Below are 57,671 nucleotides of genomic sequence, written 5' to 3'. Positions count from 1 at the left end.
TTTGTGGCGGCATTGGATGGTATTGACCACAACCACCGCAATGATGCATTTGTTGATACGGTTGAGCTTGCCCGTAACCGCATCCCGCTTGAGGATACGCCGGATACGCTGCTTGCTGTCCGTATTGCCAACCACCCTGCATTGGCATTTCTTGCGCCATCGGCATTTGGAACTCCGACGACATTGGCGCAGTGAATTTCTCTGTTACACTTTCTGCCTCTACCTGAGAATATGATGATTCTTCAAAATGGATTGCTTGCGCCTTCTTATTTCCGCGCCCCTCTTCATACCGCAGGTCGGATGACTCAAGAAGTTTCCACCCATCGGGCATCGTATTTTCAGCAGGCATTCTCATCGGCATTGGCTTAGGCGTCGGCCTTACGTTTTTTTCCATAGATGATGATGATTCTAGTTCCACCGGCAATTGCGGCGCAGACATTGGTATTGGATGTTGCATATGCCCCGGTTGCACAAACGGGAAACAATCAGCATCAAAAATCGGCATCCAACCGCACGGTACACCCACGAAAGGCATTTGTTGTTGCGTCGGTTGCATTGGTTGCATTGGTTGCATTGGTTGCATTGGCGGCATCTGTGGAGCTTGTGGAGCATGCTGTACTGGTGGAACTGGCATTGAAGGTGCATTACTCACTTCAGGTGCTTTAGGTTTTTGCTGTGCCGGTGCTTTAGGCTTTTCTTGAACAGGTTTTTGCTGTACTGGCGCTTTCACATTTTCTACCGGAGTCGGAGCAACTTTAATTGGCTCTTTCTCCGTTTTCTTTACCGCCGCTACCCCTTTGCCCGGTGTTTTCGCATTTTCTTTACCTGTTTTCTTAGATTTTTCTGGCAGAAATATTTTCATTCCAGGAACAACATAATCCGGGTTCGCGAGATGTGCGTTCACCCTCTTCAATTCATCAAACGAGATTCCGTAATGCCTAGAAATTTTCCAAAGGGTATCCCCTTTTCGAACAATATGAACTTCCACTAAAAAAATTCCCCCTTCCATCAACTCATCGTATGAGCGAACTCCCGCCAGTGTTACGCTTGATTTTATAAGACGGTTCCTTGTTCCCATTTATATGCGAGGGGGGTTATTTTATGCAAAAAAAACCGCGACATCCATTAACTTGGACGTGACGGTTTTTGTTCAAATGAAAAGTATGTACCAAAGGACCGAATGGAACAATCGAGTGCAGTAAGCTCTTCTATCGCACCTTTCATCATTGGATGCTCTTCTGATTCAAGCACATCAATAATAAAAAAGTAATTGCCAAGGCCGGTTTTCAGTGGTCGTGATTCGATTTTACTTAAGTTGAGTTTACGCCATGAAAAAACAGATAATACTTGATGAAGAACACCCGGTCGATCACCTTCCGGCAGTTTCACCATCAGCGTTGTTTTCGGCGCATTTGAATGGTTGGTGTTATCTAATTGACCCTTTCGCTGTGACAAAACGACGAACCTTGTATGATTAAAATGGAAATCATGAATATTTTCTTCAGCCATTTGCAAACCATATCGTTTAGCAGCCAGTCGATTGCCAATTGCAGCAATTTTTTCGTTCGGATTTTCTGACACATACTTGGCAGCAGCTGCTGTCGAGGTCGTTTGAATCAGCGGAATACTCCGATACTGGTACATCAAATATTTATGACACTGAGCAAGAGCATGCGGATGTGAATGAACTGATTCAATTTCATCCAATTTATCAGCTTGTGCCTTATTTACCATTAGATGTTGTTCAATGGGGATCGAAAGCTCCGCATTAATGAACAAATCACTTTCATTAAACATATAATCGATTGTTAAAGGAACTGAACCTTCAAGCGCATTTTCGAGTGGCACAATTGCATACGTTGCTCGTCCAGAACTCACTGCCTCAATACAATCCGGGATTGTCGGTTGTGAAGACAAGCCAGACGCCCCAAAAAGATAATTTGCTGCAACATGAGTAAATGAAGCTTCCGGTCCGAGATAAGCAATAATTGGTGTAAATTTATCGTTATTCAACACATTCTATTCCTCTCTATAATGCACCAGAACTTATGATAGAAACTGTCTCGACAAAATCTGGTGCTTTTAATTTTTGGATGAAAGCATCCATTTTAATATCCATCTTCGTAACATCAAGCGATAGCGTAATACTTGCGCGCGCTTGAACAGGTATTGTTTGATGAATTGTTAACACATTACATTTTGCTTTCGAAACAATTTCCATAAGTGTTGCAAGCGAACCTGTACGATCCTCAAGTTGAATGAAGATCGTTAACACTCGCTCGCGTGCTATGGATTCAAATGGGAATACAGTGTCCCGGTATTTATAAAATGCGCTGCGCGACAGGCCAACTTTTTTTACCGCTTTTTGAATAGTTGAAGCTTCCCCTGTTGCGAGCAACTTCTTCACTTCAATCGTTTTAAGCATAGATTCTGTAAGGACATCTTCCCTCACAAGATAAAATCGGCCATCGCCCAACAGTTTCATAAAATCCCCCCTGCAAAAACCTAATTATTAATCTTGGAATTCGAACTCGAAACCAAGGATACGAACGATATCTCCATCTTTCGCGCCGCGTTCGCGAAGCGCATCGTCAATGCCCATACCGCGCATTTGTCGTGCAAATTTACGGATTGATTGGTCAAAGTTAAAGTCTGTCATCTTGAACAGACGCTCAATTGCATAACCAGATAATACGAAAGCTGCGTCATCGTCACGAGTAATTTTAAAATCACTTGCTTCCGATTCGTATTTATAAAGAACCGCATTTTCACTTTCTTCTTCAAGATCATTTAACGGGAATTCAGGTGTCGTATCAACTAAATCGGCGATTTTAAATACCAATTTATCTAGACCTTTACGCGTAATTGCCGATATTGGGAAAATCTCTACATCGTCAGTCATTTTTTCTTTGAATAAACGAAGATTTTCTTCTGAATCAGGCATGTCCATTTTATTCGCGACAATTAGTTGTGGACGTTCCATTAAACGCATGTTGTATTGTTGTAATTCTTCGTTAATCGTTTCATAATCTTCGAACGGATCTCGACCTTCAAGCCCTGACATGTCAATCACATGAACAATAACACGCGTTCGCTCGATATGACGAAGGAACTGATGTCCTAGTCCGATACCTTCATGTGCACCTTCAATAAGTCCAGGCAAGTCAGCAATTGCAAAGCTTCGATGATCATCAGTTTCAACGATGCCTAGATTAGGAACAAGCGTTGTAAAGTGATAATCTGCAATTTTTGGTTTCGCCGCAGAAATGACAGATAGAAGTGTTGATTTTCCTACGTTCGGGAATCCAACAAGACCAGCGTCTGCAAGTACTTTCAATTCAAGTACAATGTCTTTCTCTACTCCTGGTTCACCCATTTCTGATAGTTCAGGTGCTGGGTTTTTAGAAGTGGCGAATCGGCTGTTCCCTTTCCCACCACGTCCTCCGCGAGTAATGATAGCTCTTTGTCCGTGCTCGACGAGATCGGCGATGACAGGGCCATCCTCACCCTCTGTAACGACAGTTCCAGGTGGTACTTTAACAATCATGTCATCCGCATTTTTTCCGTGCATATTTTTACCCATACCATGTTCTCCGCGGTCTGCTTTATAATGACGCTGATAGCGGAAATCAATTAGTGTACGAAGGCCTTCATCAACTTCAAATATAACGTCGGCACCTGTACCACCATCTCCACCTGCTGGCCCACCAAACGGAATATACTTCTCACGACGGAACGCAACCATCCCGTCCCCGCCGTCTCCACCTTTTACATAAATCTTTACGTGATCTACAAACATCTAGTTTCCTCCTATTGTCCACGAATTGTGAACGTCCATAAATTATGTGAACTTGTTTCTTCCACAATGAATTTTTCTTTTAATATTGTTCCAGTTTTCTTTTCAGGTAACGCACCAGTGACTGTTATCGTAATTAACCAATCGTTTTCATCAGCCTTGATGTCGAAACACGCTTCATATTCGGACATTGGGTCAAGTACTTTTTCAATATCTTGAAAAATGTCTTCCAAGTATGCAACAAGCACATGGTCATCAACTTCACGAACGCCGGTTTTTATTCCACACACAAGCGTTTTATGGAATGAAGTAAACATCCATTCAAATGTCTGGATCCACTTTTCTGTCTCAGGGAGACCGAGCGATTCCAACATCGAGTCTTGCCTCAGTTTTTCTGTTGTTTTCAAAATTGCCGTTTTCGCTTTTGAAACATTCCCTAGATCAATTTGCATTAACACAATTTGAAGGTCATTTAAAAAGTCGTGCCGTGCAAATTTCAATGCTTTAGGGACTGTCATATCCACTTTTTTCATTCCTACACCCCATAACTCCAACAGTTACTATAGTATAGCATTTATTACCCATTATACGATATAGATAACTCAACGTCTGCCGTATGCCAACGTTCAGACTTTTATCTGTCAGTAAAAACATCTATGCGCTTTCGCTATATTTTATGCGCGCCCCCAAGCATTATTACGCATAGCAGTCACTGCTCATTTGGTCTTTTCTTAACTTTATAATATTCATTATTTGTAAAATCAAAAAGGACTGCACATAATATGCAGTCCTTTCTGTCATTAATTATGCTTGTTGAACTTCTGCTTCAGCATAAACGCTTACTTTTGTTTTCTTGCGGCCGAAACGCTCAAAGCGTACGACGCCATCAATTTTCGAGAACAAAGTATCGTCTTTACCAAGACCGACGTTTTCACCTGGGTGAATTACAGTTCCGCGTTGGCGATAAAGGATAGATCCACCTGTAACGAATTGTCCGTCAGCGCGTTTTGCGCCAAGACGTTGTGACGCTGAGTCACGACCGTTTCGAGTTGAACCTGCTCCTTTTTTCGATGCGAAAAACTGGAGATCTAAACGTAGCATTGTGTGCCACCTCCTACCTATTGAAGATGAGTTTTATATGTTGCCCATAGTCCTGTTCAATCGTCTGTAAAGAGACAATCATAGCTTGTACAATTAACTGTATATCGTAATTGGTTTCGGGAATGTTAAGAAATGTGACTTTCAAGTAGCCACCGTCAGATCCTTGCTGGATTTCAGGGGTCTCGCCTGTAAGGGCAATAATTGCATTAACAGCACCAAATGATACTGCAGATGCAGCTGCACAAACAAGGTCTTTTCCGTGCTCCGCGAAATTAGCATGGCCTGCCATTTCAAATGAATGAATGCGACCCGATTGCTCTTTTGTTATCTTCACTGTAATCATATGGATTATGCGTTAATTCCATTAATAACTACTTTTGTAAAAGGCTGACGATGACCCATTTTTCTGCGGTCATTATTTTTCGGCTTATATTTAGAAATCGTAATTTTCTTGCCGCGGCCTTGTTGAAGAACTTTAGCTGTTACAGTAGCACCTTCAACAAATGGAACGCCTACTTTCACGTCGTCTCCACCTACGAATAGTACTTTGTCAAAAGTGATCTCTTCATTAACTTCAATATCAAGTTTTTCAATGAAAACTTCTTGACCTTGTTCAACTTTAATTTGTTTTCCACCAGTTTCAATAATTGCGTACATATCTTGCACCTCCTCTTAATACTCAGACTCGCCCTTAAAGGTGATCCATACACGGATGCTTGTACCTTTTCAGCGCGGTTGTAGCTAGGTGCGCTACAAACAATAACATTAGAATTTTACCACGTGCAAATCATTTCGTCAACTCTTTTAATTTCAAATTAATAAAGGCACTTTCATATTTTCGAAAACGAAATGCCATGATGTTTTGGATTAACAGAAATAGTGCAAGTACGATATAAGGGAAAGTTAACGGAAGGAAGAAAATAAGCACACTTACTGCCACAATGAGCACAGCCATCGAATGAACAAGCATCGCCGTTTTCGTACTCGACTCATGACCTTTTGTTTCAAGAATTGCGGTAACCGCCTGTCCCCCGTCCAAAGGTAAAATTGGAATCAGATTAAGTGCAAGTAAAAATAATTGGATGCGGATGACTACCTCATCGCCGGGGAAAGTAATAGCAAGCGCTATCAAAAGTACGACAACCGTGGCTGCCGGTCCACCTAGCGCCAAGTAAACACGTTGTTTTCTGCCTGACGTATGCCTGCCTGGAATAACGAGTTCACCGCCATACGGCATAATTGTACAGGACCTCACTTTCATCCCCATTGCTTTTGCAGCAATGAGATGCCCCGCTTCATGAATAAGTAGTGATACAAAAATCAATGTATATACTGAAATATTACCAGTTATAATCAAGAATAAAAAAAGCGGTATCAATATCGGATGCAAACGGAACTTCATTCAACCGAACCTGATAAATACTCCGGTAATAAAGATGCATCTAAATTGACACCGTCCTGCTTCACTACGATATAGATTGCTTCCTCGCCCATTAATGCCAGCGTGTCACCTGTTTTAACAGATGTATAGGGCAACTTCGACAACATCCCCAAAAAGCCGTACGTGACCTCGTCACCGTTATCATAAAGTACCGTTAGTGTTTTCCCGGTATTACGCGTAATGGCCGTGAAAACAACTAGCCCGTTGTCCTGTGCAGTGATTGGGATCGAATTCGAATAAGATACGAGGACGCCTTCTTTATACGGCTGCATTGTTTCATAGGCTGGAAGTAATCCTCCTTGGTGGCTTACAAGTATTGTATCGTTATCGGGGTCATCCATCATGGAGGAGACCCACTTTTTCATCGCCAAAAAGTCTTCACCTGTTGTGACATACTGCGTGACGGGCTTATCGATAACGCCCGACCCTTCCATTTTAGCCACGCCAATGACTCCGACTGTAAGTATAAACGCAATACCCCACTTCATACGCCATTTCATCTGTTCACTCCACCCGTTTTTTATTATGCTAAAAGTATAGGTTCTACTATAAACCATGTTCTTTATATATATAAACTAGTGCCTAATCGAATTAAATCATGCGGCCGTTGTGACAGCTCTATTATGTTCGAATTTTCTTTAGTATATGTTTAGTGGGAGGTGAATAGTATCGGGCGAGGAGAAGTTAAAGGTACGACAAGAAAAAAATCCCCAATGCACTAATGCATTGAGGATAGTTAGTATTTATTTTGTGAAAATAGATTTAAGTCGACCAAAGAATCCTTTTTTCACTTTGTCGAGTGACATGAGCGGTACTGATTCTCCGAGGATACGACGGGCAATGTTACGGTAGCCCATCGCAGCAGGATTACTAGGATCCATAACGACTGGTTCGCCTTGATTTGATGAACTGATTACATTTTCGTCATCCAAGACAATACCTAATAAATCAATAGATAAATGCGTTGTAATATCGTTTACGTCAAGCGCATCACCGGTAGACATCAAGTGACGTTTAATACGGTTAATAATTAGTTTTGGTGCGTCTATATCTTCCTGCTCGAGTAACCCAATAATCCGATCAGCGTCACGAACCGCAGAGATTTCTGGAGTCGTAACAACAATTGCACGATCTGCTCCGGCTATTGCGTTTTTAAAGCCTTGCTCTATTCCAGCTGGACAATCTATTAGTACATAGTCATAATCACGTTTTAACTCAGTGATTAATGTTTTCATCTGCTCTGCATTAATTGCATTTTTATCAGTCGTTTGTGCTGCCGGTAATAAAAAGAGGCCTTCTTCAAATCGTTTATCCTTTACAAGTGCCTGGTGCACTTTACATCGTCCTTCGATGACATCAACCAAATCATAAATGATTCGATTTTCAAGTCCAAGAATAACATCAAGATTTCGTAAGCCAATATCGGTGTCAACGAGACAAACTTTTTTACCTTGAAGCGCCAATGCAGTTCCAAGGTTAGCAGTCGTCGTCGTTTTACCGACTCCGCCCTTACCCGATGTAATTACGATAGCTTCTCCCATTACTGGACGCCCCCTTTAAATGTTGATAATTCTGGTCGTAGGATCCGAAGCTCCTGTAACCGGTCAATCGCAATAAAACCATTCGGATGTAAATAAGCGCATTCCATTTCTGGCTGCTCTGACAATACCGTTAATTCATCTGACATTAACTGGATTTTATCTGCAATCATAAGATGCGTTGCCTCAAGCCATGAAGCAGCAATGACCGATTGGGCATTTCCATTTGAGCCTGCGTGAGCAATGCCCTTCAAACGTCCCAGTACATAGATACTTCCGCCCGCAACGATGCGACCGTTTGGATTTACATCGCCAATAACAACCAGATCGCCATCAGCTTTCACAACTTGTCCTGAACGTACAATACCGATATATGTCTCAGATTGTTTTTCTAGGATTCTCTTATTACACTCTTCTACTGAGATGACATCACTTTGAATTCTCGACACCCGTAGATTCGGAGAGTCGTGAATGACATTCATTATTTCTTTTAGTTCGTCTTCATCGCAGTAACGATTGCCCGTATCAATTCGAACTTCCGCAATACCTTCCAGCCCATCCTCGGCTACTTTATTGCGAAGTTCGGCAAGTAAGTCGGAATAAGCACATTTGTCGTCGAGTCGAAGAACAAGTCCATTCTTTGTTCCTTTGATCGCCACATATTGTTGTTTCGTCATTTGCGTCACCTCGCTTTTTTCCCTCTATTACAAAATCTCGCCCCGTTTGAGCAAAACCCTATTGTCTATAAGTTTTTTAAATAACAACCCAATCATAATTACAAATAAAGAATTCGAAATCATTGTTGGAACGAGCCTGCTTGTTAAGAATTGCTGAGGACCTATCGTTGTAATTGCAATAAAACTTGCGAAAGTATAAGAAAGTACTTCTAAAAGTGCAATAAGGAATAAGATTAATAGCATTACAGTCACAATGTTTTTATTCACACGGTGAATAATATAAGCAGCAATAAAACAAATCAATGGGTAAAGAAATGCATATAATCCAATAATATCAATGTAAAAGATATCATACAAGAGCCCAAACACGAATCCGTAAATAATCGCATCCTTCTGACTGTAATAAACAGCTATGAATATGAGGTAGGCAATGACGAACCGAGGGACAAGTGTATAAAACTCTTCACCTAATGAAATCGGAGAAAACATGCTGAATACGGGTTCCAAAAAGAATAATAAAATGGCAATAAGAGGGATGATAGACCTAATCATGATCCATCTTCCCCCTTCGTACCCTTAGTTCCGCCGCCATCTGTGCCGTTTACATCAGTTTGGGATGTACGTTTCGCGACGATCACATGATCTAGCATTGAGAATTTAGCCGCTGGACGGATATAAGCCAATTTAGTCAGCCCATAGTCATCCGTTGACACTTCCGTAATTTCTCCAACTAAGAGACCTTTTGGGAATATACCGCCAAGGCCAGATGAAATTACTAGTCCGCCTTCCTCTACTTCAAAACTAGAGTCAATCCGTTTCATAATGAGCTCGCCCCGCGACTTATCAAAACCTTCGATAAGACCAAAAGTAGCTTCCTTACCAGGGATAACCGCTGAAACACGGAAATCTCGATTGTCCGTTGTCAATAATTCTACAGTAGATGTCAGTGGCGTGGCATTGATAATTTTTCCGACCAATTGGCCACCCGCAGAGACAACCGCCATATTCTTTTCAACCCCATGGGATTGCCCTTTATCAATAATAATTTTTTCTTCCCATTGATCAGGGTTTCGAGCAATGACAGTTGCATGAATAGACTCATAGTCACGCAAGTTTTCTTCTTTATCAATAATTGCACGTAGCTCGTCATTTTCAGCGCCTACGTCACTAAGTTTCGCCTGAATTGATGCGTATTCGCTCAGACGTGCTTTCAACTTTTTGTTTTCCGAATATGTATTTAATACGCCGTCAATATCTCCGATGACACCTGTTATGTAATGCGTTGGCTTCGAAAATATTGATTGACCGAAGCCGACGACATCTTTTACAATTTGTTCCGGTAAGGACGCGTTTTGCCGGTCACGCAGAGAGAATGAAATTAAAGCCACAAGGACAATTACCCCCACAAGCAATAATATCAATCGTTTATTTGAAAAAAATCGCGGCATTGCTCGTGTCCTCCTTAATCTCACGTGTTAATGATTAGTAAGATCCCCACTTTAATAAACAGGTGGGGATCAATTACTCGAATTCTCGTTACTTGGCTTGCATTTTTTTAATTACGTCGAAATTATCAAGTGCTTTACCTGTCCCAATTGCTACTGAATCTAGTGGATCTTCTGCAATAAAGACGGGCATATTTGTTTCTTCAGAAATTACTTTATCAAGATTCTTAAGTAAAGCTCCGCCGCCTGTAAGAACGATACCACGTTCCATAACGTCTGATGACAGTTCTGGAGGTGTCGTTTCTAAAGTTTTCTTAACACCTTCAATGATACGAGAAATTGATTCACTTAACGCTTCCGCTACTTCATTTGAAGTAATTTCAAGTGTTTTTGGTAATCCTGTAAGCAAGTCGCGCCCACGAATTTCCATTTTCTCTGTTTCTTCGCCTAGCATGCTAGCAGAACCAATTTCCATTTTAATAGCTTCGGCTGTACGCTCACCAATTGTTAAGTTATAAGTTTTTCTAATATAACCCGTAATTGCGATGTCCATTGTATCTCCTCCGACACGAATCGACTCGCTTGTTACAATTCCGCCTAGTGAAATAACCGCTACTTCAGTTGTTCCCCCACCGATGTCAACAACCATGCTACCTGTAGGTTCCCAAACTGGAAGACCTGCACCAATCGCTGCTGCAAATGGCTCTTCAATCGTGAAGGCATCTTTAGCACCTGCTTGACGTGAAGCATCAATTACAGCACGTTCTTCAACAGACGTGATGCCATAAGGTACACAAACCATTACATTAGGCTTTTTCCAAGAAACGCCTGATGCTTTCATTGCTTCCCTTAAGTAATGTTCAATCATTGCAGTAGTAATTTCATAATCGGCTATAACGCCATCTTTCATAGGGCGAGTTGCAATAATTGAACCCGGTGTACGGCCTATCATGTTTCTAGCTGTACTACCAACTGCAACGATTTCACCTGTATGTGTGTTTTTAGCGACAACAGAAGGCTCGCGTAAAACGATACCTTTTCCTTTAATAAAAACTAATGTATTTGCTGTACCCAAATCTATTCCTACGTCTCTTGAACCAAATCCAAACAAATGTGTTCTTCCTTTCTTCTGAACCGTTTAATTACGGCATTCATCGTACCATACACCATATTATAACGGATTGGCGAAGAAAGTGGTAGTCTCACATGTACCCTTTTTCTTTTAAGCTTATAAACTGATGGTCTCCGATGATGACATGATCAAGCACTTCAATGCCCATTAACGCCCCTGCATCAACTAATCGCTTGGTTACTTCGATGTCTTCAGGCGATGGTGACGGGCTACCCGACGGATGATTATGCGCACAAATAATGGAGGCTGCCGACCGTTTCACAGCTTCCCTAAATATTTCACGTGGATGTACGATCGCAGAATTTAAGGAACCTATAAAAATCGTTTGCTTATGAAGGACCTCATTTTTAACATTCATAAATAAGACAACAAAGTGTTCTTGATTAAGCGAAGTCATATCCGTCATTAAATAAGACGCAGCATCTTCAGGCGAGCGGATCGTAAAACGTTCTTCCGTATGCTTCCTGTAAAGACGCTTGCCAAGTTCCACAGCCGCAAGAAGCAAAGCTGCTTTTGCTTGTCCAACGCCTTTAACTGACATATATTCTTCGATTGTCGCATCTTTAAGGTCCTGTATTTTATCAAATGAAGAGAGAACCCGGTTGGCCAGCACGAGCACAGATTCGTTTCTAGTGCCCGTACCAAGCAAGATGGCAATCAGTTCCTGGTTCGACAAACTCGCTGCGCCTTGTCTAACAAGCCGTTCACGCGGTCTGTCCGCTAAATGGACATCCCGAATCATCATCTTAGGTTGAAGGTCAAGTGGCATGCTTCACAGCACCCCCTTCAACTGTTGGCTACCCATTGGTTCTTTTTGATTGCTGCCCCATCGAATTTCCGTACCCATTTTATCCAGTCTTATAACCTTACTTTTCACTTTAACTCCCCCTTTTCTACAGTGTAAGGGAACAGGGGGAATGTGAAAATTGTACATAAAAGAGGATAACGACCTTTTGGCTAATAAATCCGTTTCAAATTGAAATTTTTACGCATACCTGCTTCGTTGAATAATGAGATAAAAGGTGCAATCGAATGACGCGTAAATCATTCGTAAACGACGTGATTGCTGCAAGGTCTTTACTCAATCCTTCAGCTTTTTTATCACCTTTTTCGCTTTCCAAAGATTTTATTTTGGCTATATCATCGATTGACAGCACCGTATTCAACTTATCAGCACCAACTACATCACAAGCGACCGGTGTTACGTTAAATTCTTTTCGAAACGTGTCCTCGCTATCACTATCCGTAATCTCCGCTTCCGTCAAGCCAACCGCTGACCAAATATAGTATTGCTCCGCCACTTGAATAATAGCAGCTGTTGTAAGGGACGGATCCTCCCCCATAAAAGTTGCAGCGGAAGCAGAACTTGAAAAGGCTCCGTGTTGTCTTGCGTAAAGCTTAAGCCCGTCACCAATTTCTTGTTGCTCAGTTGCTTCCGCATCATTCGCTGACGGTCCTGCAGTCGGAACTTCTGGTGGCTTCGTCTCCCCAACTTTCATTCCGTTCGAACTAAGAATTATAAAGCCGATGATTGCAATTGCCGCTACCCCAATAATAACTCCTTGTACCATCGCCATAAATACCGTTTTTTTAGTATATCGTTTGCCAAATTTCATCTCTGTCCACCCCGTTTATCCCGCCTTTACAGTTTATAGGTCCACCAGAAGAATAGTCTGTTGGTCTCTTTTTCCCGTAAAAGCCCGATTGGTTCAACTATCACTCAGTAACTATTTTCTGAATGAAGTTTCACTGTATTAACCGTAGCAGAACAGAGGCAAAAAAAAACAAGAGGCTTGTCACCAGCCCCTTGAAAATTTATCGACTTATTAAAACATAGTCAGATACCACTCGACAAGGTCAGCGCCCCAAAAATAACTGATGACCGCAGCTAGTGATATTGACGGGCCAAATGGGATTGGCGTCTTTCGACCTTTCCCAGCTTTCTTTAAAATAATAACCCCTACAATCGACCCAATTAATGAAGCTAGAAACAGTGTCAATAATGTGTTCGCTGTCCCTAACACGAGCCCGAGGACGAAGAACAGTTTAATGTCTCCACCGCCCATTCCGCCTTTCGACACGACCGCTATGAGATATAGCACACCAAAACCGATTACTGCGCCTAGCAGGCTATCCCACCAAGGGGTGAGCGGTATTAGTATCCTTAGACCAAAGAACACGATAGCGAACGGCAGAAGCACCTTGTCGGGAATCAGCATATAGGCAATGTCTGACACACTTATAATGACAAGAAGTGACATAAACAAGATTGCAATAATAAGCTCAGGTCCTATACCCAGCATTACATAAGATAGGACAAACAATCCGCCCGTCACAAACTCCATAAACGGATAGATAGGACTAATTTCAGACCCGCACCCCCGACACTTCCCCTTCAAAAAGATGTAGGAAAAAACCGGAACGAGGTCAAGTACCCCGAGATTCCGGTCGCATGTTGTGCAATGTGATGGCGGTGATACAATTGATTCTTTTTTCGGAACACGCAATCCAACCACATTAAAAAACGAACCGAAGACAATGCCATAAACGAAGAAAAATCCACCAATTATAAATTCCATTTAGCTACCTGCTTCTTCTGAATAGAATGTTGTTAATTGAACAATCACCGGTATACGCTCATCGGGATTTTCTTGTGCCAATTCGAATTCACCAGGTTGTTTGAATTCGACGGCATCTATCCGCACGACACGTTCAAGATCTTCTACCTCTTGCAAAAACGTCAATAAATGATCGTAATCCAAGACAGATAGCTCGACACTAAGTGTAATTAATTTAAGCTCGTCTGGTAATAATTCAATGTTAATAGGTGTGACCGGCTTAGCTTCGTCAACTTCAGAGTCTTCTTCCGCGTCCGCTTCACTTTCTGCTTCTTTCTCGGTATTAGTTTCCTCGGATACAGTAGTTTCTGTTTCTAGTTCTGCTGCTTCTTTTTCTTCTTCAGTTGGCAAAACAATAGCCGATCCTGACACTTCTTCATCATAGTTATTAAATACTATCTCTATGATTTTAGATTCGCTCATCAATTCGACTTCATGAATCGAGTGCAATAATTTATCTAAATCACGATTCATCGGCAATTTCTTTCGAAGCCCAAAGTCATTTGCATCGTCCGTGGAAACGACGCTTAAAACAGCAACTTGATTTTCTAGGGCGCTATTTTGAGCGATTAACTGGTTAATCGAATTAGTTTTCTGTGTTTCCGCCTCGCTCTTTGGCATTATTACGTAGTAGTAAACAACCCCAAGTAATAAGAACGCAATAATTCCTAGGAGTGCAACTAAAGATTTGTTTTCATTTTGCTTCATTGCACTTCACCACCCGTACGTAAGTAATCAGAGTCGATCGTGACCGTAAATATATTGGTGAAACGTTCAACCTCGTCGAATGAATCCGTCTTTTTTTCCTCTTCTTCCACTGAAGTTGAAGGTGCTGGATTGAACGTCGAAATTTCCTCGACTTTCACATCTTCTAGATATGGACTTCCTGCTAGATCACCAACATACGTGACAACCTCACCAATCGTCTCAAAATCTACTTCAAACTGAATCGTGTTTTCAGAAAACAGATAATCTCGTAAATAGGTATGTTCGTTCACGTATTTATTAATTTCAATTAATAGCGGCGATACTGGATAAGAAACACTCTCAACAAATTCAACAGAAGTCCCTAAATCCACTACTTGAGGTTCTTCTAACGTAATTAGCGACGCCTCTAACTCTGCCTTTTCAGTAAGTAATAATTGTTCTTCAGCTATTAAGTTATTAACATTTTTCGAAAGTGAAAAGTATTGAAAGATTAAATAAATAAGTATTAGTGCAAAAGTAGCCGCTAGAATAATAGATAACCACCGTTTACCTGTAGATACTCTATCTATTTGCGGGAGTAGATTTATTTCAGGGGACATTAGAACCCTCCTTTAGTGACAGACCAATTAGTGCTGAATGCTTCGCTTTAAACTGCGTATAATACTTCCTCATAAACGCATCATCAATAACTTTCACCGGTGTGTCAATGGAGGAACGCATTTGGTCGGCAATATAATCCATTTCCGGATTATCACCTAACATAATGATTTGATCAACAGATTTTTCACCTTTGTGAAGTGAAAATCGGTAGAAATTCAAAATGCGATCGATTTCAAAGATCTGTTCGCTTAACGGTAAATGATAATCTTCCATATTCCCGTCATATGTAAACTTGTAATTAGCCAATGAATCAGGCGTGTATGTCCAATTTCGAGAAGGTGTTTCAGCTGGATGATACCTGAGAAAGTCAACATTCCCATTCGAGTAAATGCTAATGGATACGGCATTTATAGACCAGTCAGCAATAAGGTATGTATCATTTGGTGAAAAATAAGAAATGCGATTAAGAAAACGGATATTTGATAATGTCCGTACATCCAACACTGTAGGTTGCAAATTCACATCTTGGTAAAGTTGGATGAGCTTTGTCACTTCTTCAGAGGATGAAGCATAGATAACCGCTTCCCCGTCTCCCTCTTCATGGTCATATACATCAAGCAATGGATTTTCAAACGGCAAGTGAATTGTGCGCCCTAGTTCCATTTCAACATACCCTTTTAATTCTGCTGAACTAAGTTCCTTCGGATGTTCAAAAGCCCGCATCATCGCGCCGTAATCTGGAACAAAAAAGCGGAGATCATGCTTTGAGATACCCCATTCTTTCGCAACTACTTTAAGTGCATCAAAAAAAGCTATTTCATCTACCACAATCTCATCCACGACAATACCTCGTTCTAACGGATATTCATGAACAATTCCTGTCGCTAGATCATCTTCGCTGTAAATAAGTCCACGGATATAATAATCATTCATTTCAAGTGAAACAACACGATTTTTCTTTCTGCGAAACATTCCATTGGCCCCCTTAATAAAAGACGAGTAGTTCGTTTGTCATCCAGGGAAACGAAGGATCGTTTGCTTGGATGATAAATGAAAAGAAAGACTACAGCAGCGGAGAGCTGCTGTAGCATTGTAATATCAAATATATTCAGAGTTAATTCCCAAGTAATGTATTCAAATCATTTTCTGTAACGACATTACTAGAAATGGTGGAATTAAACTTAGTCTGCTTTATTTCCGCTAACTTTGCGAAAGTAATTGTCCACGCTCCATCAATTGCTTTTTCCGCCCCGTCACCTGCACCAAGTTCAATACCTTCAACATAATTTGTTAATTCCGCTTTATTACATGTAGCTGATCCATCAGCAATTGTAGTACACTTATTGTCAACTTGTGCAATTTTTGCCCCTGCTAAAATATTTGATGCCTCAGCAAGAATGGCCTTATCTCTTGAATTATTAATAACATTCCCAATCGCAGGCACTGCAATCGCAGCAACAATCGCTAAAATAACTATAACTGCAAGTAGTTCAATAAGCGTTAATCCTTTTTCGTTGTTAATTTGTTTCTTGAATTTTTTAAACATGTGTATTCCCCCAATAGTTTTATTGTTGTTGCGCCGTTCGTATAAATCCGCAACCTCACCTCCTTAAAGTGATTAATTTTAGTGTTGTGTGGATAACAACGTGCATTCTATAGTTGCCCATTAAACTTTTCTATATTTGTTCATACAAACTAAACATCGGAACCATTATCGCTAGCACAATCGTACCGACGATAACAGCTAGAAAAACAATCATCAGGGGCTCTATTAACGATTTTAGCGTATCTACCGTTCTATCGACGTCCGCTTCATAAAAGTCGGCGATTTTCTCCAACATATAGTCGAGTGATCCTGTTTCTTCTCCAATTGTGGTCATTTGTGTCACAAGTGGTGGAAATAACCAACTTTTTTTCAGTGGTGCTGATAAAGTATTGCCTTTTTCCAAACTGGATCTAGACTCTAAAATAACTTGTCCCATTACTGGATTCCCTACCACTCTTTCAACGATTGAAAGTGCTTGTAGAATAGGGACGGAACTACTAAAGAGTGAAGATAATGTCCTAGACATTCGTGCAATTGCCGCCTTTTGAAGTAACTTCCCGAAAATCGGCATCTTCAGTAAGAAATAATGAGTGCGGTAATGAAATTCTTTATTATTTTTAAACAAATAGTGAAATCCGAACACTGTAACGAGTGTAGCGATCACCATAATCCACCAAAAACCTCTAATCCAATCACTTATCGCCATTACGAATAATGTGATAAACGGTAGTTCTGCCCCAAAATCTGCAAACATTTCGGTAAACGTTGGAACAATAGTTAGCATTAAAAATACAACAACAATCATTGTAATGATTAGAAGAACTAGAGGATACATAAGTGTTGATTGGATTTTCTTTTTTAAGGTGTGTTGCTTCTCGTAAAAGAAAGCTAATCGTTCCAAGGTTTCATCTAAATTACCTGTCGCTTCGCCTGCTTGAATCATATTGATGAATAACGGCGGAAACACTTTTTCATGTTTACTTGCCGCATTCGAAAATGGCATTCCTGTCCGGATATCTTCTTCTACTGAGAACAAAGCTTGTTTTAACATCTTGCTCGTTGTTTGATTTGCCAAAATTTGTGTCGCTTCGACGATTGAAATCCCTGCTCGAATCAGCGTTGCAAACTGTCTACAATAGACAACGAAATCCTCATTTTTAACTTGTGCACCAAATGAAATTTGTTTATGAAGAATACTTTTTGATTCTTCGATTTCGCGGGGGTTTATCCCCTGTCTTCGTAGTTTTGCGATTGCTGCCTTCTCTGTTTCAGCATCGACAATCCCTTTTTTGAAGCCACCTGCCGCCGTTCGTCCAATGTATTTGTAGATGGTCACTCATAATCACCTTCACTCAAATACTCTTTTGCTTCACTGTAGTTAATTGTTCCATTCGAGATCAGTTGTTGGATTGAGACTTCTAGTGTGTGCATCCCTAAACTACGACTTGTTTGAATAACGTTTTGGATTTGATGTACTTTTTCTGACCTTATTAGATTCGCGATCGCAGATGTTCGAACTAATATTTCGGTAGCTGCCACACGTCCACTACCATCTTTATTAACAAATAATCGTTGCGCAACAATCCCCTGCAATACGTTTGCAAGTTGAATTCGTACTTGGCTTTGTTGATGCGGTGGAAAGACATCTATGATCCGGTCAATCGTTGTCGCAGCACTACTTGTGTGTAGCGTAGCCAATACTAAGTGACCTGTTTCAGCAGCGGTGATCGCTGTTGAAATCGTTTCTAAGTCTCGCATTTCACCGACTAATATTACTTCAGGATCTTGACGTAATGCTGCCCGTAATCCATTCGCAAAAGTTTGGGTATCGGTACCAACTTCACGTTGATTGACTATGGATTTCTTATGTTCGTGTAAATACTCGATTGGATCCTCAAGCGTAATAATATGTTTGGCTGTATTCGTATTAATGTAGTCAATCATCGACGCTAGTGTAGTTGTCTTACCTGAACCCGTAGGCCCGGTAACTAATATAAGTCCTTGGTGTTTATTGGCCAAGTCGTATAATATTGTCGGCATTCCCAAGTCTTCAACCGTCGGAATTTTGGACGGGATAAGGCGAGCAGCAATCGAAACTTCTCCGCGCTGATGAAACGCATTGACACGGAAACGACAAAGGTTTTGAAGCGGATAGTTAAAGTCCGTTTCCCCTTTTGTTTCAAATTCTTCTACTTTAGATTCAGGGAGTATATTGGCGACCATCTTTTCTAATTCTGCAGAAGTATATGTCTGTTCATCGAGTTGGCGTAATTGCCCATCGATGCGAAACACAGCCGGTATTCCATAAGAAAGATGTAAATCCGAAGCCCCTTCTTCATAAGCTTTCGTTAAAAGTTGTACAATTATATTCGGCATTCCATCACATCCTAATCAGACGTTGCGACACGTAGCACTTCTTCAATCGTCGTTTGCCCCGCGGACACTTTTTGTAACCCATCTTCCACAAGTGTTTTATACCCCTTGCTTCTGGCATATTTAAGCGTTTCCTGGGAACTACTTTTATTTAAGATTTGCGACCTAATGGCATCATCTATTGATAGTATTTCATGAAGTGCTAATCGACCTCGGTAACCTGTCCCATTACACGACGGACATCCCAGCCCTTGTGTAATCTGGGTAACTTCTTCGCCGTATTGTTCAAAAAACTTTGTTTCGTGTTCATTTGGCGCACGAACTTCACTACAATCTCGGCACACTCGACGAACGAGTCGTTGGGCCATAATACCAATGAGTGAAGAAGACAACAGAAACGTTTCAATGCCCATATCCGTTAACCTAGAGATCGAATCGATGGCACTATTCGTATGTAAGGTACTTAATACGAGGTGACCTGTTAGTGAAGAACGTATCGCTATTTGCGCTGTCTCCATATCCCTAATTTCCCCGACCATAATGACATCTGGATCTTGTCGCAAAATAGACCGTAAACCGGATGAAAATGATAAGCCAATTTCCTCGCGTACTTGAATTTGGTTGATCCCCTCGAGTTGATATTCTACAGGATCTTCAATCGTAATGATGTTCACTTCTTCGTTATTCAAATGATTTAATCCAGCGTAAAGTGTAGATGATTTTCCCGAACCTGTTGGACCGGTAATTAAAATAATTCCATTCGGCCTGTCTAACATGTTTTTAAACTTGAGGAAATTATCACCGGAAAATCCAAGCATGTCTAAATCATTTATCGCACTGCTTAAATCTAAAATACGCATGACAATTTTTTCGCCGTAAATCGTTGGTAAAGTCGAAAGGCGGATATCAATAGGTCGTAAGTTCACGGTGGATTTTATGCGACCATCTTGGGGTATTCGATGTTCTGTAATGTTTAAATTACCCATTATTTTCACACGTGCAATAATGATGTTTTGCATGTTTTTCGGTAGTGAACGCTCATGCCGTAATACGCCATCGACCCTGTATCGAATTTTCAACGCCTTATCCTGGGGGTCAAAGTGAATATCACTTGCACGTTGTGCGACACCATTTGCAATAATTTGGTTGACGAGCCTTACGATCGGTGAATCTTCATCAGTTATTTGATTTTCATCTTCATAATCCGCTGGAATAATATCATCTAGTGCATCATCCATAGATTCTTGTAAATCATAATACCTAGTGATTGCTCGAAAAACATCATCTTTTGCAGCAATTCCTACTTCGATTTGATAACCTGTCGCCATCCGTAACTCTTCAATTGTAAAGTAGTCCATGGGATCTGCCATAGCTACTAAGAGCTTGTTGCCTTCGATTTTTACAGGCATAATATTTGCCCGTTTTGCTAGTTCTTTTGGAACTAGTTGAATGAGTTCAGGCTCAATTGAATTTTGTCCCAAATGGATAAGTGGAATTCCTAGCTGTAATTCAAGAACTTGTATGAGTTGTTGCTCTGTAATAAGTTGCTGATTGATTAAATAATCACCGATTTTTTCATCGCGACTTTTATTTTTTAGCGCATCTAGAAGTTGGTCATTATTAATATAATTTGCTTCTATTAATAAGTCACCAATTCGTTTACGGGCATTTGGTTTCACGTCGGCATCCCACTCCTTTTACTTTGAATCGGGCGTTATTAGGTTGCCGCCTTTATCATAATAACTTCCATCAGAATTAGGATTGTTATTGTCTTGGTCTTCATTATTTTGGTTACTTTGTTCTGTATTGCTCTTTTTAATATCACTGCCTTCGACTATTGAATCAGTCGTCTGCGAACCACTAGGGCCAGTAACACTTCCTGTGTCGTCAGAGTTACTCGTGTTAGTTGAGCCACCAGTATCAGTCGTTGTTTCACCATCAACAGCTACTTCTCCAGAGTCATCTACTTTAGGAGGTATCACTTCAGCAGGTTCTCTTGAAGAAACTAAAACAACTTTATTCTTAGGTGGATAAAAGTCGCGACTAACGAGTTCTTCATCAGAAAACGAACCATTTTTCTCATTAATCATTTTGTAAACCTGAACACGTAAACCGTTATTACCAGCCTCTTCAACTTTCACTGCACCTATCGGTAAATCATAAGTTAGTCGATTAATTGTTCGCGGCTCGACGATTTCCTCGTTCCTTATTTCGTAAGTAACCTCGTAATCTGATTTTAATGAGTAGAGTTCAATTAATAATCTGCTATTTTTAATGGATGCTCCCAAGATTACTGGTCGATTTGTTTGGTTACTAAACGAGAAATCTTGGCTTCTGTTCGGATCAACTTTCACTTCAATTCCCGGTTCCAAATACTTAGGCTTCACATTTTGCGAGTGCCGCTCTTGAATATCTAGTTCTGTTTGTAATACGACACTATACAATGTTGAAGCGGTGAAATTGGCAGTTTCATCTGTGTAATAACCGGCTACTCTTTCTAAAACTTCCAAGAAAGAAAACTGCTCCTTATTCAGTATGATAACGCCATCTAGCTCTTCAACGATTTGTGAGATGCCTGTCCCATCAACAACAACGTCCTGTATTTCAAATGAAATTCTTTCTAGTAAATCTTTCGTGAGTGGAACTTCTTCCGCAAGGATTACTCCCTCTTTTAGATATCCCGCATGATTCTTTATTGCTGCAACAGTTTCTTCAGCGTTAAACAAAGGCGCATCGGCGAACAAATCATACACACTAGCATCTACCATGACTTCAATTGGAATTTCAATATTTTTATTGCCTTCCCAAAAGTTGTACCACGGAGATGAAGTAGCGGCAATATAAAAATCCACTGTTTTGTTTATATCGAAACTAATGTAATCGCTTGGGATGACAACTTTCGCAGTTGTTCCCTGTACAATAATGTCATTTTGCTTCCATTTCGTAACCTCAGTAGATAGTTGTGATTTAAGATCCGTTTTCTTTGTAGAGATAATTTCCATACTGCCAATCCTGCTAACTTCAGCATCACTATTAGCTAACGCAGTAGATGAAGGAAGTATTGCTTGATATAAAACGAAAACGATCAATGCAGTCCACGTGAATATAGGAAAAAAGTATTTTAATCTCAATTGAAAGTCCCTCCACCTTTATTAATGCGAATATTGCAAACTATAAACTTACTTTAGTAGTTCAGATTTATCAAATATAGCTAATTCTAGAATTAGGTTGCATTTCCATAGACCTTAGTTTATACAATGTAGTAGGAATAAGCAACCATTTTTCCGACAATTTATTTCCACTTCAAAGAACTTTCGCCAAGAACAGGTCATTATCCCTATCTTTCTACCCAAAAAAGGCGCAGAAAGAATACTGTGTATGCTGAATACTCTTTTTCCAGCACCACTTCTCAATGCACCAATACTTTATCACCTTGATAGATCCCAACCCGATTTCTTCCTGCCTGTTTCCCGCCAATATAAAGTGCACGGTCAGCATTTCTCAGTAAACCTTTCGCATCTTTTGCATCTCCAGGAACTGTCGCAACACCAAGACTAATTGTAATAGAAACGTCGACCGGGGTTCGGTCCTCCGATAAGTCTGGTATGATTTCAAAAATCGTTTTCTCAATTTCCAAACGTATTTTTTCTGCTAGATTCCCAGCCATTTCTTTCGAGCATTCTGGTAATACGATTACAAACTCCTCCCCACCGTACCTAGCAATTGTGTCCTCAGGAGAAGCGAACAACCTAAGTAAGGCGGCGAGCTTAATTAGTATATCGTTTCCACTTTCATGTCCGTATGTATCGTTAATCAATTTAAAATGATCTATGTCCAACATAATTACAGATAGTTCGTCAATCTTCCCTGTATGAAATTCAAACATGTCATTATTTAATTTCTTTTCAAGATAACGATAATTATGCAACTTCGTTAATCCACATCGTTCACTTTTTTCAATCGTATTTTCGTAAAACCTTGCTTTTTCCAAGGATATTGAAAAATAGCCTGTTAATATTTCAAGGATGTTCATGTCGACCGTTTGAAATACATTCTTACAACCCGAGGTCATAATTAAAAACCCTTCTGTTTGGCCATTACGAATAATGGGCACTGTGATTGCACTTTCAAGCCCGTGTGTAAACTGAATGTTTTTCAATGAGCTGACTTCTTTTTCATTAAAGTAAATTCTAGAAAAATAAGAATCCAGACCATCATCCGGTTGTTTATCTGCCCAGAAAATAATACTGTCTACATCACTCATTATGATTCCAGATTCAGATGCCATAAGTGGGATTAACTTCCGGCCCCCCCTTAGATCAACTACATATGCATAATCGTAAGGGACAACACCCCGCAGCATTTCAAGAAAAGTTTGAATGACCTCACCGAACATAAGTCGATCCGCAAGTTCATGGCCAATTTTTCCCGCATGCGATAATTGCTCGTTCAAGTTATTAGAGTTGTTATACATTCTTAGTATTAGTAAAACAACGAGGAAAGGTATCCCTACAAGTATTATCGATTTATTGTTTAGGTTCGCGTGCAAAAAATAAAGAGATATACTGAAGGGCAATAAAATTATTGTGGATATATAATCCCATATTGCACCATTGGAACGAAGTGAGTAAACGCGCCAATTGAAATGAAAATATATTTTTAACAACAGATTATTTAATACTGTGTACGTAAGGGCATAAAGCAACCCAAAAAAGAAGATGTCCGAAAAGTCTAACGTTCCGATAACACCTCCTGCATAGTGAAATACAAATCCACTTCCAACTGAAATAATACTAAATATTGTAGAGTTCACAAAAAATTTATGGGTTAACGGCAAAGCCGTTTTTTCAATAAAAAGGATACTGAATACAGCCAATTGAATAAAGAGAAACTCTGCAAATACACCGTACTGAAAGAATATAGTTAACGTTAACCATCGCTCAAGTGAAATTGTAACGTCTTGAAATTGTAGCGGCAGTAACATCGTCACAAGCATAATAGAAAACAGAATTAATACATTCGTCCAATCCAATTCCCTGGATGGGAAATAAGTATAGGCTACATAGATAGAGGGGAAAAAGATAAGGATCCAAACGAAAAACATTATGAGTTGTTGCTTTTTCGAAACTGGCATTCTCCCCCGCCTCCCACCTACTCATTATCTCACATAGCCGGCTACGCGATTACGCCCCGCTTGTTTTGCACCTAGGAAAAGTGATCGATCGGCATTGCGAAGAAGCGTTTTTGCTTCATCAGTATCCTCCGGAGCCCCGGAAACGCCAATACTAACCGTAATCGTAACCTCTAAGTATGGTATGTCTTCTCCAAGGTCCGAATTGACCTGAAATAAATGGTGCTGAACGTTTTGACGGATCTTCTCAGCAAAACGTTTTGCTTCCATTTTTGATAGGCCCGGAAGTAAATAAACAAATTCCTCGCCGCCATACCTAGCAACAACACCATCTTTAGGAGCTAAACTTTCGAGTATTCTAGCAATGCTATACAAGATTTCGTTTCCGCTCTGATGACCATATGTATCATTAATACTTTTAAAATGATCAATATCCAGCATTAATACCGATAGTTCATCTAATGTACCATTGTTTACTTTCATCATTTCTAACTCTAGCCGTTCCTCGATATATGTATAATTATAAAGTTTCGTTAACGCACATCTCTCACTCTTCATCACTGACGCTTCAACATTACGCGCTTTTTCAATAGATACTGTGAAATAAGAACAAAGAATATCCAATATTTTAAGTTGATATTCTTCAAATGCATCCCTATTCGCAGTTGATAGAAAGAGGACCGCCTCAACCTTCTGATTCCGTGTAATTGGTACACTAAGAACACTTTGTATACCTTCCGGTGTATAATCTTTGGATTCACTTTCCCATTCTTCTCTATTGGAGTAGATGACAGGTTTGTTTTCCATAAGGACCGATCCAATAATACCGTCTCCCGATGGAATACGATCGAAATCTACATTTACGAATTCACCTGCTTCATATGAGCGGACTGATTCAAGCCATCCATCCTTATGATCGAATAGATAGACATATTCCGCATTAAACATTTCAGAAACTTTCTGAACAAACTGGTCGATAACTTTTTCTTCAGTTAAATTATTCGAAAGTCCGTGCCCGATCTTGCCTGCTTGCTTTAAATTATCATTAATTTTTTCTGAATCATTATATAGCCCTAAAATATAGGCGATAAAAAGGAATGGTGCGCCTACTAAAAAAAATGCGCCTACGCCAATATAGTTAATGAGAAAATATAATGTCAGAGAGAGTGGGAGAATAACCAGTACCACCGCATAATTCAAGAGGTAACCTTTCGTATAATCGAGTAATTCTCGTTTTTGTGAGCCCCAATACAATTTAAACAATAAATCCTTAGCGATTGTATGGAATAACTGATAGCAAAACACTGCTAGTATAAGAGGCCAAAATTCGAATGACCCTATTTTCCCACCAATAAGATTGAATACGAATGCACTACCTATGGATAATAGAAAAAAAAGTGTAGAGTTTAATAACAAACGATTTAATGTCGGTATTTTACTAGTTATGAAAAACCTAGCTAAGATTGCCAGTTGCATAACAATTATTTCAACCATTAGCCCGTACATTAAAAAAGCAGGTACTGTAACGCACATCACTAATAAAATCGGCCTGCCGAATCTCATAATAGGTAAATAAACCGTTAAGAATCCAAAACCAGCGAACAGGAATACGTTTAACCAGTTAATCTCTTCCGGATAATAAGTAAAAAATATATAAATAAAGCCGGGCGGAACGATTAGTAGCCATATTAAAAGCAATTGGACAGTGGACCTATTTATTAACTTCAATATTAAATCCACCCCCAATTTAATAAGTCTAGGGATAACCGAAGACACTGAAACTTTATCAGATTCAAACAAAATTGTCACTACTCTGAAAGTTATTTACTTTTATTTAATCTTATCCATCTATAGGTAGATACTTAAGGCTCGCGAGGAGATACAATGACCCCGTGACTATTATCCTTCTTTCGTGTTCCTTAGATAGTATTATAGTATTATCTACCAATTTTGTCACGCTTTTATTTTTATGGTCACAATTTTTCATCAATGATTCTCCAGTTGCCGCATTTGGATGGTCAAATGACAGGAATGTAAAGGATGCCGCAACAGGAATTAGCTCATCCAATGTTTTCTTAATTTCTTTTCCTTTTAACATGCCGATAATAAAATCCACCTTCTCACCAGGAAACTCTATCATGATTGTTTCGGTCAACGCTTTTGCGGCAGCTGGATTATGAGCACCATCTATAAAGACACCAGGTGAGATTTCCTGGAACCGATGTGCAAGTTGTGTATTGGCAACTCCCTTGGCAACTGACTTCTCCGAAAGAGCAACACCCGCAAACAAGAGCGCTTCAATTGCTAACGCAGCATTCACACCTTGATGCGGCCCCTTCATTTTCCGTACATCCAAGATAAAGTCTTGCTGACCTTTAAATAATTCCCTTTCTCCTATCTCCATAACAAACTGGTCTCCGTAACTCAGCAGAAGACTCCCCTTCTCTACAGCGATGCGACGGACAATTTGGAGTGCCTCTTCCGATAAAGGACCCGTAACTATCGGCGTGCCCTCTTTTATTATTCCTGCTTTATGCTCCGTTACTTTTTCCACAGTCGAGCCAAGAAATGATGAATGATCAAGTGCAATCGATGTAATGACTGAAACCAAAGGAATCACGACATTCGTACTATCCAAAAGTCCCCCCATTCCCGTTTCCAACAAAACATAGTCTGGACCAATTCTTTCAAACGTCACAAAGGCTGCGACTGTCAATAGTTCAAAGTCAGTCAGCATATCGCTTAGCCCTGCTTCTTTCATCATTTCAAATGACACATTTAATTCCTCTACAGTAATCGGTTCTCCGTCGATTCGGATTTGATCGTGGATGTCGATGATAGCTGGTGACGAAAAGACACCTGTAGTATATCCGTGTTCTTTTAAAATAGATTCCATGAAAGCGATTGTAGAGCCTTTCCCATTTGTTCCCGTAACATGGATTACTTTTAGCTCTTTCTCGGGATTTCCAAGTTTCACAAGTGCTTTTTCGATGGCTTCAAGGCCAGGTTTAATTGTATCGTCGCTTCTTATTCCCCAACGTTCTTTATATTCTTTTAGTTTTGGAATCAAAGGTACCCCTCCATATGGTAAAATTACTTTAGTGAAAGTATATCATGACCGGAGGAATCACAATGTATAGTTGTTGGGTAATTTATAATGGAAGTTTAACAAGCGATAAGTTTAAAGATCAGGCCGTACTCATAAAAGAAGCAGCTGAGCGCGCAGGTGTTCAAGCTGAGTTGAAAAGAAACTATGAAGTGACGATGGATCTCACGGGTAATTTTGATTCGCCACCTAGTTTTGTCGTTTTTCTTGATAAAGACATTCTACTTGCTAAATTCTTGAAAAATCACGGAATTCCTGTATTTAATGACCCCGTCGTTATCGAAACTTGTGATAATAAAGCAAATCAATACCTTGAATTGGCGAAGCACAGTATCGCCATGCCTGAAACAATCATTGCGCCAAAAGTTTATCCTTCATTTACAATTGCCGATTCGGGCTATTACGAAAAAGTGCTCAAAAAGCTTGGGTTGCCAATGATCATTAAAGAAGGTCACGGTTCATTTGGCATGAGGGTTTATTTAATTGAAACCAAAGAAGCGTTTTATGCGAAGACTGATGAATTGCGCGGTGTCGATTACGTGTTCCAACAATTTATCGTATCAAGTAGAGGCCGCGATATTCGTGTTAATATAGTGGGTGGTGAAATTGTCGCGGCGATGTATCGTCATTCGGAAACAGACTTTAGAGCGAATATTACCAATGGTGGAGTAGCGGAAGTCATCGAGTTAACACAAGCGCAGAAAGGTCTAGCTATACGAGCTGCTGAAGCTGTAGGCGCGGAATTCGCGGGAGTTGACCTGTTGTTTGGCGAAGATGAAGAACCACTTGTCTGCGAAGTAAATGCAGCTGCACACATACGGAACATCTATAATGTTACAGGTATTAACGTCGCGGATGCGATGATCGCTTACATATTGAGGAAAATCGAATGAAGGGTTACATTTATTATTCCAAGGAAGAATCAGTTAGGAATTATAAGTTTATCGAGGACTTAATTAGCCAAGCAGTGATAATTGACATTGAACTACAGCTAATTGTGGATGAAGAACAGCCAAACCCGGACGCTGACTTCATTTTGTTTAGAGACCGCAATCCAGAAAAGGCAAAATCATTTGAACAACAAGGGTTCCGTGTTATTAACAGGGCAGAAGTAAACAGAATCGCCAATGACAAGTGGTTAACATATGAATTGGCTATACTTCTCGGCATTCCCACCGTGCCGACAAAGTTAGTAACCATGGTTGAAGATCTTTCACAATATCCAATTGTCCTAAAAACAGTAGACGGACATGGCGGAACAGAGGTAGAACTGTGCAAGGATTCATTTGAGGCGTCTAAATTCATTACAGCTCACAAGTTACGTAAAATCATTGCACAGCCTTATATCGAAACAAGCGCCCAAGACGTAAGGGTATTTGTCATAGGCGAAGAAGTATTCGGTGCCGTAAAACGCACCGGCAACGGTTCGTTCAAATCGAACTATACACTAGGTGGTTCAATCGAAAAGTATACACTTTCTAGTTGGCAAGAAAAAGAAGCAATTACGATTGCACGGGCTTTGAAAAGTGATTACATCGGCATTGATTTTCTTCTATTGCCTGATGGGAGATGGCTATTGAATGAAATTGAGGATCCTGTGGGTGCAAGGTCGTTGTATGCGACACATGATGTTTCAGTTGCGGAGAGATTAGTAAACTTTATTAAGATACGATTTTCAAGTTACTGATCCAAATGCTTTATTCGACAATAATAAATTCATATAAAAAAGTCACCCCGAAACTATAGGATGACTTCTTTCATTTTTTCATTTCACTTCAATTGTTGGATTGTTGTATTTTTCATCGTTAAGTGGGTTGGTCTGATAATTACGTGTAGATTACCTTCGTCGAGTATTCACTATTACTAGATAATTCTTATGGTTTGTATTCTACTTCCATATCCATATCATCACTAATAGAATCTATTATACTAGGTATCGTTATATATTCTGAACCCCCTGTTGAGTATGATACTCCTACACCGCAGGCACTTAAAAATTTGGATGGATCATTATAATATTTTACATTTGAAGTATTGTATTTAGTATCTTCTTCAACATGCTTACTTGAATAAAGATAAATTTTTCCGGTTCCCTCCACTGAAAGGTAATCTTTATGACTAATTTTTTTAAATAAATCAGAAGGGTTTGGTGTAACACCATCTAGATTAACACATAATTTGGAGCCATTGCCAATCATTATCTTTGGTGCTGTAAATACACTCTTCTTCTCATTCCCAACTACAATTAAAGTATTATCAATAACATTTTGATTATTATGCAATGTTATTATTTCTGCCATGAAAAAGTTATGATTCGAATGATTATTCGTGTTTTTTAAATCCAAGATACCTTTATAATACATACTAATATTTGTTGCACTATTTAGGTTAGGTTCGCTAATAATCTCCCCTTCCAAAGCATATAACGGAATACCAAATCCACTGAAACTGTTTAATTGATTTGGATATTTTGATGCCCTAATATAAAAGGAACTATCGAATCCTTGGTCTTTAATTTTTTTTAAGTAACTAGTAGTTAATTCACCGGTATATTCACATGGAGGCATATTTTTCACTGGCAAAACAGGGCATTTACTCAGCACTTTATCCGATAATTGCGGGAAAAAATCAGTAAGTTTCTCGATTTTTGAACCTACAATAGTCTCTACATTCACTGTCTCTTCAGGGTCTAAAAAATTTGGATTTGGTAGCGTAAGCTTACTTGTAAGTAATTTTCCATTTGACGAACCTTTTTTTCCAACTACATGAAGAATTAAGTGGATTTCATCATCATTACTAGCATCAACGTCAAAGCCAAATTTTTCAACTGAATAAATCAAGTCTTTATCAATTTTTATTTCCTTCTTAGTATTTTCAACTTCAGTTAAATAGGTTTGAATCGAATTATTCAATTCATTAGTAAGTTCTTTTTCAAGCTCGTTAATATTACAATTTATCCAAGCTTCAACATCAACTTTACTCTCACAAGTAATATAGATATGATTATTTCCAGGATATTTTTTTACTTCTTCTTCGATTTTCTTCATTTTATTAATTGCTTGTGCATGTAAAGTCCTAAATTCTTTCTTGAGCTCAAATTGAACCTCTTTTGAATATCTTTCTATTCCCATCTCTGCCGCAACCACTGCATGATTATTATTATCTACAGATTTTTCCTGTTGCGCATGACTTAGTGACGTTTTAATAAATACCGTCGAAATGCTTAAAAATAAGACAATCATTAATAAGACGATTACCAGCGTGTACCCACGTTCATCTTGCAACCTACCCATTTTTATTCCCTCCTTAATTGTCTGTTTTAATCCTAGATATTGTAGATTGAATCTCTACTTTTAGATTACTATTATCTGGATCAATAACGATTAGTTTTAGTTCCAAATTATCTTTTTTGGGATACCCTGAAAACTCACTTGTATCAACTTCATAATTGAATTTATTTCCTGTTACACTACCTTCTAGAATCATATTTTCATCGGAATCGCATTTATAAAAATATAACTTCTTGTCCTTTTCATCTAAGTTGTAACACTCTCCCAGACGATGCTTATTTGTAATCGTTGCAATAACTAGGTTCGCTTCCTGCTGTAGTCGAACTTTTTTTGATTCGGAAATATTATATTTAAAACCAATTGATATTGTTGTCATTAGAATAATAAAAACCAGAGAAGATATCAGAAGTGTAGCTAGAAGTTCAACTAGCGTTATTCCATTTTGATTCCTCAAATATTTATTATTGATATCCCACACCTCCAATACTAAAACCTATTTTATTTCCACATACCCGTAAATTTCGCTGCTTAAAATATTTTGTTCCTTTTTTATTATTAAGTGAATTTTATGAAGTGCAGGTGTATTGATGTCTCCATCGAAGTCTGGATTAGTAAAGAAACGTAATTCATATTTGTATCCGTTATCTGCATTTTCTTTAGTAAATTCATAATAGTCTTCTTCATTTTCCTTTTTTGGACCTTCGGGACTTGAATAGTCGATTCCACTAATGGATTCAGTAAACTTAACTAAAGGCGTTTCTTCTGACAGTATCATTTCATTTGATTTAATATCCGCCATTTCCTGCCGTGCGAGATTCATTGTATCAAGCTTTGTATACGTTTTCGCATTAAATAATGTCATCTGCGGGAAAATATTCATGATTCCTACAAAGACTATGCCTAATATGACGAGGGTTGCTAATACCTCGACAAGTGTCAGCCCTTTTTCATTTTGAAGATACTTTTTCACAGCCTACCCCACCTTACTGAACATAGTTTCACGTACAATGGCCTGTCTATAAATAATAACACCATTAATAATAATTCATTATACCTACTAACCTAGCACATTAAAGGTAATATCAAAGTAATATAAACCTATATTACCATACTCGGACAATTTTAAGCAAAGACTATTTTAATAATATTCAATCATACACGACTTTTTATGTATATTGTTTTTAAAAACTCAAAACCAATTTACTATATATTTTAACCTGACCAGACAACCTCACACTAAAACAGATTTCCAAAACAAAAAAATCCCCCATTGCACTAAGCAACAGGGGTCAACCTTCTTAATTAAATCTCTTTCAATTCCTTCATACGCTTCTCAACCGTAGCGTATTTCTCTAGATAATCTTGTTCTTTCGCACGCTCTTCAGCTACTACTGCTTCAGGTGCATTAGATACGAATCGTTCGTTCGCTAATTTACCTTGAACAAGTTTCACTTCGCTTTGCCATTTCTTAAGCTCTTTCGTTAAACGAGCAAGCTCTTCGTCAATGTTTAGTAATCCTTCAAGCGGTAGGAATAATTCTGCGCCTGTGATGATTGCGGACATTGATTTGCCTGGTGCTGAAATATCTTTACCGATTGTTAGTGTTTCTGGATTACAGAAACGATTGATGTACATACGATTTGCTTCTAAGATTCCCGCCGTTGCCTCGTCCCTTGTTGAAATATATAAAGGAACTTCTTTACTCATCGGCGTATTTACTTCTGCACGGATATTTCGAACTGAACGAATAATATCCATTAGCAATTTCATTTCAGATGCGCGCTCTTTATCTGAAAGCGACTCATCTACAACCGGCCATGCAGCAATCGTAATCGATTCGCCTTCATGCGGTAAGTTCTGCCAAATCTCTTCCGTAATGAACGGCATGAACGGGTGAAGTAGACGCATCGTATTATCAAGAACATACGCAAGAACAGAACGCGTCATCTTCTTCGCATCTTCGTCTTCTCCGTACAATGGTAGTTTGGCCATCTCGATGTACCAGTCACAAAGGTCATCCCAGATGAATGAGTACAATGAGCGCCCTACTTCACCGAACTCATATTTCTCGGCTTGATTTGTTACTTGCGCAATCGTTTCATTTAAGCGCGTTAAAATCCATGTATCGGCAACTGATTTCTTACCTGTCAAATCAATTTCATCGAATGTCATGCCGTCCATATTCATTAATGCGAAACGAGAAGCATTCCAGATTTTATTGGCAAAGTTCCACGTCGCCTCTACTCTTTCAATTGAGAAACGGATATCTTGTCCAGGTGCTCCTCCTGTTGAAAGTGTATAACGTAACGCATCCGCCCCATATTTATCGATAACATCCATTGGGTCGACACCGTTGTCGAGTGATTTGGACATTTTGCGTCCCTGTTCATCTCGAACGAGCCCGTGAATTAATACATCTTTAAACGGACGTTCTCCTGTGAATTCGATGCCTTGGAATATCATGCGTGATACCCAGAAGAATATAATATCATATCCTGTAATGAGTGCATCTGTTGGGTAATAGCGTTTGAATTCCTCGTTTTCAGTATCTGGCCAACCCATTGTAGAAAACGGCCATAATGCTGATGAGAACCAAGTATCTAATACGTCTTCATCTTGATTCCAGTTTTCAATATCTGCAGGCGCTTCATGACCAACATGAATTTTGCCTGTTTCATTATGATGCCAAGCCGGAATTCGGTGACCCCACCATAATTGTCGTGAAATACACCAGTCATGGACATTTTCCATCCATCGTAAATAAGTGTTTTCGAAACGACTTGGGACGAAGGTAACTTTGTCTTCGCCTTTTTGAAGGTCGATTGCCTGATCCGCAAGTGGTTGCATTTTAACAAACCACTGTGTTGATAAATAAGGCTCTACAACCGCGCCGCTTCGTTCTGAATGACCAACCGAATGTAGATGCTCTTCAATTTCAAAGAGAACGCCACTTTCCTGTAGGTCTTTAACAATTTCTTTACGGCAATCAAAACGATCCATGCCTTCATATTTTCCAGCAAGATTATTCATAGATCCATCTTCGTTCATCACAAGGATACGTGCTAAATTATGACGATTTCCAATTTCAAAGTCATTTGGATCGTGTGCTGGTGTAATTTTCACTGCACCGCTACCAAATTCCATATCAACATAATCATCTGCAATGATTGGAATTTCACGGCCAATAATCGGTAATGTAATCATTTTTCCGACAAGATGTTTGTAACGTTCATCTTTCGGATGTACCGCAACTGCAGTATCTCCAAGCATTGTTTCAGGACGTGTTGTCGCAATTTCGATGCTGCCAGTTCCATCTGTAAGTGGGTAACGCATATGATAGAATGCACCTTGCACATCTTCGTGAATTACTTCAATATCAGATAAGGCAGTTTTTGTTTTAGGGTCCCAGTTAATAATGTATTCACCGCGGTAAACGAGACCTTTATTATACATTGTAATAAAGACTTCTTGAACAGCTTTTGATAATCCTTTATCTAGCGTAAAACGCTCACGTGTATAATCAAGTCCGAGGCCAAGTTTCCCCCACTGATCACGTATATGTGATGCGTATTCTTCTTTCCAGTTCCATGTTTCTTCTATGAATTTCTCGCGTCCTAAATCATAGCGTGATTTCCCTTCAGTACGTAGGCGTTGTTCAACACGTGCTTGTGTTGCGATTCCCGCATGGTCCATTCCTGGAAGCCAAAGTGCATCATATCCTTGCATGCGCTTCATGCGAATTAAAATATCTTGTAATGTTGTATCCCAAGCATGTCCAAGATGAAGTTTCCCCGTTACGTTTGGTGGTGGAATTACAATCGTATATGGTTCTTTATCACTTTCAGGTTGTGCTTCAAAGTATTTACCTTTAAGCCACCACTCATAACGTCCTTTTTCAATCGACAGCGGATCGTACTTTGTCAGCATCGTTAATTCGTCTTTTGACATAATAAGTTCCTCCCTATTTCCAACTAATTATTTTTTTCCATAAAAAAACTCCATTCGCCTTAAAAAGGACGAAGGAGCTGTTCGCGGTACCACCTTTATTCGTGCACATCAAATAAATGTACACCTCAAAAATTATCTAACGGCTTCAAACCGGTTTTCGCTACTTTAAGTGATGGTTTTCCAATTAGGAATTCATCATGTTCACGAAAACTGCTCACGGGTGACATTCAATGACCTATTTACAGGGCCTTTCAGCATTGGTCCCTTCTCTGTAGAAAACAGTTTCACATACTATCCCGTTCATCGCATCATTATGCAGTTGATTCAATTATAACGGAATAGTGCTATAGACGTCAAGTATATCACGAAAGGATTGTGTTATGAGAAAAGGATATAATCCATATTTATTACCGCCTTGGCTCCGAAGAACAAGATGTTACTGCAAAAACATTATGTTGCCTATTGCAGTTTTTCAGTTAATCAGATTATTAATTATCCCCACAGCGGGAGACTTTTTATTACTTTGTGTTCTTGCCGGATTAGCTTTCGCTTTGCACAGGGACATCATTTGAACGAAACGAAGTTGCCGAATAAGCATCTTCTAGACCCATTAAAAACGCTAACACTTCATCTTTCTCAGTAAAGCTCACAGTCTCTAGTAGGATTTCGGTGGCTTCTTCTTGTTCTAGAACTGGCTCGTTTTCAGTTTTTGATTCCGCTGCTGATTCCGTCTTCAATACTACTTTGGATTCTTTTTCTGGTTCTGATTTTTCTTCGGCTTCAAGATCTGCCTTTGCAGTTAATTTTGCTTCTGCGTGAGCCGATTTTTGCTCTGGACTTTCTTCTTGCACGATAATGACTTGCCTGTATGAACATTCCACATCCCAAATTAAGCCCAGAGCACCTTGTCCGTTCTGTTCACACACAGCATTCGTCGTAACAATATTCAAAGGATCATCCGCTTCTGGCGGTAAATCGATGTTAAATGGAATTGCGTATTCAAAGTATCCAGTTTCTCCTTGAGTATCAACATCATCAATAAATATAACGTCTTCATCTTCGATCCGTTCAGACAGTTCGTTCACTTCACCGTCAAATTCAACATTTACAGCAAGATGATAAATACCAGTTAACCTCACAGAGGCTTCTGTTCTGTCTATTGTAAATCTCGGAGTCACTTTAACTGTTTCTACACCTGTTGGCACGCCAGTAGAGGCCGGGAATTTAAAGTTTTCTTGCATCTGCCATTGGACTGTTTTCATTTAGTATCTCCTCCTATTCCTTCACAAACAATTGTATGCATTAGGGTTACTAGTTAGAAGATGATAGTAACTAAAAAAGGGGTCAATTCGTTCAAACTCAAACGAATTGTCCTCTTTTTTAAATTTAATCGATTAAAGCCCTTTGCTACTACAATGAAATGGTCTATCATCAGTTGATTGAAGTGGAAGGCGGCGTCTCCTGTGGGATTAGCGGGACAGATGAGACCCCGCAGGAGCGTTTTTGCGACGAGGAGACTCAACGCCCGCCCCACGGACAGCGTCCGCCTGGAACGCAAATCTATATTATTTGGGTTTTAACGCTAAATACTTATTATGAAATCGACTCAAGTGTCTATTTTACATTACTTTTTAGAAAGCTTTTCAAATACAGTATTGAATGCTGCCACTGTTTTCGCAATATGTTCCTCAGTATGCGCAGTTGACAAGAACATCCCTTCAAACTGTGAAGGCGGAAGGAAAATACCTTCTTCAGCCATCAAACGATAGTACTCAGCGAAAAATGCTAAGTCAGACGTCTTCGCTTTATCATAATTAATAACCTTTTCATTCGTAAAGAAGAAGCCAATCATTGAACCCGCACGGTTAACAGTGTGAGGAATATTATATTTCTCAGCAGCCGCACAGAAACCAGCCTCAAGTTGATCACCAAGTTTCATAAAGTAATCATATGATTCAGGCGTTAATTTTTTCAGCGTTTCTATACCAGCAGTCATTGCCAAAGGATTACCCGACAACGTACCCGCTTGATAAACAGTACCCGACGGCGCGACGTTACCCATAATCTCACGTGACGCTCCGTAAGCTCCAACAGGCAGTCCCCCGCCAATAACCTTACCAAGACACGTAATATCTGGTTGTACACCAAAATGTCCTTGCGCACAGTTGTAACCGACGCGGAAACCAGTCATAACTTCATCGAAAATCAGAAGTGATCCGTTAGCTGTCGTTAGTTCACGAAGTCCTTCTAAAAATCCTGGCTCCGGTGGAACAACACCCATGTTACCAGCAACTGGTTCAACAATAATACCAGCCAAATCATCGCCAAATTCCTCAATCATCACTTTAATACTTTCAAGGTCGTTATAAGCGACAGTCACCGTATTACGTGCAATTGATTCTGGAACGCCTGGGCTATCTGGCAATCCTAAAGTTGCGACTCCCGAACCTGCTTTAATAAGAAGTGAGTCCGCGTGACCGTGGTAGCATCCTTCAAATTTCAGGATAATATTACGGCCTGTATAAGCACGTGCAAGACGCAAAGCACTCATTGTAGCCTCAGTCCCAGACGAAACCATACGAACCATTTCAATCGATGGCACACGTTTAATGACGAGTTTTGCGAGTTCATTTTCCGCTAGAGTAGGTGTACCAAAGCTTGTACCTGTTTCAGCAACACGCTTAATACCTTCTACAACGTTTGCATCCGCATGACCATGAATAAGTGGCCCCCACGACAATACATAATCGATGTACTCATTGCCATCAATATCCGTAATCATTGCACCTTTTCCGCTCGCCATAAAAATCGGATCCATACTTACAGATCCAAATGCACGAACTGGTGAGTTTACCCCACCTGGCATTAATTCAACTGCTTCTTTAAACGCTTGTTTAGAGTTCTGATAATCTTTACCCAATTATTTCTCCCCCAACCAGCGCGCGGCATCTTTTGCATGATATGTCATGATTAAGTCTGCCCCAGCACGCTTCATACTTGTAAGTGATTCAAGAACGATTTCTCTTTCATTTATCCAACCATTACCAGCAGCAGCTTTTACCATTGAATATTCGCCGCTCACATTATACGCAACAACAGGTAACGTGAAGTTATTTTTCACATCGCGCATAATATCTAAATAAGAAAGACCTGGTTTAACGATTAAGAAGTCAGCACCTTCAGCAACATCTGATTCAGCTTCACGAATTGCTTCGAGTCGATTTGCCGGGTCCATTTGATACGTTTTACGGTCACCCGATTGCGGTGCAGAATCTGCTGCATCTCGGAATGGTCCGTAATAAGCCGAAGCATATTTAACTGCATACGACATAATTGGAATATGCGCAAAGCCTGCCTCATCAAGTCCCTGACGAATCGCCGCAACAAAGCCGTCCATCATGTTAGAAGGTGCAATAATATCAGCCCCTGCTTTCGCTTGGCTAATTGCTGTTTTTGTTAAGAGCTCGAGTGACGGATCGTTTAGGATAACATCGTTCTCAAGAACTCCGCAATGACCGTGACTAGTGTAATGGCAAAGACAAGTGTCCGCAATTACAACAAGTTCCGGATGACGCGCTTTGATAAAACGAGTCGCTTCTTGAACAATTCCTTCATCCGAATAAGCTCCGGATCCCATCTCGTCTTTAGCTTTCGGAATACCGAATAATAAAACGGATGGTATTCCAAGAGAAGCAACTTCATCAATTTCAGCTGCTAGATGGTCAAGTGATAATTGATATACACCCGGCATCGAGTCTACTGGGTTTTTAATGTTATCGCCTTCGACGACAAATATCGGATAGATAAAATCTTCTTTTTGTAAAATGGTTTCTCTTACCATTGAGCGTAATGTACCTGTATTGCGTAAGCGCCTATTTCGGCGGAAATTCAAGTTAGTCAATCGTAACATCCTTTCGGTTTGCCAATTTATCAACAAGATCCTTTAATGTATAGATATCCGGACGAACATCAACAGATGCGCCTTCTTTAATAAGCGCTCGTTCTGTCACGTGACCGATTGCACCAATCGTATACCCTTCCCAACCTGTATGCGGCGCTACTTCTTCCGCAAATATTTGGACAGCTGAAGGACTTGCAAATAATACGGATACGTCTTTTTCAGTTTGTAATAAACCCGTTAATTTCCCCGCATTTTCTACTACTTTTTTAGTTTCATATACTGTCCACTCATCAACTTCAAATGGCAGTTCTTCACTTATTGTAGGTCCTGCAATTGTCCCCCTTAAAAATAGAAGACGTCGCAAATCATTTTCGACTGGATCAAATTCTTTTACAAATACATCTGCACTGAAAACTGTCGGTATAAATTGAACCGAAAACCCGATTTCTTCAAGCGCTGCAGCTGTTCGTGTTCCGATAGCCGCTATATTTGCCGTAATTAAATCTACAGAAAAATCATGACGTTTCAACTTTTCGCCAAACGCCGCGACTGCACTTTGACTCGTAAATATTAGCCAGTCATAGGTAGCACAAGCATCCAAGCGTAATTGGTCCGTAGATTGGACTAATTCTGCTACTTGGATCAATGGAAGGGATACTGGTACTCCACCGTATTCTTTCACCATTTCAAAGACGTCTTGTGATTTAGGCGTCCCTGTGAAAACGACAGTTTGATGATGTAACGGTTTACTGCTCTTCATTTTCCATGTCCGCCAGCACTTTCTCGATTACTTTGGAAGCACCCTGTTCACGCAATTTTTCCGCGACAATTTTTCCTGCCTCAACCGGATCTGTGTTAATAGCCGTCTCCTTGAAAACTTGCACTGCATCTGGAGAAGCTATATAACCAGTGAACTTAACATTCGTCCCGTCATATTCTGCAAATCCAGCGATTGGCACCTGGCAAGAGCCATTCATCTCTACTAAAAATGTTCTTTCCGCTTCGACTTCTTTCCACGTCTTATCATCGGAAACTTTGTTCAGCTCATGTAGTAGTTCCTGATCATCTGAACGACATTCGATTGCGAGCGCACCTTGACCGACAGCTGGAAGACAATCTTCAACTGACATAAATTCTGTGACGACTTCATCGCCCCATCCAACACGCTTCATTCCCGCCGCTGCAAGTAAAATTGCGTCGTATTCGCCGTCGTGCAACTTTCTCAATCGTGTTTCGATATTTCCACGAATCCATTTAATTTCAAGATCTGGACGTAACAGAAGTAGCTGTGAACTACGACGTAAACTTGAAGTTCCCACAACCGCGCCAATTGGTAAATCTAAAAACTTCACATGGCCATTTGATATAAATGCATCACGTGCATCTACTCGTGCTGGAATACAGCCAATCATTAGACCTTCAGGGATTTGAGAAGGCATATCTTTCATACTATGTACCGCAAAATCAATTTCTTTATTAAATAAAGCGTCCTGAATTTCTTTAACGAACAATCCTTTTCCGCCTATTTTGGACAGCATTACATCTAGAATCTGGTCGCCTTTTGTTACAATCTCTTTAATTTCAAATTCAAACGGTGCACCGGCTTCCTTCATTTGTTCAATAAACCATTTCGTTTGTGTCATTGCAAGATTACTTCTTCTTGAACCTACGATAATTTTTCTCAATCTGACCCAACCTTTCATAATGAGCTACGTTTATATCCAAAAGTGGAATCCTGAAAGCGTACTGCCCAGGAAAAAATTGATAATAACAAATAAAAATGCGAAAATGTTCGCCCATGCGGCATTATTTCCTCTTAACCTGCCCATCTGCATGAAAAGCAAAACAACTGCATACACAATAAGTATAAAAAAGGAACCTATAATCTTCATATCGAGAAGCGACCATTCATCCAACGCAATATAAGCCCACTGCACGCCGAGAATTAGACTAATTAGAAGAAAAGGGATGCCTGTAATAATCCCAATTTTTATACCTGATGCTGCCTGCTGAAGCGAGGGTAAACGACCAAATTGTTTTGACCATTTTCTCTTTTTCAAAAGTTTATATAAAATAAGATATAGTATTGCAAAAACAAACGACATCGAAAATGCAACATAAGACAAGATTGCAAATGATATATGAATGAATAGAAGTTCTGATATGAGCGCTTCGCCTACGGCTGAATTGCTAATCTGGTTTGGTGCAAATGTATGAATCGTCATAAAAATAAAGCCAATAACATTTAAAATAAAAACCGCATGCCCTACTTTAGAAAACAAATGCAACAAAATTGATACTGAAATTAACAGCCACGCATAAAAATAAATTCCCTCAAATAGAGATAATATAGGAAAACGCTTCGTTTCAACGATATACATAACTAGAAATACTGTTTGCATGACGTAAACAACTAACAATATCCAAAAAGCACTTCGATGTGCCATCCTATCTTTATTCAAATAATCAATAAAATAAAACACAAGGCTGACTGCGTATAAGACGACCATCCACTCGTGCAGCCTTGTCATCATTATATCAGCCATAACGACCCAGCCTTTCCTAAAAGAAGAAGGTTTCTCGGATTCAACATCTATTTAACGACCTTTTACACAATTAGGTTGGGATATGCTGGAGTTTCGCCATCTGCCCGTTTCCTCAATCGTTCTTGCGCTGACTTTGCCAATGCTACTTTTTCTTTTTCAACTTCTTCATCAATGCCAAATATTTGTTGGAACAACTCAATCTTCTCAGACGATTTTGGGTCCATAGCAAGTTCTTTTACTTGTAGAATCGGATCTTTAAGCAGTTGATTAATAATCGATTTTGTATGTTTGCTTAACACTTTTTTCTCACGTTCTGTTAAGTCCGGCATTTTATTTAATATACTTTCCATCGTTGTTCCCTGAATTCGTAGCGCTTTTTCACGAAGTGCCGTTATTACCGGAACAACGCCAAGTGTTACAAGCCATTCGTTAAATTCAGTGATTTGCCCATCAATCATTAACCCGATTTCTTTTGCAGCTTCTTCACGTTCTGCAAGGTTCGCGTCAACTATTCCTTGTAAATCATCAATATCATAGAGGAACACGTTCGGAATTTCAGCTATTCGAGGATCTAAGTCTCTAGGTACCGCGATATCTATTAAGAAAATCGGGTTACCTCTACGTACACGCTCTAGGTTTTTCATAAGCTCATAATCGATCACATAATCTGTTGCAGCTGTTGAACTTATTAAAATATCTACATCAATAAGTGAGCATTGCAACTCGTTAATCGGCTTCGCTATTCCGCCAAACCTATCCGCCATTTCTTTCGCTGTCGAAAATGTTCGATTCAGTACCGTTACTTTTTCCACACCGCTACCTTGTAAGTTTTGAAGGGCTAGTTCTCCCATCTCACCGGCTCCAAGAATCGCAATATGTTTATGGTTCAATGAACCAAATATTTGTTTTCCAAGCTCGACTGCAGCATAAGATATGGACACAGCATTTGCGCCGATACCAGTTTCTGAATGTGCTCTTTTCGAAAACGTCACGGCTTGTTTAAACAATTCATTAAATACCGTACCTGTTGTACCGATAGACTGCGCTTCAAGGAAGCTATCACGTACTTGCCCCAGTATTTGCGTTTCACCAAGAACCATGGAATCCATTCCAGCTGAAAGTTTCAACAAATGTTCAATTGCTTTATCGTTTTCATTAATGACTAAATGGGATGCAAATGATTCCATTGGAACATTGAACCAATTTGCTAAAAATCGTTTAACGTAGTATCGACCTGTATGAAGTTGATCGACGACAGCATACACTTCGGTCCGATTACATGTAGATATAATTATATTTTCTAAAATACTTTTTTGTTGTTGTAAAGTTTGCATCGCTTCCGCCAGTTCTGTTTCAACAAAAGACAATTTCTCTCGCAACTCAACAGGCGCTGTTCGATGATTGACACCTACTACAATTGTATGCACCTTGGTGATCACACCTTTCAAATTCTATTACCTGCTTTTTAGTATAACATAAATACATCATTTTTCATGTGCCAAATATGAACAACCTATGTCGTACAATGGTTAGAAGCACTGTTGACAGTTATTCAAATATAGTATTGAAGTAATATTTACAATCTAACAAGAACCCTTATTCATGTCAAAAGGGTTTAAAAAAGCCTAGCTGATAACGAATCATCAACTAAGCTATATTTACTACATTCTCTTTTTAATCTCGCTCCAGGCCTCATCCATGCCTATGCCTTTTTCAGATGAAAACACGACAAGTGGATCTTCTGGTCGCATATTTAGGTTTTCGCGAATTATTTTTCTATGTTTCATATACTTACCTTTTGGAATTTTATCTGCTTTGGTTCCGATAACAATTGCTGGAATATTATAGTGAATCAAGAACTCATACATTAATTTATCATCTGCTGTTGGCGGATGACGCAAATCAACAATTTGAATGACTGCGCGCAATTCTTCACGGCTCGTCAAATATTCTTGAATCATTTCTCCCCATATTTCACGCTGTGTTTTAGATACTCTAGCGTAGCCATAACCTGGCACGTCGACGAAAAATAACTGTTCTTCAATTTTATAGAAATTCAACGTCTGCGTTTTACCTGGATTTGAAGATGTACGGGCAAGACTTTTACGCCCAATCATCGTATTAATAAATGATGATTTCCCTACGTTGGATCTTCCAGCAAGTGCGAACTCTGGATAACCTTCTCCTGGGTATTGTTCGGGTCTTACAGCACTCATAATCATTTCAACATTATTTACTTTCACTTTGTTGCACCCTCCAATGCGATTTCAAGCACTTCTTCCGCGTCCGAGACGAGTTTAAACGTTAATTCTTCACGAACACTTTCGGGAATGTCTTCAATATCACGTTCATTTTCAATCGGTATTATAATTGTCGTTAATCCTGCACGGTGTGCGCTTAACGCTTTCTCTTTCAAACCGCCGATTGGAAGAACACGTCCACGGAGTGTAATTTCACCCGTCATGCCGACCTCTCTCCGAATTTTACGTTCCGTCAATGCTGAAACTAGCGCTGTGGCTATTGTGATTCCAGCAGATGGACCATCTTTTGGTACAGCACCTTCTGGAACATGAATGTGAATGTCATACGATTCGTGGAATTTCGGATTAATGCCAAAGTCCAAAACCTTCGATCGAACGTAGGAAAGCGCTGTTTGTGCGGATTCCTTCATGACATCCCCTAGTTTTCCTGTTAATATGAGGTCGCCTTTTCCTGGGGATAAGGACACTTCAATTTGCAACGTGTCGCCGCCTACTTGTGTATAGGCAAGACCTGTTGCAACACCCACTTGGTTAACTAGTTCAGCAAGGCCGTACCTAAATTTATTCTTACCGATTATTGATTCAAGTGTATTTGCTGTAATAACCACTCGTTTTTTCTCACCTGTGACAATTTGTTTCGCTGTCCTTCTGCAAAGTGCAGCGATTTGACGCTCTAAACTTCGAACGCCAGCTTCTCTTGTGTAATAACGAATGATATCAGTAATTGCTTCGTCATTAATTCTAAGCTGTGCCCCTGTTAAGCCGTGCTCTTTCATCTGTTTTGGAATTAAATGATTCTTAGCAATCGAACTTTTTTCGATTTCTGTATAGCCCGCAATATTAATAATTTCCATACGGTCTAACAAAGGACGCGGAATTGAGCTTAAATCATTCGCGGTAGCAATAAATAATACATCCGACAAGTCATAGGCTTCTTCCAAGTAATGATCGCTAAACTTTGAATTTTGTTCGGGGTCAAGTACTTCCAACATTGCTGAAGAAGGATCTCCACGGAAATCGTTTGACATCTTATCAATTTCATCAAGTAAGAAAACAGGATTAATCGTCCCTGCTTTTTTCATTCCCTGAATAATACGCCCTGGCATTGCGCCGACATACGTACGTCTATGCCCACGAATTTCAGATTCATCACGCACTCCACCTAGTGATACACGGACAAAATTTCTGCCGAGTGACTCTGCAATCGAACGCGCAAGCGACGTTTTTCCGACCCCAGGAGGACCTTCTAAACATAAAATTGGTCCACGTAATGAATTAGTCAACTGTCTTACTGCTAGAAATTCAAGAATTCGTTCTTTGACCAATTCAAGTCCCTCATGATCACGGTCAAGAACTATTTCCGAATGATTGATATCAAGCATGTCTTCTGTCGACTTCGACCATGGTACATTGACGAGCCATTCAATGTAATTTCGGATGACGCCGCTCTCCGCTGATGCAGCTGGAACTTTTTCATATCGATCAAGTTCGCGTTCAGCCGCTTCTTTTACAGCTTCTGGCATGTCCGCTTCGTCAATGCGTTGTTGTAATTCGATTACTTCTAGTCCTTTGCCGTCCTTGTCACCAAGCTCGGTTTGGATTGCTTTCATCTGTTCACGTAAATAAAATTCTTTCTGCGTTCTTTCCATTGCCTCTTTGACACGTTCATGAATTTTAATTTCCATATTCAGTACTTCTTGTTCATTGTGCAGGCGACTTAGAAGCCACTCATAACGCTCTTTTATATCAAATATTTCAAGGAGCTCTTGTTTTGCTTCAATTTTCAAAGGCAAATGAGAAGTAATTGTATCCGCAAGTCGGCCTGGTTCATTAATTTCTGCTACAGAATCATACGTTTCTTTCTTGATCTTTTTCGAAATCCGTGCATAATTCTTAAAATATGTAAGAAGAGTTCTCATTAATGCTTCCATTTCAATGTCGATTTCCAACGCGTCAGATGTACCCGTTACCTCGACAACAGAGTAATCCTCTGTTTCTTCATACTTCGTCCATTCCGCACGTTGCATTCCCTCAATTAGGATACGTTGTGTGCCATTTGGTAATTCTGTCATCGATTTAACATATGCCACGATTCCAATATCATAAAGATTATCTGAATCCGGTTCTTCAACTTCAGCATCCTTTTGTGTTGCCAGAAAAATAAAGCTATCGCCTTTTACAGCCTGTTCAACCGCAGCTTTCGAACGTTCCCTACCTACGTCAATATGTAAAACCATTGAAGGATAGACAAGAACCCCACGAAGCGGCAATAATGGTATGTTGTAATTAGTAGTTTTTGACATGCTGACATCACCTCCGATAAATAATAAAAAATAATATATATGTTGAACTAATGAATACAACACCTAGTTGATTGTAGTGAAGAGCGGCGACTCCAGCGGAAATAGCGCGTCCAGGTGAGACCCCACAGCGAAGCGAGGAGGCTCACGGACCGCCCGCGGAAAGCGTCAGGGAAAGATTGAACTCCGCACTGTCCGTTCGGAACGGAAATCAACGGTTTGTACAAGTACTCAATATACTTAGTAACTATAATTCAACTTATATAGAGAGAAAAAGCCGACAACCGAAAGGCGCAATTATACGTGCGCGCTAGGTGCCAGCTTCATCCATTAAACTTTATGCAGAACTTTTTCCATTTAGCAAAATAACTTCAGATCCATCTTCTTTTAACAAAGTTGGATTTGCCTCACCCAAAACAGATTCGCGTGTGATGATGCATTTAGTCACTTCTTCCAGTGATGGCAGCTCATACATAACATCAAGCATAATATTTTCTATTATTGAACGCAGGCCACGAGCTCCTGTTTTTCGTTCAATTGCGGCTTTTGCTATTTCGCGTAACGCATCGTCTTCAAACTCAAGTTCAACGTCATCAAGTCCAACCATTTTTTGATACTGTTTAACAATGGCGTTTTTAGGAAGCGTTAGAATTTGTAATAGTGTATCTTCATCTAACGGCTCTAAGCTTGCCAGTACTGGTAAACGGCCAATAAATTCAGGAATTAAACCGAAGTTTTGTAGATCTTCTGGGATTAATTTCCCTAGAACTGATTCTTCTTCATTAATTATATTTGGTTCAGCACCAAATCCAATTAACTTCTGACCAATTCTTCGTTTAATAATATCGTTAATTCCGTCGAACGCGCCACCCACTATAAAGAGGATGTTCGTCGTATCAACTTGAATGAATTCTTGATGCGGATGCTTACGTCCACCCTGTGGCGGAACGCTTGCAACTGTTCCCTCAAGGATTTTCAGTAAAGCTTGTTGAACACCTTCACCCGAAACGTCTCGTGTAATCGATGCGTTTTCAGATTTACGTGCAACTTTATCAATTTCATCGATATAAATAATGCCTTTTTCGGCCTTCTCTACATCATAGTCTGCTGCTTGAATCAGTTTCAACAGAATGTTTTCAACGTCTTCACCGACATAGCCGGCTTCAGTAAGTGATGTCGCATCTGCAATCGCAAACGGTACATCAAGAATACGTGCCAGTGTTTGCGCTAGTAACGTTTTACCACTACCCGTTGGTCCGATTAGAACGATATTCGACTTCGACAGTTCAACATCGTCTATTTTACTCCCTGAATTAACGCGCTTGTAATGATTATATACAGCGACCGAGAGTGATTTTTTCGCTCTGTCCTGCCCAATTAAATAGTCATCAAGTATACTTTGTATGTCTTTCGGTTTCGGAACGTCTTTTAGCTCGAATCCCTCTTCAAGACCAAATTCCTCTTCAACGATTTCAGCACAAAGTTCAACACATTCATCACAAATATAAACTCCCTGTCCCGCAACTAATTTACGGACCTGTTCTTGCGACTTACCACAAAATGAACAGTTTAAGTTATCTTTTTCATCATTAAATTTGAACATTATGCTCACCCCTATTCAAGTGCCAATTTTACAAGACTCCTCAAGTATAATCAACTAATTCGTTTCCAACCAATTTCATAGCAATAAAATTAACTTTGTTCTATGTAAAACAAGGTACGGATAACCGTACCTTGTCCTAAACTCTATATATTATTCAGTAACCTTCGCGTTTTCCACAAGGAATTCAACTGTTTTATTGAAACGAAGATCGTTTTCAAGAACCGAAGTTCCACCGAGCGTCGCTTTAATTTGTTCAGCTGGCATTCCGAATTGGTCAGACATTTTTTGGATTTCTGCATCAACGTCTGCTTCTTCAACTTTAATATCTTCAGCTTTTCCGATTGCTTCTAATGTTAATGAAACACGTACACGGCTTAGCGCATCGTCTTGCATTTGTGAACGAAGTGCTTCTTCATCTTGTCCAGAGAACTGGAAGTAAAGATCTAGCGTCATTCCTTGTTGCTCAAGACGTTGTCCGAACTCTTCCATCATGCGCTCAACTTCTGCGTTGATCATCACTTCTGGAATATCGATTTCTGCATCGCGTGAAGCCGCTTCTACAAGGTCATCGCGAAGAGCTGTTTCAGATGCAGTCAATTTCTCAGCTGCAGTCTTCTCTTTTAACTTCGTGCGAAGTTCATCAAGAGTTTCAACTTCTTCATCAATTTCTTTTGCAAGTTCGTCATTCAGCTCAGGGATTTCTTTCCCTTTAATTTCATTTACTTTCACTTCAAATACAGCTGGCTTACCTGCAAGTTCAGCAGCGTGGTATTCTTCTGGGAATGTGATTTCAATTGACTTTTCTTCTCCAACTTTCATACCAACCATTTGTTCTTCAAATCCTGGGATGAAAGATCCTGAACCAATTTCAAGATCAAAGTTTTCTGATTCTCCACCTTCAAATGGAACTCCATCAGCGAAACCTTTGAAATCAAGTGTAACTGTGTCGCCGTTTACAACTTCGCCATCTTCTTTAACAACAAGTTCAGCGAATTTTGTTTGGCTATCTTTAAGTTGCTCTTCAATTTCTTCGTCTGTTACTGAAGTGTCTTGACGTGTTACTTCAATACCTTTATATTCTCCAAGTTTAACTTCAGGCTTAACTGTAACTACAGCTTTAAAGATAAGTGTTTTTCCTTTTTCCATTTGTTCGATATCAATTTCAGGACGGTCAACAGGGTCAATTCCCGCTTCTTCAACCGCTTCTCCGTATGCTTCTGGAAGAATGAAATCTAGTGCTTCGTTATAAAGTGATTCCACACCATACATTTTCTCAAACATTGGACGTGGCATCTTCCCTTTACGGAAACCTGGTGATTCTACTTCTTTAACTACTTTTTTAAACGCTTGGCTAAGCCCCGCATTTACTTTCTCTACTGGCACCTCTACTGTTAGAGTACCTGTGTTTCCTTCTTCTTTTTCCCATTTAATTGTCATAATTAAATACCTCCGAATCTTTTGGTGAATCTATTTTTATACTTATATGCGTTATTCACAACCATTACAGTATATCATAATGACCCTATGTTTCAACAGATTTCACACTTATTAAAAGTCTGAATCATTATCCAATTGCTTAATAAGTGTACAGAGCGGTGTATCGGGTAATTCCTCCCCAGAAAATAAACTATCTATGTATAGTAAATAAGCGTCCGCTACTTCATCTGCAGGATAGTTTCCCCAACTGAATGGAAATGCGGTAATGGCAAACTTTTCAATAAGCCCTCGGACCATTTCATATCGAGATGGGTCTTGCAACATACGTTGTTCCAGTTCCAAGAGGACATTTTGAGTCTGTTCATCATGTCCGGGTAGTGTCATTTGGGCAGGGGTAACTACAACTTCGCGCCCAAACTTTCTAACTGTTAGTTCCTTGTTATAATTAGCTTGATGTAAAAGAGTCAATGCAAAAGTTATCACTAGCGGCGATAAATGCACGCTTTCTGCAATATCTTCGAGAACCATCGTCATTTGACGAAGATCTGTTCCTTCTAATGAAGCAAGCGACTTTTGTTGCATCAGTACATCCATTTCAATAAAATCCTCAAATGTAAATAATGTTCCCGCAGGTGGCAACTCATCTGTATCATAGCGTTCTGCTAGGCGACTATTCAAATCTCTCAAATATTTAAATTTAGTGAGGAGATCTATTGGAATGATTTTTTCATCCAATAGCGTTTCAATTGTCATTTCAACTTCTTCATATTCCTGCAGTTGGATACAAATCGTTAAATACAGTTCCATTGCCTCGACGTAATTTGAAGTACCACTGTGTAGTAGCATAGCCGCGATTTCCTTGGCACGCTCGAAGTCCTTTGTTTCGTACAGAGCAACTGCATATGGCCCTAAAAAATCCGGATGATCTGGTTCATATACTATGGCTTGGTCAAACGCCACAACAGCCTCGTCAAACTTTTCTTGCTGCACAAAATTAGTACCTTGTTCCACCAGTCTTTCAAATGTTCCAGGGAATACAATAATATTTTCTTTCTTGCGAAGTCTTCTGTACTTTTTCGGCATTACACTATCCCCTTCCCATCATTCTCACTATATCATAACGCTTTTTCGATTAATATGATTTCATTCGAAATAATATCTGCAATCATTATTCTATTTACCCAATATCTTTCCAAATATAACCTTCTTCTATATTATGATAATTTTTAACCAGTTATGTTAACTTCATCGCCCTAACCGTTAGCCAGTCTCGACACTCATACCATTCCTATTTTGTGCCTATTAGTTCATTAATATACTAGAAATAAGATAAAAAATCCTGATCTAAATTGGTTAATATAAATAAAGCTGTTTAATATTGTCAATTTCATTTACACTGATTATTATAGTTAAATAACTAGGAGGTATTATTATTAAAAAAAGAAGCTTGGCGACAAAAGTTATTATGGCACTTTTTCTAGGAGCACTTGTTGGCCTTATGCTCAATCTGTTCGCGCCGGCAGCATTTGATGTTTTAAATACGTACTTATTTGTGCCTCTTGGACGAATATTCATTAGCTTAATTACAATGCTAGTCGTCCCGCTTGTATTTTTATCAATCATTCTCGGGGCTGCAGGGCTCGGTGATCCTCAGAAATTAGGCAGGATTGGGTTGAAATCGCTTACATACTTTTTGACCACTACAATGATTGCAATAATTATCGGACTGTCGTTAGCTGCGGTTATCCAACCCGGCGTGGCTGGTGATTTTGATTTGGAGGGTGCAGCATATGAATCCGCTGAAGCACCACCTGTAGGTGAAACGCTATTAAATATTATTCCTAAAAATCCACTTGCAGCAATGACCGATGGCAATATGCTTCAAATAATTGTGTTTGCTGTCTTTATCGGCATGGCGTTAACAGCGCTTGGCGAAAGGACGAAAGGCATTCTAAACCTTGTCGAACAAGGAAATGAGATCATGATGTACCTTGTCGGCCTCGTTATGAAATTCGCACCCTACGGTACATTTGGTTTAATCGCTACTGCTATTGGTTCCCAAGGACTTCCCGCAATTCGGGCAATGGGTTCCTATATGGTTGTAGTTATTGTGGCACTTCTCGTTCACGCCGCCTTCACTTATGGTGGAACAGTCGCTTTCCTGGCGAAAAAAAGCCCAGTATGGTTCTTCAAGAAGTTTGCACCTGCGATGAGTGTTGCTTTTAGTACTTCAAGCAGTAACGCAACTTTACCCATATCTATGGAAGTAGCCCAAAAAGAGTTGAAGATTCCAAAGTCCATCAGTTCTTTCGTTCAGCCGCTTGGCGCGACAATAAACATGGATGGAACTGCCATCATGCAAGGTGTCGCTACGATGTTCATTGCACAAGCGTACGGCATTGATTTGTCATTTACTGAATTAGTAACTGTCGTCTTAACAGCAGTGCTCGCAAGTATTGGTACAGCAGGCGTCCCAGGAGTCGGCTTAATCATGCTCGCAATGGTGCTAGGTAGCGTTGGCCTTCCAGTTGAAGGTATCGGCCTTATTCTCGGAATTGACCGCCTACTGGACATGGCTAGAACTGCCATTAACATTTCAGGCGATGCGGCTTGTGCGTTATATGTAGCTGAAACAGAGAAGAAAAGAGATTTGAAAGCGCAAAAAGCAAAAGCTTAATCAATTAATACTAATAAAGAAGAAGAGAAGGAGTATATACTCCTTCTCTTCTTCTTTATATTCCCTATAAATAACCCTAAACAGTTTTAATTCATTTAAAAGCAATGGCGGCTTTGACTGCTTTTTGCCACCCAACATAGAGATCTTCTCTAGTTTGCTGTTCCATTTCTGGTTTGAAAAGTCGATCCTGATTCCAGTGAGCCGAAATTTCTGAACGATCCTTCCAAAAACCAACAGCAAGTCCTGCTAAATAAGCAGCTCCTAGCGCTGTCGTTTCACTAACTAATGAACGCTCGACGGGTACATCCAATAAATCCGACTGAAATTGCATAAGGAAATCATTTTTGACGGCACCACCATCTACACGCAATGTTTTTATAGAAATCTCAGAATCTGCTTCCATTGCATCAAGTACATCCTTTGTCTGATAAGCAAGCGACTCCAATGTGGCACGTATTAGATGTTCTTTTTCAGTTCCACGTGTTAACCCAAAAATGCCGCCTTTCACATCACTGTCCCAGTAAGGTGTTCCTAGGCCGACAAATGCTGGCACAACATAAACCCCTTCTGCTGAATCAACACGTTTAGCATACTCTTCACTATCAGATGAATTACGGAACATACGCAACCCATCACGAAGCCATTGAATAGCTGATCCCGCGACAAATATACTGCCTTCAAGTGCGTACTCTACTTTTCCGTCAATTCCCCATGCAATCGTTGTCAATAAACCATGGTCTGACTTCACAGCTTTTTCACCTGTATTCATCAGCATGAAGCAACCTGTGCCGTATGTGTTCTTTACCATACCGCTCTCAAAACAAGCTTGTCCGAACAAAGCAGCTTGTTGATCACCAGCAATTCCCGCGATTGGCGGAGCATGGCCGAAGAAATTGTTTTCCTCTATATACGCATAAATTTCAGAAGAAGGACGTACTTCTGGAAGCATAGATGCAGGTACATTCAATATCGAAAGCAGTTCTTCATCCCATTTTAGTTCATGAATATTGTACATAAGGGTTCTCGACGCATTGGAATAGTCTGTCACATGCCTTTTCCCACCTGATAATTTCCATACAAGCCATGTATCTATTGTTCCGAAAAGAAGATCGCCACTTTCCGCTTTTTCCCTTGCACCTTCAACATTGTCCAAAATCCACTTTACTTTAGTACCGGAGAAATAAGCATCTAAGAGTAATCCCGTTTTATCTCGGAATAGCTCATTATGTCCTCTCTCTCTCAACTCGTCGCAAATACCCATCGTTTGGCGCGATTGCCAAACGATTGCATTGTAAACAGGTATCCCTGTGTTTTTATCCCACACGACTGTCGTTTCACGCTGGTTTGTAATCCCAACGCCTTCGATTTGTTCGGCTGAAATACCTTTATCGGTTAACACACCAGAAATAACGGATAAAATAGAGCTCCAAAGTTCCTCGGCGTTTTGCTCGACCCAACCAGTTTCAGGAAAATAGGTTGTGAATTCCTGTTGCACTGAGTGAAATACCTTACCGCTTTTATCAAATAGAATCGCCCGTGAACTTGTCGTGCCTTGATCAAGAGCCATTATGTATTTTTCAGTCATTGTTCATTCCCCTGTCATTGAGCTTTTACATACTCGGCGTACGCCAACTCATTATTTATTTTGTAATTATACTGCACGCCAATCACGTGGACTTGCATCGTAACAGCAAGTCCACGCTATTTAGAGTCCTTTAATTGTCACCTGGAAAAATGCACATTAAAATCTCTTCTATAAAAAAGGTACAAATTCAGACTTTAATTCTCAATCTTAGGTAAAAGATTCCCATAACTCGTGATCTGACGTTGTCACTGCCACAGCCCCTGCATCTAAAGCATCCTCGACATGTTTTCTCGTTCGGATTAAGCCCCCAGTAATGATTGGGATGCCTGTTCTTTCATAAACTTCATGAATGAGTTCAGGTATTACGCCCGGTAACATTTCAATATAATCAGGTGCTGTTTTATCTAGCAATGAATAACTTTTTTCCAATGCAATTGTATCCAAAAGAAACATTCTCTGTATAGCTAGAATCCCTTTGGCTTTAGCTTTTATGATCATATTGGACCTTGTCGAAATTATTCCGGCGGGTCTGATATCATTGCATAGAAAATCAGCTGCAAAATTATCCGTTTTCAATCCCTGAATCAAATCCGCATGTATAATCACTTTCTTGCCGTATTTCTCTGCTTCTATTTTAAGGGTTTTAAGATTACCAATATGCACTTCTAAAAGAACAATGTACTCAAATGGACTCTTGAGCAATTGGTCAAACTGCTTCAAGCTTCTTGCGGCAGGTAATATTTTTTGATTGCGAAAAGGCATCTACTTCAACTCCTTTTATCATACTTCTAGCACGAATTATTCATAATACTAATATAGCATGTTATTGAATGGTAGTTGCGGTGCTTATCTCTTCAAGTAATTCATTTTCGTATTGTTGACGCTCTTCTTCTAACCAACTAAAGATGAATGCCATTTCATCTAGGACATCTTTTTTACCATCTTTAACATTGGCAATATTGAAGAACATATCCCCAGTTCTACGAACAAAGAAATCAGTTGGTTTAGCAACCATTTCATTGTCGATTGCATAACGTAATTTCACATACAATATACGCGGCATTCCTGTGTGCGCTTCGAAAGGTATGGCGAATACTTGGTCTACGTTAGTGCCATAAAGAGCTGCTAAGTGGCGACTTTCTTGTTCAGTAAATCCGAGTGATTGGCCTTTTTTAATTGCTTCCGACATAAAGTGCTGCATGTTCGAAGAGCCCCCAACATCTCCACCTGAGATTGGTAAGGTTTTCGTCGTGCATTTATCAAAGTGACGCCCTTCTTCTTTGCCCAATTGATCTACGATTTTATCCACTACTGTTTCTGCCATTTTGCGGTAACCTGTCAACTTCCCACCTGCAATTGTAATAAGACCCATCCCAGATTCCCATACTTCATCTTTTCTTGAAACTTCAGAAGGACTTTTACCTTCTTCATGGATAAGCGGTCTGACACCAGCCCAGCTCGACTCAACGTGATCTTCCGTCAAGTTCAGGCCAGGGAACATATAATGAATGGCATCTAATATATAAGTGCGATCCTCTTCCGTGATTTGCATCGCTCTAGGATCCCCTTTATAGAAGGTATCTGTTGTTCCTACATATGCTTTACCATCACGAGGCACTGCAAATATCATGCGTTTATCAGGCGTATCAAAATAGACGGCCTGGTGTAGCGGAAAATCTTTTTGATCGAATACAAGATGGGCACCTTTGGATAATATTAAGTGCTTACCAGTTGTCTCCCCTTCAATGTCCTTCACATCATCCACCCAAGGACCAGCAGCATTGACAACTTTCGTTGCATGAATAGCAACTTTTTCATTTGTTAACGTATCGATTACTTCCACACCTGTAATTTTTTCTTCATTATATATAAACGACTCGGCCTTCGCATAGTTTACGAGCGTCGCCCCTTTTTCAGCTGCTGCTTTCAGAACTTCGATTGTCATGCGAGCGTCATCCGTACGATATTCAACATAAATACCGCCACCTAATAGGCCCTCTTGTTTCACGAGTGGTGCTTTCTCAAGTAATTCTTCTCGCGTTAACATTTTTCTTCGTTCTTCTTTCTTAACGCCTGCAAGGAAGTCATATACTTTCAAACCTAATGACGTCGAGTACTTACCAAATGTTCCACCTTTATGAAAAGGAAGAACCATCCATTCCGGAGTTGTTACATGCGGCCCATTTTCGTATACAATTGCCCGTTCTTTCCCAAGCTCCGCAACTTCTTTAATTTGAAGTTGTTTTAAATAGCGTAATCCGCCGTGGACAAGTTTTGTTGAACGACTTGAAGTACCTGAAGCGAAGTCATCCATTTCAACAAGCGCTGTTTTCAATCCTCGCGCCGTAGCATCTAAGGCAATACCAGCTCCGGATATTCCCCCTCCAATAACAATTAAATCAAATTCCTCTGTTGCTAATTTATAAAATGTCGCTTCCCGTTGTAGTGATGAAAAGTTTGTCATTTTTATCGTCTCCTTCTTTAATTACGAATATAATAGATGAAAAAAGACCCCAAGAAACGGATTGCAGTGGGCAACCTTTTCTTGGGGTCTCTCAATAGCTCAAACCCTATCTATTAACTTACATTCAGTTTATCACAATAACACAGAATTACAAAGTGTTTTGAATTAACTTAATTAAGATCAAAACGCGATAAGAATGTTTTATTTATTCTCTTGAAACGTTAATGTTTTACCAGTAAAGCCGAACAGGATTGTCAGTATTGGCGATAGCAGACAAAAGAATGCGAATGGCAAGTACTCTATTGTAGAAACGCCCAACACGGTTGTTATAAATACACCGCAAACACTCCAAGGTACGAGTGGGTTAACAACTGTACCAGCATCTTCCATTACCCGACTTAGATTCTTGCCCTCTAGTCCGACTTTTTCATATTGTGATTGAAAAGCTTGTCCGGTCAATAAAATAGATAAATACTGTTCACCGATAAGCACGTTAATACCGATAGCAGTAAATGCAGAAGCTGCAATAACCGATGACGCTTTCTTCAATAACTTTTCAATTTTGGCAAGGAGTGCTTGTACAATTCCAAGCTTAAACAATAACCCACCCATGCTAAGTGCCAACAACACTAAGCCGATTGTAAACATCATACTTTCAACGCCGCCGCGTGAAAGTAGCTCATCAATCTCGACAATCCCTGTAGCCGAAACAAAACCACCAAACAAAATATTAAGCACTTCAGAGACGCCAAAGCTTTGATGGAAAAATGAAACGCCAACTGCGACAGCTGAACTAGCAGCTAACGTCATAAGTGCTGGCAATTTGAACATCGTCAAGATAAACAGGACTACCAGTGGAATGACTGTATACCAATGAATCATCCCTGTACTCAATAGCCCTTCCTGGAAGGTAACTATTTTATCGACTTCCGTTAAAGTGACTTTTGGTGATAGTAGGCCAAAGATTATGAGCGATAATCCAAATGCTGGAAATGTTGTCCAACCCATATTACGAATATGTTCAAACAAATCTACTCTGACGATTGACGAAGCAAGATTGGTCGTCTCCGAGAGTGGTGACATTTTATCTCCGAAAAATGCGCCTGAAACGATTGCGCCTGCTGTGATCGCCAATGATAAATCAAGCGCAGCCGCCATACCAATAAATGCAACACCGACAGTAGCGACTGTTGTTAAAGAACTTCCAATAGCCAAACCAACGATTGACGTTACAACAAACACGATAGCAAAGAAAAATGTCGGCGTAATCAGATTAAACCCTACATAAATCAAGGTTGCAATCGTTCCACTCATCATCCAACTACTGATCAATAAACCAATAAAGAAAAATAGGAACACTGCACTCATACCTGCCGCGGCTCCCTCAACCAAGCCTACTTCAAGCTTACGATAAGAAACTTTCTTAAATAGCCCATAGCAAATCAATAATAATATAGAGAACAAAATTGGCAAATGAGGAACAGAACCAAATTTGATAATTGAAACACTTATCATCGTTATGATTACTACTACGAGTGCCAGCGCTTCCTTGAATGTAGGTGAAATAATTTCCTTAATCTGAAACATCTTGGTGTCCCCCTAAATAGTTGGTATTAAAAAAACAATACAAAAAAAACCTTCCATCCCCTTGCAAGGGACGAAGATTTACTCCGCGTTACCACCCTATTTGATGAGCCAACCTAGGTTTGCCATCCACTTCATTTAAATTGAGTATAACAAATGGCGTACTTCATATATATTGCTGCCTGAATTCCCACCAATCATTCAGTCTCTATTTGCTGCTGGCAATAAAATTACTGTACCATCTCTCAATATTATTTACTTTTTATGATTGTTATTTATATGAATTTTAGCACCTTTTTCAAGCAAGTCAAGGATTTACGTATTATTTATTTCGTTTGTAATAGTCACTTTTTTCGATTAAAGGATTAGCGGATTGCTAATCAATTTAGTCAGGCGTAGGCGCAAAGGTAGCTAAAGTTGGTACTTACTTTTATACATAAAAAGGCGACCCTCTCAAATTGAGAGGATCACCAGTAATTCTTTAGGCATTGTAGGCGTAGGGGCGCCTGCATTAACTTTTATTCTTGAATTCGATACGTTTAGTATCTCCGATCAGAACCTCTGCGTCTGCATTCTCTGCATTCACATCTTAACTCTTCACGGTTGTTATTGCGATCACAGTTGTTATAACGATTGTGGTTGTCCCAGTCTCTATGACCTCGATTAGACCTTACTTCCCAACATTCACAAATCAACTCTACCCGATGGTTGCGTCTATTATTTCCATAACACATAATTCATCACCTCCTGATTATTTATTAAAAGCTGGCCTGCCTTTCTGTTCATTATATGCACCGGGACATGCCCCGCTTGGACGAACTGTCTAGTACAAACAAATATTTTCTAAAGCAGTTGCTATATTT

Annotated in this window: 52 protein-coding genes, 1 pseudogene and 2 other annotated features (1 of these 55 only partly in view); of the genes and pseudogenes, 3 read left to right on the top strand and 50 right to left on the bottom strand. The window is 39.8% G+C overall.

The genetic code is table 11. The features are described 5' to 3' along the window. The 29 genes from KSU66_RS15250 to KSU66_RS15110 form a co-directional block, all read right to left on the bottom strand. Positions 1–988, bottom strand: partial view of a LysM peptidoglycan-binding domain-containing protein gene (locus KSU66_RS15250; protein ID WP_269052327.1) — the 5' portion only. 107 nt of this gene lie to the left of the window's left edge; 988 of the gene's 1,095 nt are visible here — the first part of the coding sequence; it begins with the start codon at positions 986–988; its stop codon lies off the left edge, out of view. A 137-nt stretch (positions 989–1,125) separates the two neighbouring features. Next, complete coding sequence (gene pheA / locus KSU66_RS15245) at positions 1,126–2,013, bottom strand: prephenate dehydratase (protein WP_269052353.1); 888 nt, start codon at positions 2,011–2,013, stop codon at positions 1,126–1,128. A 16-nt stretch (positions 2,014–2,029) separates the two neighbouring features. Continuing rightward, the gene (locus KSU66_RS15240) at positions 2,030–2,485 is read right to left on the bottom strand and encodes an ACT domain-containing protein (protein WP_329958831.1); all 456 of its coding nucleotides are present in this window, start codon (positions 2,483–2,485) and stop codon (positions 2,030–2,032) included. A 27-nt stretch (positions 2,486–2,512) separates the two neighbouring features. Further along, complete coding sequence (obgE, locus tag KSU66_RS15235; protein ID WP_269052326.1) at positions 2,513–3,799, bottom strand: GTPase ObgE; 1,287 nt, start codon at positions 3,797–3,799, stop codon at positions 2,513–2,515. Between the two features lie 11 nt (positions 3,800–3,810). Beyond that, positions 3,811–4,329 (bottom strand): Spo0B domain-containing protein, encoded by a 519-nt coding sequence (locus KSU66_RS15230; protein WP_269052325.1) that lies wholly within the window; start codon positions 4,327–4,329, stop codon positions 3,811–3,813. A gap of 271 nt (positions 4,330–4,600) precedes the next feature. After that, positions 4,601–4,897: a 50S ribosomal protein L27 gene (gene rpmA, locus KSU66_RS15225; protein WP_269052324.1), complete on the bottom strand. Its 297-nt coding sequence runs from the start codon at positions 4,895–4,897 to the stop codon at positions 4,601–4,603. A 13-nt stretch (positions 4,898–4,910) separates the two neighbouring features. Continuing rightward, positions 4,911–5,240 carry a ribosomal-processing cysteine protease Prp gene (locus KSU66_RS15220; RefSeq protein ID WP_269052323.1) on the bottom strand — a complete coding sequence of 110 codons (330 nt, stop codon included), beginning with the start codon at positions 5,238–5,240 and terminating at the stop codon, positions 4,911–4,913. Between the two features lie 5 nt (positions 5,241–5,245). Beyond that, the gene (gene rplU, locus KSU66_RS15215; protein ID WP_269052322.1) at positions 5,246–5,554 is read right to left on the bottom strand and encodes a 50S ribosomal protein L21; all 309 of its coding nucleotides are present in this window, start codon (positions 5,552–5,554) and stop codon (positions 5,246–5,248) included. A gap of 14 nt (positions 5,555–5,568) precedes the next feature. Continuing rightward, positions 5,569–5,644 (bottom strand) — a sequence feature (ribosomal protein L21 leader region). Positions 5,645–5,684: 40 nt separating this feature from the next. Next, positions 5,685–6,221, bottom strand: a complete 537-nt coding sequence (locus KSU66_RS15210) for a metalloprotease (protein WP_269052321.1) — start codon at positions 6,219–6,221, stop codon at positions 5,685–5,687. A 74-nt stretch (positions 6,222–6,295) separates the two neighbouring features. Beyond that, positions 6,296–6,838 carry a hypothetical protein gene (locus KSU66_RS15205; RefSeq protein WP_269052320.1) on the bottom strand — a complete coding sequence of 181 codons (543 nt, stop codon included), beginning with the start codon at positions 6,836–6,838 and terminating at the stop codon, positions 6,296–6,298. A 243-nt stretch (positions 6,839–7,081) separates the two neighbouring features. Then, positions 7,082–7,879 (bottom strand): septum site-determining protein MinD, encoded by a 798-nt coding sequence (gene minD / locus KSU66_RS15200; protein WP_269052319.1) that lies wholly within the window; start codon positions 7,877–7,879, stop codon positions 7,082–7,084. Next, the gene (minC, locus tag KSU66_RS15195) at positions 7,879–8,553 is read right to left on the bottom strand and encodes a septum site-determining protein MinC (RefSeq protein ID WP_269052318.1); all 675 of its coding nucleotides are present in this window, start codon (positions 8,551–8,553) and stop codon (positions 7,879–7,881) included. The genes minD and minC overlap by 1 nt, the downstream gene beginning before the upstream one ends. Before the next feature lie 27 nt (positions 8,554–8,580). Then, complete coding sequence (gene mreD, locus KSU66_RS15190) at positions 8,581–9,105, bottom strand: rod shape-determining protein MreD (RefSeq protein WP_269052317.1); 525 nt, start codon at positions 9,103–9,105, stop codon at positions 8,581–8,583. Further along, positions 9,102–10,001: a rod shape-determining protein MreC gene (gene mreC / locus KSU66_RS15185; RefSeq protein ID WP_269052316.1), complete on the bottom strand. Its 900-nt coding sequence runs from the start codon at positions 9,999–10,001 to the stop codon at positions 9,102–9,104. Before mreC ends, mreD begins: the two co-directional genes overlap by 4 nt. Positions 10,002–10,089: 88 nt before the next feature. Further along, positions 10,090–11,109, bottom strand: coding sequence for a rod shape-determining protein (locus tag KSU66_RS15180; protein ID WP_269052315.1), 1,020 nt, complete (start codon positions 11,107–11,109; stop codon positions 10,090–10,092). 91 nt (positions 11,110–11,200) lie between these two features. Next, positions 11,201–11,899: a RadC family protein gene (gene radC, locus KSU66_RS15175; RefSeq protein ID WP_269052314.1), complete on the bottom strand. Its 699-nt coding sequence runs from the start codon at positions 11,897–11,899 to the stop codon at positions 11,201–11,203. A gap of 202 nt (positions 11,900–12,101) precedes the next feature. Next, positions 12,102–12,746, bottom strand: coding sequence for a hypothetical protein (locus KSU66_RS15170; protein WP_269052313.1), 645 nt, complete (start codon positions 12,744–12,746; stop codon positions 12,102–12,104). A 210-nt stretch (positions 12,747–12,956) separates the two neighbouring features. Continuing rightward, positions 12,957–13,709 carry a prepilin peptidase gene (locus KSU66_RS15165; RefSeq protein ID WP_269052312.1) on the bottom strand — a complete coding sequence of 251 codons (753 nt, stop codon included), beginning with the start codon at positions 13,707–13,709 and terminating at the stop codon, positions 12,957–12,959. After that, entirely contained in the window at positions 13,710–14,456 is a 747-nt protein-coding gene (locus tag KSU66_RS15160; RefSeq protein WP_269052311.1) for a hypothetical protein, read from the bottom strand. Next, positions 14,453–15,055 carry a hypothetical protein gene (locus KSU66_RS15155; protein ID WP_269052310.1) on the bottom strand — a complete coding sequence of 201 codons (603 nt, stop codon included), beginning with the start codon at positions 15,053–15,055 and terminating at the stop codon, positions 14,453–14,455. The genes KSU66_RS15160 and KSU66_RS15155 overlap by 4 nt, the downstream gene beginning before the upstream one ends. Further along, positions 15,045–16,028, bottom strand: coding sequence for a type IV pilus biogenesis protein PilM (gene pilM, locus KSU66_RS15150; RefSeq protein WP_269052309.1), 984 nt, complete (start codon positions 16,026–16,028; stop codon positions 15,045–15,047). The genes KSU66_RS15155 and pilM overlap by 11 nt, the downstream gene beginning before the upstream one ends. 142 nt (positions 16,029–16,170) lie before the next feature. Then, positions 16,171–16,602, bottom strand: coding sequence for a type II secretion system protein (locus KSU66_RS15145; protein WP_269052308.1), 432 nt, complete (start codon positions 16,600–16,602; stop codon positions 16,171–16,173). A gap of 130 nt (positions 16,603–16,732) precedes the next feature. Next, positions 16,733–17,938 carry a type II secretion system F family protein gene (locus KSU66_RS15140; protein WP_269052307.1) on the bottom strand — a complete coding sequence of 402 codons (1,206 nt, stop codon included), beginning with the start codon at positions 17,936–17,938 and terminating at the stop codon, positions 16,733–16,735. Further along, entirely contained in the window at positions 17,935–18,978 is a 1,044-nt protein-coding gene (locus tag KSU66_RS15135; RefSeq protein ID WP_269052306.1) for a type IV pilus twitching motility protein PilT, read from the bottom strand. Before KSU66_RS15135 ends, KSU66_RS15140 begins: the two co-directional genes overlap by 4 nt. Positions 18,979–18,989: 11 nt before the next feature. Next, positions 18,990–20,654 carry a GspE/PulE family protein gene (locus KSU66_RS15130; protein WP_269052305.1) on the bottom strand — a complete coding sequence of 555 codons (1,665 nt, stop codon included), beginning with the start codon at positions 20,652–20,654 and terminating at the stop codon, positions 18,990–18,992. Between the two features lie 18 nt (positions 20,655–20,672). Continuing rightward, on the bottom strand, positions 20,673–22,106 hold the full coding sequence (locus KSU66_RS15125) for a VanW family protein (RefSeq protein WP_269052304.1): 1,434 nt from the start codon (positions 22,104–22,106) through the stop codon (positions 20,673–20,675). 278 nt (positions 22,107–22,384) lie between these two features. Continuing rightward, positions 22,385–24,109, bottom strand: a complete 1,725-nt coding sequence (locus KSU66_RS15120) for a sensor domain-containing diguanylate cyclase (RefSeq protein ID WP_269052303.1) — start codon at positions 24,107–24,109, stop codon at positions 22,385–22,387. A 24-nt stretch (positions 24,110–24,133) separates the two neighbouring features. After that, positions 24,134–25,834, bottom strand: coding sequence for a sensor domain-containing diguanylate cyclase (locus KSU66_RS15115; RefSeq protein ID WP_269052302.1), 1,701 nt, complete (start codon positions 25,832–25,834; stop codon positions 24,134–24,136). 112 nt (positions 25,835–25,946) lie between these two features. After that, positions 25,947–27,176: a bifunctional folylpolyglutamate synthase/dihydrofolate synthase gene (locus KSU66_RS15110; RefSeq protein ID WP_269052301.1), complete on the bottom strand. Its 1,230-nt coding sequence runs from the start codon at positions 27,174–27,176 to the stop codon at positions 25,947–25,949. A 62-nt stretch (positions 27,177–27,238) separates the two neighbouring features. Here KSU66_RS15110 and KSU66_RS15105 point away from each other — a divergent pair, with 62 nt between their 5' ends. Then, positions 27,239–28,105 (top strand): ATP-grasp domain-containing protein, encoded by an 867-nt coding sequence (locus tag KSU66_RS15105; RefSeq protein ID WP_269052300.1) that lies wholly within the window; start codon positions 27,239–27,241, stop codon positions 28,103–28,105. Further along, positions 28,102–28,899 carry an ATP-grasp domain-containing protein gene (locus KSU66_RS15100; protein ID WP_269052299.1) on the top strand — a complete coding sequence of 266 codons (798 nt, stop codon included), beginning with the start codon at positions 28,102–28,104 and terminating at the stop codon, positions 28,897–28,899. The genes KSU66_RS15105 and KSU66_RS15100 overlap by 4 nt, the downstream gene beginning before the upstream one ends. A gap of 187 nt (positions 28,900–29,086) precedes the next feature. On the opposite strand, the gene KSU66_RS15095 is transcribed toward KSU66_RS15100, so the two are convergent. The 17 genes and pseudogenes from KSU66_RS15095 to KSU66_RS15015 all read right to left on the bottom strand — a co-directional run bounded on the left by KSU66_RS15095 (position 29,087) and on the right by KSU66_RS15015 (position 49,581). Then, a complete protein-coding gene (locus KSU66_RS15095) occupies positions 29,087–30,505 on the bottom strand; it encodes a hypothetical protein (protein ID WP_269052298.1) in 1,419 nt (472 codons plus the stop codon). 13 nt (positions 30,506–30,518) lie between these two features. After that, the gene (locus KSU66_RS15090; RefSeq protein WP_269052297.1) at positions 30,519–30,878 is read right to left on the bottom strand and encodes a hypothetical protein; all 360 of its coding nucleotides are present in this window, start codon (positions 30,876–30,878) and stop codon (positions 30,519–30,521) included. Between the two features lie 9 nt (positions 30,879–30,887). Continuing rightward, positions 30,888–30,980: pseudogene (locus KSU66_RS21455) on the bottom strand (prepilin-type N-terminal cleavage/methylation domain-containing protein); the annotation flags it as partial. Positions 30,981–30,995: 15 nt separating this feature from the next. Beyond that, positions 30,996–31,472 (bottom strand): type IV pilus modification PilV family protein, encoded by a 477-nt coding sequence (locus tag KSU66_RS15085; protein WP_269052296.1) that lies wholly within the window; start codon positions 31,470–31,472, stop codon positions 30,996–30,998. Positions 31,473–31,804: 332 nt separating this feature from the next. Next, a complete protein-coding gene (locus KSU66_RS15080) occupies positions 31,805–34,450 on the bottom strand; it encodes a valine--tRNA ligase (protein WP_269052295.1) in 2,646 nt (881 codons plus the stop codon). 61 nt (positions 34,451–34,511) lie between these two features. After that, positions 34,512–34,763 (bottom strand) — a binding site (T-box leader). Positions 34,764–34,989: 226 nt separating this feature from the next. Then, complete coding sequence (locus tag KSU66_RS15070) at positions 34,990–35,712, bottom strand: hypothetical protein (RefSeq protein WP_269052293.1); 723 nt, start codon at positions 35,710–35,712, stop codon at positions 34,990–34,992. Positions 35,713–36,074: 362 nt separating this feature from the next. Further along, entirely contained in the window at positions 36,075–37,370 is a 1,296-nt protein-coding gene (hemL, locus tag KSU66_RS15065; RefSeq protein ID WP_269052292.1) for a glutamate-1-semialdehyde 2,1-aminomutase, read from the bottom strand. Beyond that, a complete protein-coding gene (gene hemB / locus KSU66_RS15060; protein WP_269052291.1) occupies positions 37,371–38,351 on the bottom strand; it encodes a porphobilinogen synthase in 981 nt (326 codons plus the stop codon). Continuing rightward, positions 38,344–39,111 carry a uroporphyrinogen-III synthase gene (locus tag KSU66_RS15055; protein ID WP_269052290.1) on the bottom strand — a complete coding sequence of 256 codons (768 nt, stop codon included), beginning with the start codon at positions 39,109–39,111 and terminating at the stop codon, positions 38,344–38,346. The genes hemB and KSU66_RS15055 overlap by 8 nt, the downstream gene beginning before the upstream one ends. Next, a complete protein-coding gene (gene hemC, locus KSU66_RS15050) occupies positions 39,098–40,036 on the bottom strand; it encodes a hydroxymethylbilane synthase (RefSeq protein ID WP_269052289.1) in 939 nt (312 codons plus the stop codon). Before hemC ends, KSU66_RS15055 begins: the two co-directional genes overlap by 14 nt. A gap of 30 nt (positions 40,037–40,066) precedes the next feature. After that, on the bottom strand, positions 40,067–40,897 hold the full coding sequence (gene ccsA / locus KSU66_RS15045; protein ID WP_269052288.1) for a cytochrome c biogenesis protein CcsA: 831 nt from the start codon (positions 40,895–40,897) through the stop codon (positions 40,067–40,069). Between the two features lie 62 nt (positions 40,898–40,959). Beyond that, positions 40,960–42,324 carry a glutamyl-tRNA reductase gene (hemA, locus tag KSU66_RS15040; protein ID WP_269052287.1) on the bottom strand — a complete coding sequence of 455 codons (1,365 nt, stop codon included), beginning with the start codon at positions 42,322–42,324 and terminating at the stop codon, positions 40,960–40,962. Positions 42,325–42,558: 234 nt separating this feature from the next. Continuing rightward, positions 42,559–43,140: a ribosome biogenesis GTP-binding protein YihA/YsxC gene (yihA, locus tag KSU66_RS15035; protein WP_269052286.1), complete on the bottom strand. Its 582-nt coding sequence runs from the start codon at positions 43,138–43,140 to the stop codon at positions 42,559–42,561. Next, positions 43,137–45,461, bottom strand: coding sequence for an endopeptidase La (gene lon, locus KSU66_RS15030; RefSeq protein ID WP_269052285.1), 2,325 nt, complete (start codon positions 45,459–45,461; stop codon positions 43,137–43,139). The genes yihA and lon overlap by 4 nt, the downstream gene beginning before the upstream one ends. 334 nt (positions 45,462–45,795) lie before the next feature. Beyond that, positions 45,796–47,061 carry an ATP-dependent protease ATP-binding subunit ClpX gene (gene clpX, locus KSU66_RS15025; RefSeq protein ID WP_269052284.1) on the bottom strand — a complete coding sequence of 422 codons (1,266 nt, stop codon included), beginning with the start codon at positions 47,059–47,061 and terminating at the stop codon, positions 45,796–45,798. Positions 47,062–47,211: 150 nt separating this feature from the next. Continuing rightward, positions 47,212–48,498, bottom strand: coding sequence for a trigger factor (gene tig / locus KSU66_RS15020; protein ID WP_269052283.1), 1,287 nt, complete (start codon positions 48,496–48,498; stop codon positions 47,212–47,214). Positions 48,499–48,609: 111 nt separating this feature from the next. Then, the gene (locus tag KSU66_RS15015; RefSeq protein WP_269052282.1) at positions 48,610–49,581 is read right to left on the bottom strand and encodes a tetratricopeptide repeat protein; all 972 of its coding nucleotides are present in this window, start codon (positions 49,579–49,581) and stop codon (positions 48,610–48,612) included. 349 nt (positions 49,582–49,930) lie between these two features. Here KSU66_RS15015 and KSU66_RS15010 point away from each other — a divergent pair, with 349 nt between their 5' ends. Next, positions 49,931–51,175, top strand: coding sequence for a dicarboxylate/amino acid:cation symporter (locus KSU66_RS15010; protein ID WP_269052351.1), 1,245 nt, complete (start codon positions 49,931–49,933; stop codon positions 51,173–51,175). Between the two features lie 91 nt (positions 51,176–51,266). Here the strand turns inward: KSU66_RS15010 and glpK are convergent, their stop codons facing one another. The 4 genes from glpK to nhaC form a co-directional block, all read right to left on the bottom strand. Further along, positions 51,267–52,760, bottom strand: coding sequence for a glycerol kinase GlpK (glpK, locus tag KSU66_RS15005; RefSeq protein ID WP_269052281.1), 1,494 nt, complete (start codon positions 52,758–52,760; stop codon positions 51,267–51,269). Positions 52,761–52,967: 207 nt separating this feature from the next. Next, positions 52,968–53,522, bottom strand: coding sequence for a glycerol-3-phosphate responsive antiterminator (locus tag KSU66_RS15000; protein ID WP_269052280.1), 555 nt, complete (start codon positions 53,520–53,522; stop codon positions 52,968–52,970). Positions 53,523–53,583: 61 nt separating this feature from the next. Next, positions 53,584–55,224: a glycerol-3-phosphate dehydrogenase/oxidase gene (locus tag KSU66_RS14995; RefSeq protein WP_269052279.1), complete on the bottom strand. Its 1,641-nt coding sequence runs from the start codon at positions 55,222–55,224 to the stop codon at positions 53,584–53,586. 201 nt (positions 55,225–55,425) lie between these two features. Continuing rightward, the gene (gene nhaC / locus KSU66_RS14990; protein ID WP_269052278.1) at positions 55,426–56,811 is read right to left on the bottom strand and encodes a Na+/H+ antiporter NhaC; all 1,386 of its coding nucleotides are present in this window, start codon (positions 56,809–56,811) and stop codon (positions 55,426–55,428) included. Positions 56,812–57,671: the final 860 nt, after the last annotated feature.

It is taken from the genome of Sporosarcina sp. G11-34, from assembly GCF_026931025.1.
This window is presented reverse-complemented; position numbering and strand designations above follow the sequence as displayed.

What these genes read in the sequence shown, in the direction of transcription:
- rpmA (WP_269052324.1), bottom strand. Translation starts at nt 4,897, where the DNA reads ATGCTACGTTTAGATCTCCAGTTTTTCGCATCGAAAAAAGGAGCAGGT.
- radC (WP_269052314.1), bottom strand. Translation starts at nt 11,899, where the DNA reads ATGCCACTTGACCTTCAACCTAAGATGATGATTCGGGATGTCCATTTA.
- mreD (WP_269052317.1), bottom strand. Translation starts at nt 9,105, where the DNA reads ATGATTAGGTCTATCATCCCTCTTATTGCCATTTTATTATTCTTTTTG.
- KSU66_RS15240 (WP_329958831.1), bottom strand. Translation starts at nt 2,485, where the DNA reads ATGAAACTGTTGGGCGATGGCCGATTTTATCTTGTGAGGGAAGATGTC.
- KSU66_RS15155 (WP_269052310.1), bottom strand. Translation starts at nt 15,055, where the DNA reads ATGTCCCCTGAAATAAATCTACTCCCGCAAATAGATAGAGTATCTACA.
- KSU66_RS15080 (WP_269052295.1), bottom strand. Translation starts at nt 34,450, where the DNA reads ATGTCAAAAGACGAATTAACGATGCTGACAAAGTACGATCCGCTGTCG.
- KSU66_RS15095 (WP_269052298.1), bottom strand. Translation starts at nt 30,505, where the DNA reads ATGGGTAGGTTGCAAGATGAACGTGGGTACACGCTGGTAATCGTCTTA.
- KSU66_RS15120 (WP_269052303.1), bottom strand. Translation starts at nt 24,109, where the DNA reads ATGCCAGTTTCGAAAAAGCAACAACTCATAATGTTTTTCGTTTGGATC.
- obgE (WP_269052326.1), bottom strand. Translation starts at nt 3,799, where the DNA reads ATGTTTGTAGATCACGTAAAGATTTATGTAAAAGGTGGAGACGGCGGG.
- KSU66_RS15090 (WP_269052297.1), bottom strand. Translation starts at nt 30,878, where the DNA reads ATGACAACAATATCAATTGGTTTTAAATATAATATTTCCGAATCAAAA.
- clpX (WP_269052284.1), bottom strand. Translation starts at nt 47,061, where the DNA reads ATGTTCAAATTTAATGATGAAAAAGATAACTTAAACTGTTCATTTTGT.
- mreC (WP_269052316.1), bottom strand. Translation starts at nt 10,001, where the DNA reads ATGCCGCGATTTTTTTCAAATAAACGATTGATATTATTGCTTGTGGGG.
- KSU66_RS15015 (WP_269052282.1), bottom strand. Translation starts at nt 49,581, where the DNA reads ATGCCGAAAAAGTACAGAAGACTTCGCAAGAAAGAAAATATTATTGTA.
- KSU66_RS15100 (WP_269052299.1), top strand. Translation starts at nt 28,102, where the DNA reads ATGAAGGGTTACATTTATTATTCCAAGGAAGAATCAGTTAGGAATTAT.
- KSU66_RS14995 (WP_269052279.1), bottom strand. Translation starts at nt 55,224, where the DNA reads ATGACAAACTTTTCATCACTACAACGGGAAGCGACATTTTATAAATTA.
- minD (WP_269052319.1), bottom strand. Translation starts at nt 7,879, where the DNA reads ATGGGAGAAGCTATCGTAATTACATCGGGTAAGGGCGGAGTCGGTAAA.
- minC (WP_269052318.1), bottom strand. Translation starts at nt 8,553, where the DNA reads ATGACGAAACAACAATATGTGGCGATCAAAGGAACAAAGAATGGACTT.
- glpK (WP_269052281.1), bottom strand. Translation starts at nt 52,760, where the DNA reads ATGACTGAAAAATACATAATGGCTCTTGATCAAGGCACGACAAGTTCA.
- rplU (WP_269052322.1), bottom strand. Translation starts at nt 5,554, where the DNA reads ATGTACGCAATTATTGAAACTGGTGGAAAACAAATTAAAGTTGAACAA.
- KSU66_RS15170 (WP_269052313.1), bottom strand. Translation starts at nt 12,746, where the DNA reads ATGAAATTTGGCAAACGATATACTAAAAAAACGGTATTTATGGCGATG.
- KSU66_RS15230 (WP_269052325.1), bottom strand. Translation starts at nt 4,329, where the DNA reads ATGAAAAAAGTGGATATGACAGTCCCTAAAGCATTGAAATTTGCACGG.
- lon (WP_269052285.1), bottom strand. Translation starts at nt 45,461, where the DNA reads ATGTCAAAAACTACTAATTACAACATACCATTATTGCCGCTTCGTGGG.
- KSU66_RS15105 (WP_269052300.1), top strand. Translation starts at nt 27,239, where the DNA reads ATGTATAGTTGTTGGGTAATTTATAATGGAAGTTTAACAAGCGATAAG.
- tig (WP_269052283.1), bottom strand. Translation starts at nt 48,498, where the DNA reads ATGACAATTAAATGGGAAAAAGAAGAAGGAAACACAGGTACTCTAACA.
- KSU66_RS15205 (WP_269052320.1), bottom strand. Translation starts at nt 6,838, where the DNA reads ATGAAATGGCGTATGAAGTGGGGTATTGCGTTTATACTTACAGTCGGA.
- ccsA (WP_269052288.1), bottom strand. Translation starts at nt 40,897, where the DNA reads ATGGCTGATATAATGATGACAAGGCTGCACGAGTGGATGGTCGTCTTA.
- KSU66_RS15135 (WP_269052306.1), bottom strand. Translation starts at nt 18,978, where the DNA reads ATGCCGAATATAATTGTACAACTTTTAACGAAAGCTTATGAAGAAGGG.
- KSU66_RS15055 (WP_269052290.1), bottom strand. Translation starts at nt 39,111, where the DNA reads ATGAAGAGCAGTAAACCGTTACATCATCAAACTGTCGTTTTCACAGGG.
- KSU66_RS15220 (WP_269052323.1), bottom strand. Translation starts at nt 5,240, where the DNA reads ATGATTACAGTGAAGATAACAAAAGAGCAATCGGGTCGCATTCATTCA.
- pilM (WP_269052309.1), bottom strand. Translation starts at nt 16,028, where the DNA reads ATGTTTCGCAGAAAGAAAAATCGTGTTGTTTCACTTGAAATGAATGAT.
- KSU66_RS15145 (WP_269052308.1), bottom strand. Translation starts at nt 16,602, where the DNA reads ATGTTTAAAAAATTCAAGAAACAAATTAACAACGAAAAAGGATTAACG.
- KSU66_RS15070 (WP_269052293.1), bottom strand. Translation starts at nt 35,712, where the DNA reads ATGAAAACAGTCCAATGGCAGATGCAAGAAAACTTTAAATTCCCGGCC.
- KSU66_RS15160 (WP_269052311.1), bottom strand. Translation starts at nt 14,456, where the DNA reads ATGAAGCAAAATGAAAACAAATCTTTAGTTGCACTCCTAGGAATTATT.
- nhaC (WP_269052278.1), bottom strand. Translation starts at nt 56,811, where the DNA reads ATGTTTCAGATTAAGGAAATTATTTCACCTACATTCAAGGAAGCGCTG.
- KSU66_RS15000 (WP_269052280.1), bottom strand. Translation starts at nt 53,522, where the DNA reads ATGCCTTTTCGCAATCAAAAAATATTACCTGCCGCAAGAAGCTTGAAG.
- KSU66_RS15165 (WP_269052312.1), bottom strand. Translation starts at nt 13,709, where the DNA reads ATGGAATTTATAATTGGTGGATTTTTCTTCGTTTATGGCATTGTCTTC.